Consider the following 56,132-nt stretch of genomic DNA (forward strand, 5'->3'; position numbering starts at 1 on the left):
ATCTGCAGGGCGTGAATCATTATCTGATTCAGATCAGGCGTTGGCATTTATGGCAGGTGCGAACTCGTTATTCTCAGGTGAAAAGCTTTTGACCACACCAAACGCAGGCGAAGGCAAAGACAAACAATTGTTCCAAAAATTAGGCTTAGTGCCTGAACGTGCCAAGCCAACCGTTTCGGAATTGTCGGTAGATGCAATGGCTGTGGCTTAAGCAGATCTTGAAAAAGACTCAGATATTTAATGTCAGTAAATTAAAGAAGAATCATGTGATATGGCAAAAGATTTTCACAGTGCAACTGTGGTTGCAGGCTATGACAGTCATATTCGGAAACTCATTCCCGGATATGAATTGGTACATCAACACATCAATGCAATTTTAAGTAGTCATTTGCCCGAAACAGCACAAGTTTTAGTGGTGGGGTGTGGCACAGGCTATGAGTTGCAGTATTTACTGCAGCAACATCCACAGTGGCAATTTACGGCCATCGACCCATCTTTAAGCATGTTACAGCAGGCAGAAAAAAACATTCAGTCTGTGGCAGGGCATGAGCGAGTACGTTTTATACAGGCAGATACCCACCAATTTGCCCAACAAGCGCAGGTTGAAAATTTGCAGTTTGATGCGGCATTGGCGATTTTGGTGGCGCATTTTGTGCCAGTCGCAGAAAAAACATTATTTTTTCAAGATATTTACCAAACATTAAAACCTACAGCGATTTTATTAAGCTATGATCTGATGCAGCAGACTGAAAATATAGAACTGCGCTGGATGCAGAATTTGGCTTTGGATTGTGGTTTAACTACGACTCAAGCGGAAAAAATGCTTGCACGACTGGCCGATGATTTTCATTTAATTATGGCAGATGCGCAGGCAGCATTGCTTACTCAAGTGGGTTTTCGTCAGTGTAAAACATATTGTCAACTTATGAATTATTATGGTTTTTTTGCAGAGAAATAGTTGATAAATAACATTATTTAGTCAGTAATCTTTGTAGTAAAAGTATCCGCACAAGAAAAGTTAGATCAGGGAAAGAGAAAAAATGTCAGCATATTACACTTTACTCAAACGTGAACAACATGCCGATGGTGGCTGTACTGCGCACTATCGTTGCAACATTCATGCACAAGGCGCGTGGAATCCGCATGAACAACACATGGCACCTGCAACGGGTATTTTGTGTGCAGAACTTGAGCAATTTATGCCGCGTGATGATATGCGAATTGGTCGGGTCGGTTTAGATATTTTTGGCTTAATTGCCTTTGGTGAATTTAGTATCACCACCCGTATGATTCGACCGGGTAAAACCATTGAGCTGATTGAAGCGGAAATGTGTGCTGAAGGAAAAACCTGTATTGTGGCGCGTGCATGGAAAATGAAAACCTCAGATACACGCGCAATTGCAGGATTGGAAGATTTACCGATAGAAAACCCTGAATATTTGCCCGATTGGGATGGCATGCGTTGTTGGCCGGGCGGCTATATTCAAAGCATTGAAACCCGTGCGCATTTAGATCGTCGTGCAGGTAAGGGCATCGTTTGGTTAAGAAACCAATTGGATATGGTTGAAAATCAAAGCACATCTAGTTTTGTGCGTTTATTGGGGATGGTGGATACCGCCAATGGCGTAGTGCCACGTTTAGACCCGAATGCGGGTTGGGGTTTTCCAAATTTAGATTTGCAAATGCATTTACACCGTTTACCGCAAGGCGAATGGCTAGGCTTGGAAGTAACACAACAATATGGTGAAGATGGTATTGGCTTAACGAGTGCAGTTTTGCATGATACTCAAGGGCCATTTGGACGTAGTGAGCAGATTTTAACTTTGCGTCAATTCTAAATCTATTCAATATCAAACAAAAAACATCAGGACGAATTGCTTCGTCCTTTTTTTATTGGCATGCTGTGTGCAGATTATTTCATCTTATTTTATCTGAAAATATTATGCGAATTAGTTTGATTGGTGCAGGGCGCGTTGCACATCATTTGGCTCATGTTTTAAACGCACAGCATCAAATTGTGCAAATTTATAGCCGTAGTCTGGACAAGGCGCAGCATTTGGCTGCGCAGGTTGGCGCAGAAGCGATTGCTGAAGTAGAAAAACTTCATTCAGATCTAGATTTAGTGATTATTGCAGTGAGTGATCAGGGCATTGCACAGGTGATTCAGGAAGTTCATCGTGATTTAAATCATGTGTTGATTGTGCATACCTCAGGCAGTACTAAATTAGATGTATTGCAACAGCATCATGTACGTTCAGGGGTATTTTATCCCTTGCAAACCTTTAGTTTAGAGCGTGAAATTGATTGGTCAGAAACGCCTTTATTTATAGAAGCTGCATTTGCTGAAGATCAGCAGCTTTTAATGACTTTGGCAAATAGCCTAAGCAAAAGGGTTTATGCCTATACTTCAGCACAGCGTTTGAGTTTGCATTTGGCTGCGGTATTTGCCTGTAATTTTAGTAATTATTGTTATGACATGGCCAAGCAAGTGGTCGATGCTCAGAAAGTAGATTTCAGTCTGCTGTATCCTCTTATTTTGGAAACTGCGCATAAAGCAACCCAAAATGATCCGCGTCAAATGCAAACAGGGCCTGCCATGCGGGGCGATCACAATATTTTAAAAATGCATCAGGACTTATTGGCAGTAGGGCAGCAACATGAACTTGCCAAAGTTTATGCGATGATGAGTCAACAGATTTTAAAGCGGCATCAATCTTAGCCATTTGATGAGATAAAACGAGTTCACATAAAAAATGCTTCCCAGTGGAAGCATTCTTTTCTAGCAGAAATTAGTTAATTTTCTTGAAGATAAAATCATTAATCTTATGACCTGCTTCAATTCCGCGACGTTCAAACTTAGTTTGTGGACGCCATTCAGGACGAGGGTAGCTATTGCCTTTACCCGCCAAGTTTTCTAAACGTGGACGGTTGTCCAATACATCCAGCATCCATTCTGCATACGGTTCCCAGTCGGTTGCTGCATGGAACGTACCACCTAACACTAATTTTTGCTCTACCAATTCCATGCGTTCATGAGCAACAAAACGGCGTTTGAAGTGACGTTTTTTCTGCCATGGGTCTGGGAAATATAACTGCACCGTATCAATGCTATTGTCTGGCATTTCACGCAGTACTTGAATTGCATCGGCATCTAAGACACGTAAGTTGCTTAAACCTGCTGTACCTGCTTCATAAACGCACTGTGCAATCCCTGGAATATGGACTTCAATCCCGACAAAGTTACGTTCAGGATTGGCCTGCGCCATAAGTACCAAAGAACGCCCCATCCCAAAACCAATTTCTACTGTAAGCGGGCGTTCAGGGTGTTCAAAATGTTGACGTAAATCGCCAACAGGATATTCCAAAATTAAGTCGCCGTATTGTTCCAAGGCGCTACGTTGTGACGTATTCAATGGTGAAGAACGGCGCATGAACGTTACAATTTCACGATGCTCGTTGAGGTTGTCCAGCTCGACAACGTGCTGGTCTAATTGATCGTTCGACATAATTTTGGCAAATCTAATAAATTCGAATGCGGTATTTTAAGTCCTGAGCCATTGAAGTCAAATTTTTTCGCTCTTTTTCGCAGCGCCGTGCAAGATTGCGATACATCTGCATCTTTTGAGCATAAAAAATGCCGAATCATTAAGATTCAGCATTTAACATCATCAACGGTATTTTAATACAATAATTACGAATGGGTACTGTATTGATCAATTAAGGTATGACTGGCCTCATTCAATCCAATAATATGCACTTTAATTTGTTGGGCTTTAAATTTGTTCACCACGCTATTCAGCATATTTACAGAGGTAATATCCCAAATATGCGCATGCGTTAAGTCGATGGTGACATTGCTAATATCTTCTGAAAAATCAAAAAACTGATAAAACTTTTCTGAACTGCTAAAGAAAATTTGCCCTGAAATCACATATTGGCGGGTATGTTCGCCCAATAAAAACGAACTGACTTTAACTTCACTTTCCAGTTTATTCACCAAAAATAAAGCAGAAAGCAGTACGCCAACAAAAACACCCAAAGCAAGGTTATGGGTAGCTAACACCACAATCACCACAGCTAACATGACTATATTGCTTTGTTTCGGATGCTTTTTAAAATTACGGATGGAATCCCAGTTAAAAGTCGTGAATGACACCATAATCATAATCGCAACCAAGGCTGCTATAGGAATATATGCCAACCAATCTTTGAGAAAAACCACCAAGCACAGCAAAAATACGCCTGCTGTAAGTGTAGATAGCCGTGTACGCGCCCCAGAACTGACGTTGATAATAGATTGCCCAATCATGGCACAGCCTGCCATACCGCCCATAAAGCCACTAACAATATTGGCATAACCCTGACCACGACATTCCTGATGCCGATCTGCTTCTGTGCCTGTGGCTTCATTGACAATCGTAGTGGTCATCATGGTTTCGAGTAAACCGACTGTGGCTAAGGTCATGGCATAAGGAAAAATAATAAATAAAGTTTCAAAATTCAGTGGAATGTCAGGCACTAGAAAAATAGGCAGCGTGTCGGGAAATTGTCCCAAATCGCTTACGGTACGCATATCTGCACCAAGTAATAAAGCAACCACACTCAGCACAATAATGCAGACCAAAGGCGAGGGAATGCTTTTACCAATTTTAGGAATGTATGGAAACAGATAGACTACCGCTAAACCTAATCCTACAAATAAATAGCCTAAGCCATCCATTTTCGATAATTCAGGCAGTTGCGCCACAAAAATTAAAATCGCCAAAGCATTTACAAAGCCATAAACCACCGATTGCGAAACAAAACGCATCAGTTTGGCAACTTTAAAATAACCTGCCACAACCTGAATCAGCCCTGTGAGTACTGTTGCAGCCAATAAATATTGCAAACCATGTTCTTTGACGAGGGTAATCATCAGTAATGCCATAGCGCCTGTCGCGGCAGAAATCATGGCAGTACGCCCACCAAAAAAAGAAATCGTGACCGCAATACAGAACGATGCATATAAGCCGACTTGCGGATCGACGCCTGCTATAGCCGAAAAGGCAATTGATTCAGGAATTAATGCCAAACCCACCACTAAACCTGCCAAAACATCGGTGCGGATATTGGAAAACCATTCTTCTTTTTTCAGGCTAATCACAATCTCAATTTCATGAAACTTTAAAGGGCTGTATGTTAAAACATCTAGAGATAAAAAAGCAGGCAAAACAGACTTGAAAAAGCCTGTCTTTTGCAGGATAGTCAAAGCGTAAGGGCTTTTTAAGACATTTACGCTTTTTTGCAATTTATAGGTTCAATCACTTGCAAGTTTGTGACAAGCGATTTACAACAGAGATAGTTATATAACAAGGATCAAATATGAAGCTTTATTATTCACCTGGCGCATGCTCTTTGGCAGCACATATTATTTTAAATGAAGTGAATGTCGATTTTGATATTGAGCGTGTAGATTTAAAAACCCATAAAACAGAAAAGGGTGCCGATTATTATGAAATTAACCCTAAAGGTTATGTACCTGCTTTAGAAATTAACCCAGGTTTAATTTTGACGGAAAACGTAGCGCTATTGCCATTTTTAGCGCAGCAAGACCCTAAACAGGATTTAATTCCGCCATCTGGTTTAGGTCGTGCTAAAGTATTGGAATGGTTGGGTTATTTAAACTCTGAATTACATGACGCTTACTCAGTATTTTTTGGCGCGCCTTTAGATGCAGAAGCCAAAGAAAAAGCCTATGCAGAAATTGATCGCTTGTTGACTTATATTGATCAAGCGATTGCATCATCAGACCATGAATATTTGGTGGATGATAACTTTGGTCCAGCCGATGCGTATTTGTTTGTTATCACTAATTGGTCAAACTATATTGAGCATGATTTAACTCCGTATAGCCATGTGGTTGAAATCCGTAATAAAGTTGCTGCGCGTCAGTCGGTACAAATTGCTATGCGTGATGAAGGCTTGATTCCTTAATCGGCTTTTACTTGCCAGAATCAGATAATAAAAAAGACGTTGAGTTAACACTTAACGTCTTTTTATTTGAGTTGTCGGACTTGGAAAAGACCCTAATGATTATTTAAAGAAATAACCCGTTTCAGGTGAGCTGGCATTCGCCATACGCTTACGTGGCATACGTCCTGCCAAATAAGCTTCACGTCCTGCTTCTACTGCTTTACGCATCGCAGATGCCATTAGCACTGGGTTTTGTGCTGCTGCAATTGCAGTATTCATCAGCACACCATCGCAACCTAATTCCATTGCAATCGCAGCATCACTGGCAGTACCCACACCTGCATCTACCAATACAGGTACTTTGGCATTTTCTTTAATAATCGAAATGGTATGCGGGTTAAGAATACCTAAGCCTGAACCAATTAAACTACCTAATGGCATAATTGCCACGCAGCCCATACTTTCCAATTCTTGCGCCACAATCGGGTCATCGGAAGTGTAGACCATGATCTCAAAACCATCGTCAATTAGCGTGCGCGCAGCTTTTAAAGTTTCGGTGATATTTGGGTAGAGGGTTTTTTCATCGCCCAAAACTTCTAGTTTGACGAGGTTGTGACCATCTAGCAATTCACGCGCCAACATGCAGGTGCGCACGGCACTGTTGGCATCAAAACAGCCTGCTGTATTTGGCAAAATGGTGTATTTTTCTGGTGGAATTACGGAAAGTAAGTTTGGCTGATCTGGATGTTGCCCAATGTTTACACGACGAATGGCAACCGTAACAATTTCTGCGCCACTGGCTTGAATCGCCAAATCTGTTTCGGTTAAATCTTTGTATTTGCCCGTACCCACCAATAAACGTGAATTAAAGGTACGTGAACCGATTTTAAAGGTATCTTGCATGGGTGCTCCGAGTTTAGCCGCCACCAACGGCATGAATAATTTCAATGCGGTCTTGATCGCAAATAGGGGTTTCGGCAAGTTTGCTTTTGGCAATAATTTTTTCGTTTTGCTCCACAGCAAAACGTTTGCCTTCTAAATCTAATGCCTGAATCAGTTGTAACAGGGTCGTGTGAGTGGTCTGTTGTGCTTCGCCATTCAGATAAATTTGCATGACCGAGAATCCATCTTCAAAATTACAAAATATAATTGAGCTTTATTTGGCATATTTCATGGCTTGCCACGCTAAGCTTAGCCAGCCTGCAATCATGAGTGCTCCACCAATTGGGGTAATCATGCCCAAGCCACGGGCTAAATCCAATGCCATGATATACAGTGAACCGCAGAAAAATAAAATACCCAGTTGAATCAGAATAAAACTGGCTTTAATAGGAAGTTGTGGAATTACTTTGGCCAATATGCCCAATGCTAAAAGTCCAAGGGCATGATAGAAAAAATAATCTGTTGCAGTTTGCCACCAAAGCAATTGCGCTTCAGTTGCACGGGCCTTTAAGCCATGTGCACCAAATGCACCGAGCATGACTGCTATAGCTAAATTCAGGGCAGAAATTGCAATCCACATACGCAAATTGACCTATTTAATTTTGCGCTTAACCTTAGCACATTTTTAGGGGCGGGAAAATCTGAGATTTGCCTGCCTGTATGTAGCTGTACCAATTAAAGACAATAAAAAAGGGCAGTTTGCCCAATTTTATTTTTCGATGTGTCTGCATCAATTTGGAGAATGTCAGTTTAGTTTGATGACATCGCCACTTTAATTTTTTCCATGGCATTTTTTTCGAGCTGACGAATACGTTCTGCCGAAACATTATATTCTGCTGCCAATTCATGCAGGGTCGATTTATCATCATCTAACCAGCGACGCTGCAAAATATTACGTGAACGATCATCCAACTGCTCCATAGCTTCATGTAGGGCAGAAGTGCTTTGTTCTTCGTAGTCTTCGTTTTCGACTAAACGTGCAGGGTCGTAACGGTTATCTTCCAAATACAATGCAGGTGCAACATAAGTTGAACCTTCATCGTCATCATCGCCTTGTGCTTCAAAAGCCGCATCATAAGCGGTTAAACGACCTTCCATTTCCAAGACTTGTTCTGCAGTCACATTTAAGTCATTGGCAATAGATTGTGCTTCTTCGAGCGTCAGTTTTTTGCTAGATTTTTTGAGGCTACGCAAATTAAAGAACAATTTACGCTGCGCCTTGGTGGTGGCAATTTTAACAATACGCCAGTTACGAATCACATATTCGTGAATTTCAGCTTTAATCCAGTGCACGGCAAATGACACCAAACGCACGCCCATATTCGGGTCAAAGCGTTTCACGGCTTTCATTAAGCCCAAGTTGCCTTCCTGAATTAAATCGCCCTGCGGTAAACCATAGCCCGCATAACTTCGTGCAATATGCACCACAAAACGTAAATGCGACATGACCAACATTTTGGCCGCGTCTAAATCTTGATCGTAATAATAACGCTCGGCTAACTCTTTTTCTTGTTCAGCCGTTAAAATAGGAATTTGGTTAACAGTACTAATATAAGCCCCGAGGTTTACCCCTGGTGCAGATAATGACAGGGGCATCAACTGATTGCTGCTGTCACTCATGAGATCTCCTTATAGGATTAGGTAGGTAAAATAACCGATGTCTTTATCTTAATGCCAATATTCTACTTAAATAAGTAAAATTGGTGTAGATATGTAAATCTTTATAGCAATAAGCGGCGAATATTAAGTCATTAAAACAAATGAACAATCAAACAGATACGCTTATTACGATGCTTTTGGCTTGGCAACATCAATCACATAATGAAACTCTGTTGCCGAAATCTGACTTGCTTCACAGCTATATTGATGTAACTGACAATAACGCGCCACATCTTGCTGGCTGTGCGGATCAGATGACTTCAATAAAAACCGTGCAGAATCTGAATGTTTAAGGGCACGTTTCAGCATCAATAAAGGCATAGGACAAGGTTGTCCCATGGCATCAATCACTATGATAGGTTGTTCAGCATCACACAGCATTGAAGTAAAAATTCGCCTTAAAAAACAGAATGATCATACTAGCAAATTCGCTCACAAATCCCAAATAAATTTCATCTGAAGCATCGGGGCTATTCATTGCGCGGCTTACTGCGCATAAGGGCAAGAGAATTGGCTTATTTTGCGAGATATTTGCAATAAAATTTATAGATCAAAATTGTGCTAAGTCACTTAACAGAAATAAAAATTTTCTATTTGTTCAACTCGTTTCAAACTGAACAAGATAAATCAAAAAAAATCTATTAATTGTCATAAAGCCGTGTTAAGCTCGATGCGTATTTAGGATTTTAGATAGACAATCGTTGTTTGTCGCCCTATTACAAATGGATGTAACCGGGATTTTGTTAATAGTTATACAGAATGATTACAAGCTTAGAAATAAAAATATTTTTAAACTTTGTTTGCTCTGCTGTTTGCAACACCGGGTGGTCCTTCTTTTTAATCAATGAGGATTAACTTATGACAGCTCGTGAACAAGGCGTAGTTAAATGGTTCAACGACACTAAAGGCTTTGGCTTTATCCAACGCAATGGCGGCGACGATGTATTCGTTCACTTCCGTGCGATCCAAGGTGACGGCCACCGTTCACTTCGTGACGGCCAACGTGTTGAATTCAGCGTAGTAAAAGGCCAAAAAGGCTTCCAAGCTGAAGAAGTACAGCCATTAGACTAATCACTCGATTATTCTAAAAAAAACGCTCCAATCCTGATTGGGGCGTTTTTTATTTGTATTTCTGTTTATAATAGGTCAGTTTTTTGTCTGTATAAGTTCGAGCACATATTTATGTCATCTGGTTTTGAAACCTTAAATTTACATCCGCAATTGAAACAGGCTATTGATGCTTTGGGTTTCAAGGAAATGACGCCAATTCAGCAAAAGGTTTTAAAGTTTACTTTGGCTGGACATGATGCCATTGGTCGTGCGCAAACAGGTACAGGAAAAACTGCTGCCTTTTTAATTAGTGTGATCAACGATTTATTGAATAACCCAATTCAAGGGCAGCGTTATCGTGGTGAACCACGTGCATTGGTTTTAGCGCCTACGCGTGAATTGGCTTTGCAAATCGAAAGTGATGCAAAAGACTTAACCAAATTTACCGACTTAAATGTGGTGACTTTGTTGGGTGGTGTAGACTTTGATAAGCAAAAGTCACAACTCAATAAAAACTTTGTCGATATTATTGTTGCGACACCAGGGCGCTTGATTGATTTTGTAGAACAAAAAGAAGTTTGGCTAGATCAGATTGAGTTTTTAGTGATTGATGAAGCAGACCGCTTGCTGGATATGGGCTTTATTCCATCGGTAAAACGTATTGTGCGTTATTCACCGCGTAAGGAACAGCGTCAGACGTTAATGTTCTCGGCAACTTTTAGTTATGATGTGTTGAACTTGGCTCAACAGTGGTTATTTGAACCTGTTACAGTCGAAATTGAACCTGAAAAGAAAACCAATGCCGATGTTGAGCAACGGGTATATATGGTTGCCAAAACCGATAAATACAAATTGCTTGAAGAAATTTTACGTGATGAGCCGATTGAAAAAGTCATGATTTTTGCCAATCGGCGTGATCAGGTGCGTAAGCTTTATGATCATTTAAAGCGTGATGGCTATAAAGTGGTGATGTTGTCAGGTGAAATTGCCCAAGACAAACGCTTAAAAATGCTGGATCAGTTTAAAAATGGCAAACATAACATCATGATTGCAACAGACGTTGCAGGGCGTGGTATTCATGTCGATGGTGTTTCGCATGTGGTGAATTTCACTTTGCCTGAACAGTCAGATGATTATGTGCACCGTATTGGTCGTACAGGTCGTGCAGGTACACGTGGTGTGAGTATTAGCTTCTTGTCGGAAGATGATGCGTTCTATTTACCAGAAATTGAAAAAGCCATTGGTCAAAAATTGCCATTAACACGTTTAGATGGTTATTGCTAATTACTCATTTAAGCTATTTTTTAGTTTAAATCCTGCTGTTCTTAGTTTAAAAGTCGCTCTCAGTGGAGCGACTTTTTTGTATTTGCTTCTTATGTCGTGCTGTAATAATTTACTTTGCCTGACATCTAAAGGTCAGCACAGTTTGATAATCATCATCACGGGCAATATCAGTATTACGTCCCGCAATTGTACCTAAAACAGTTGCTGCCGCCTGAATCATTTGTCCCGTTTGCTCATCGACTACACCTTTGAGTGCGCCGTTATAAGATGTTTTTTCATCAACCAAGACTGGAGCGGCACGAGTACCACAGGTTTTATTGGCAGCTGTAATTGCATTATTTTTGGCAATAATATTACTTTTACCTAAACCTGTGACTTCATATAGGTTGTTTTCTTTTTGAATGGCAAGAGAATTATTTGGCGTGGTGGCACATGCGGTTAAAAGTGCAAAAACGGCAAGGCTAGAAAAGGCGACTATTTTTTTCATATCTACCTCGGGGCTAAAACGCTGTAGCGCGTATTGTTTGTTGATGATATTTCAATTCAAATGTGTAGAGATTGAAAATAACAATTTGATCTAGTTGAACATAATCTGGATGGTTTTAGATGTAGACACTGTATAGGCTGTGTTGATAATTCGTCATTCATTTATACACATCAAACCCAATCCATAATGTATTTTCATGCTCTTAAACTATAGATGAATGCGTCAAAGCATCATTGTTTAGATGTGCTGAGCAGGTTCATCTTAAAAGTGCAGACATATAGACCCTAATCAGAATCTTGCAAATAAGCATACGGAAATAGCGCAATTTTTTGAGTTTATGCTAATCTTAACCGAGCTTTTTGAAATAGTTATATAAGTCAATGACGGATACAGCGGTAGAAATCGTTCATCAAAATATTCATCAACGTCAGTCTACGGGGCAGTTAGTTGAACCTGCACCAAATACTGAGCAGCTAGAAATGGCTTTTCAGGCAGCTTTAACCGCACCAGATCATCATCGTTTAAAACCTACGCGCTTTGTGGTGATTACTGCCGAGCAACGTGCAGCATTTGGTGAGTTACTTTCTCAAGCCTTGGCAGACATGGGCGAAACCGATGCGGTTCAGTTGGAGCGAGTGAAACAGCATCCATTTCGTGCGCCACTTTTAGTGTTGGCGTTAACACAATTTCAGGATCATCCAAAAGTGCCACGTTTTGAGCAGACTTTAAGTACAGGCGCTGCGGTACAGAACTTTTTACTGTCTTTGCAGGCGCAGGGCTTTGCCAGTATGTGGCGTAGTGGGGCAGTCGTTGAGTCGAACTTGCTGAAACAAGCTTTAAACTTAAATGCAGATGATTTAATTTCAGGCATTATTTATGTGGGAACAGCGGCTAAAGCCATTCCTGCACGCGCTGAGTTGGATACGCAAGCTTATGTTCGTTATTGGAACGCATAAGTCTTTATTTTTAGGATATAACAATAATGTCAGAGTTAAATTTTGCCGATTTGGTTGAACCTGTTGCAATAGATCGAAAAACTGCGTTACGCATTACAGTGCTAGGTGGTGGCAGTTTTGGTACAGCAATGGCCAATACAGCAGTGCGTAATGGCTGCGACACGATGATTTGGATTCGTGATGAAGCGACTGCCAAAGAAATTAATGAAACGCATATTAATCGACGTTATTTGCCAGATTTTCAGTTGGAGCAGGGTTTAAGAGCCGTTTCAGATTTGGAAACTGCAGTTCGTGACCGTGACATTATTTTAGTGGCTATTCCAAGTCATTCTTTCCGTGATGTGTTGCGTCAAATTAAACCTTTTATTAGTGCGCAAGCAGTGGTGTCTTTAACCAAGGGTATTGAAGCCAAAACCTTTAGTTTTATGAGCGATATTATCCGCGAAGAATTGCCTGAAGTGCCGTATGGCGTATTGTCTGGCCCAAACCTTGCTAAAGAAATTGTGGCGGGGCAGCCTGCAGGTACGGTCATTGCCAGTCATTCTGAATTGGTGCGTTATGCAGTGCAGCAAGCTTTACACAGTGCATTATTCCGTGTTTTTGCCAGCGATGATGTGAATGGTGTGGAATTAGGCGGTGCGCTAAAAAATATTTATGCTGTGGCAATGGGCATGGCAGCCGCTTATAACGTGGGTGAAAATACTAAGAGTATGATTTTAACCCGCGCTTTGGCAGAAATGAGTCGTTTTGCGGTTAAGCTTGGTGCAAATCCATTGACCTTCTTAGGGTTGTCTGGTGTTGGTGACTTATTTGCAACGTGTAGCAGTCCATTGAGTCGTAACTATCAAGTGGGTTATGCATTGGGCAAAGGCAAAACTTTGGAACAAGCCACAGAAGAATTGGGGCAAACAGCCGAAGGGATTAATACCATCGTGCAAGTGCGGGCGCGCTCGAATGAATTAGATGTGTATATGCCAATCACTTGTGCGCTTTATGAAGTGATTTTTGAAGGTGCGCCGCCTATGAATATTGCACTGTCTTTAATGAAAAATGGACATCGCAGTGATGTGGAATTTGTCTTGCCGCATCATCAAGTTTAGTTTTACATCCATAAAACTGCGCCACAGTAGGTAAAAACTTGCGTGGAATATGACAGTTTGGTGAACTGAATTGTCATATTCTCAGGTTATACTGAGCGCATAATTTGAGTTAAATTGACACAACTTAATGTGTATCATCCTATAAGGAAATTCTATGCAACTGACTCTTGTTCGTCATGGTGAAGCCGCTCCTGCGATTATGGGCAATGATCATCAGCGTCCTTTGACTGAGCGTGGTCATATACAAGCACAAGAAACGGCAGATTATTTAAAAAATATCATTCAGCCCGATGTGTTTGTGGTTAGTCCTTTATTGCGTGCACAAGAAACCTTGGCACATTTGCAGCAATATTTTAAAGATGTGCCTGTGGTGGTCTGCAATACCATTAAACCTGAAGATGATGCAAAAGTTGCGGTGGAATGGTTGTCACAATTGCCGTATGAGTCAATTGCGGTGGTGTGTCACATGAATGTGGTGGCACACATGGCAGAAATTTTGACTTCAGAATCTTTCCATCCCTATCATTTGGCAGAAGCACGTATTTATGAGCAGGCAGTAATTGCTGCGGGACTTTCAACCCAAATCAAAAGTTTTATTCCAAACGCATAAAATAAATGTATAAAGTTAAATACAATTCAACGGTAGAACGATAATAATGCTGTATTTATGGATGCCAGAAGCCAATGGGGTTTGGCAATGGTCAAATGGGGAACACTGGACACAGGCAGATAATCTTGATGCCTTGATTCAGGCATTGCAATCTTTTCAAGGAAAAGATGCTGTGGTGTTTTTCCCAAGCCGTGATGTGCAAATCATGCAACAAACTTTGCCTAAAGCTCAATATAAACAATTGGGTACCGATGGTGTGAAGTATTTATTAGAAGAATATACCGTATTGCCAATTGATGCGATGCAGGTGGCTCATCATTTTCAGCCACCTGAGCAAATAACCGTGTTGGGAGTTGCTAAGCATAGTATTGAAACCTATTTGCATGTATTAAGTTTGTTGCCAGTTAAAATCAGTGCATTGTTACCTGACTTTTTAATCTTGCCGCAACCTGATGTAGGGCAAACGGTGATTGGAAATATTTGCGGACGCTTGTTGGTACGTGAAAGTGAATTTTTAGGTTATTCAGTTGATGATCTGGCGCTTTATCTAGATTATCAAACTGCAGAACGAAACTATAAAATCACCAACTTTAGTGCAGAGCAAATACAAAGTATTGAAGCATTTGCAACACAAGAGCAGTTAGAAAGCTTTCATTATGTAGTACCTGCATTGGCGAAAGCCAAACAGCATCCATTCAACATGCTGCCAAAAGCCAAGCAAGATACGGGTATTTCAGGTTATTGGAAAGCCTGTGCAGCAGTGTTGCTCGGGATTTTAATTGTGCAATTTAGCTATGATGCACTGCGCTGGAGCAAGCTTAAAAAAGTAGCAGATCAAACAGCGGTTCAAGCCATAGAACAATATCAATATTGGTTTGGCGCAAACAGCCGTATTACCGAGCAAAATATTCAAAGCCAGTTTGAAAGTCAGGTACGCATGAGTAAAAATGCAGATACTCAAGCGCTGCAATTGCTCAGTCGTGTTGGCCCTGTGTTGATGCAAAATCAAATTGTGGCTAATCGTGTGAGTTTTGATGCCAATATGTTGAACATGGAATTGAATGCTAATTCGGCAGCGACCTTGCAAGCGCTCACTCAGCAATTGAATCAGCAGGGTTTTAAGGTCGAGCTGGGTAATATTCAGCCGAGCGCGTCAGGTGCAGTAGGATTGGTGAAAATACAATAATGAAAGCCATGGAAAAAATGTCGACTTGGTTCGATCAACGTATTGAACTGGTGCAAGATTATTTAGATCGTTTAAATACACGTGAGCGTGTTTTGGTGGTGTTTACCACAATCTTTGTGATCGTTGCTGCGGTGGGTTCTGCATTGTGGTATATGCATGCCGCAGCCGAAAAACAGCAAAAACGGGTGAATGATCTTAAAGATTTGGTGGTGGTGATGCAAAGTCATGCAGTCACCATGAAACCTGCTAATGATGCTCAACTCAGTGCAGCCGATAAAATTCAGCGTGTGGCTCAGCAACAAGGCTTATCGGTTGCTTCGCAGCAAAGTGGTGACAAGATGCAACTTGTAGCGAGTCATGTCAATTATGCCGTGTTGGCAAATTTTTTAACCCAATTGGCGCAAATGGGTTTAAGTATCGAAAAAATGGAATTAATTTCTGAAGCAGGGCAGATTAAATTAACAGCGACAGTCCAGTAAAGGTTAAAAATAAAGTCCGAAACTCGGAAAATAAACCCATGTCAAGCATAGCGTTTTGACTGGGCTAAGCCTATAATATGGCGACTTAGAAAGCAGTAGACTTTTGCAGATATGTTGTATTCTCTAGCCCGCCCGTTGTTATTTTCTTTAGCACCAGAGCGTGCACATGAGCTGACACTATCACTATTGAAATCGAGCCATAAAATGGGCTTGATGCGTCAAAAGACTGTAGCGAAACCTGTGACTTGTATGGGAATTGAATTCCCTAATCCAGTAGGTTTGGCAGCAGGTCTAGACAAAAATGGTGCATATATTGATGCCTTGGCTGGTTTGGGCTTTGGGTTTATTGAAATTGGCACCATTACGCCACGTCCTCAAGCGGGCAATCCGCATCCACGTTTATTCCGTATTCCACAGGCCAAAGCCATTATTAACCGTATGGGTTTTAATAATGATGGGGTCGATCAGCTGATTGAAAACGTCAAAGCGGCAAAATTTAAAGGTATTTTAGGGATTAATATTGGTAAAAATGCCGATACGCCTGTTGAAAATGCGGTAGATGATTATCTGATTTGTCTAGAAAAAGTCTATAACTATGCCTCTTATATTACTGTAAATATTTCATCACCCAATACCAAAAATTTGCGCAGTTTGCAAAGTGGTGATGCGCTGACTGAATTATTGCAAACCCTCAAACAGCGTCAGTTGGAGTTGGCAGAAGAACATCAACATTATGTGCCGTTGGTCTTAAAAGTTGCTCCAGATTTAGACCCTGAAGATATTCAGTTTATTGCCAAGCAATTATTGCAATTCAAAATTGATGGCCTGATTGTGACCAATACCACTTTGTCGCGTGAAGGCGTAGAAAACTTGCCGCATGGCGATGAAGCAGGTGGTTTATCGGGTGCGCCTGTGTTTGAAAAAAGTACTGCATGTTTGGCAGCATTTTCAGCAGCACTGAAAGGTGAAATTCCTTTAATTGGTGTAGGTGGCATTTTATCGGGCGAACAAGCGGTTGCCAAAAAAAATGCAGGTGCAAGCTTGGTTCAGGTGTATAGTGGTTTAATCTATGCAGGTCCTGAGCTGGTTCAAGATTGTGTGAACGCCTTATAACTTATGAATACCATTGATATCGTTATTCTGATTCTCTTGCTTATTGGAGGGTTGAACGGTTTGCGACAAGGATTTATTAAAGCCTTTGCGAACTTGGTAGGATGGATTTTTGCCCTAATTGTTGCGGCAAAATATGCAGTTGTCCTAGCACCTTCGATGACAGCACTCAGTAGCGATCCTGTGGTACAAAAAATTGCAGCCTTTGCATTTATTGTCTTGGTGATTGTGGTACTGACCTGGATTGTAACCGCTGTTTTAAATGGTGTTTTAAAGAGCTTGAAACTTGGCCCATTAAATCGTTTGGCAGGCGGTGCATTTGGTACCTTGAAAGGCTTACTCATTGTTCTTATTACCATTCAAGGCATTGGTCCTTGGGTCGAAAGCTCGCCTTATTGGAAACAGTCTAAATTTGTGCAAACTTTATTGCCGTATGCACCGTGGGCAACAGAACTCTCCAAAGACGCTGCCAATGAGGCTTTACAGCACATCAAGTCGAAAGATGCCGCGTCATCTTCCGACATCGCATCTGACGCAAAAGAAAATCGCTCTGGCGCAGATGGCTCAACGAATAATCCTTTTTATTAATCCCTAGCTGGTCTGCGAGGTTGCTATGTGTGGAGTTGTTGGTATAGCTGGTAAATCACCTGTTAACCAAATGTTGTTTGATGCATTAACGATGTTACAACATCGTGGACAGGATGCAGCTGGGATCGTAACTTGCCACAATGGACGTTTGTTCTTGCGTAAAGATAACGGTATGGTGCGTGATGTATTCCATACGCGTCACATGCGTGCGTTGCAAGGTAATTATGGTATTGGGCACGTGCGTTATCCAACTGCAGGTTCATCTAGCAGTGCCGAAGCGCAGCCATTTTATGTGAACTCGCCGTACGGGATTACTTTGGCACACAATGGCAATTTGACAAATGCCGAAGAAATTCACGAAGATCTGTTTAAAACAGATTTACGTCACATGAACACCGATTCTGATTCAGAAGTGTTATTGAACGTATTTGCACATGAATTGCAAAAACGTGGCAAATTAAACCCAACTTCAGAAGATATTTTTCATGTGATCAGCCGTGTGCATGAGCGCTGCAAAGGTGCTTATGGCGTTGTTGCAATGATTACAGGTCAAGGATTGGTTGGCTTCCGCGACCCGAATGGTATTCGTCCATTGATTTATGGTTCGCGTGAAACTGAACAGGGCATGGAATATATTATTGCATCAGAATCAGTTGCAATTACCGCACTTGGCTTTAAAGTTGAGCGTGATATTGCGCCAGGCGAAGCAATTTTTATTAATGATGCAGGTGAATTGTTTACCCAGCAATGTGCAGCTAAACCTGAATATCGCCCATGTATTTTTGAATATGTATATTTTGCTCGTCCAGATGCGACCATTGATGGTATTTCAGTGTACAAAGCGCGTTTGAAAATGGGCGAAAAACTGGCGCATAAAATTACCCAAGAGTGGGGCGAGCAGCACGATATTGATGTCGTTATTCCAATTCCAGATACATCGCGTACTTCAGCTTTAGAATTGGCAAATACTTTAGGGGTTAAATTCCGTGAAGGTTTTATGAAAAACCGTTATATCGGACGTACCTTTATTATGCCAGGTCAGCAATTGCGTAAAAAATCAGTACGCCAAAAACTCAACCCTGTAGAGCTTGAGTTTAAAGGCAAAAATGTACTGTTGGTGGATGACTCGATTGTCCGTGGTACGACCTGTAACGAAATTATTCAAATGGCACGTGATGCAGGTGCGAAAAAAGTATTCTTTGCTTCTGCAGCGCCAATGGTGAAATATCCAAACGTGTATGGTATTGATATGCCAGCCAAAGATGAATTAATCGCGTCTAACCGTAATGTCGAAGAAATTCGTGAAATTATTGGTGCAGACCGTTTAATTTTCCAAGATTTAGAAGATTTAAAACAAGCGGTTCGTACCCATAAAGTGCCGCATTTAACTGAATTTGATTGTTCAGTATTTGATGGTGTGTATGTGGCTGGTGGAATTGACGAAGCTTATCTGAATGATCTTGAGCAAAAGCGTAACGACTTGGCTAAAAAAGGCAAAGATGGTTATATTGATGTCAATATTGATGCCGCGTCAGTAGACTTAACTGGTGTAAAAGAGAGTTAATTCTTTTTCTGATCAGCTCAGTGAGAAAAGCGGGAAATTCCCGCTTTTTTCATTTATGATGGTGGCTCAAATACAATGTAATTCAGGATGTTTACATTGAGGTCTGTGAGTAGTTACTTGATTAAAAACAAAAATATGATTTGGTCTGCAATTTTATGTTTGGTTGCAGTCGCTTTGACTCTGTTTATCTTAAACACAGTTTTGGGTCTGTTGGTTTATTATGTCGATTCAAGCCAATCCATCTATTGGCACAGTCTAAGTCCATACTGGATTACGGTCTTGGTGTTGATTATGACTGTATCCGTTATTTTGGAATTTTACGTTTTTCGCTCAGGCGGTCATTCTTTGGCAAAACAATTGGGTGCGCGTCGTTTAACCCAGTTTGAAAGTACCCCAGAAGAAAGTGCCGCACTTAAACTGACCGAACAATTGGCAGATACCTTTCAAATTCCAGTACCTACTGTATATGTATTGCCCGATGAAATTGGAGTGAATGCCCTCACTGCAGGCTTTAGTCATAAAGACATTGTGATTATTTTGACTTGGGGCGCTTTGCAAAATTTGGATGAGCAAGAGCTTTATGGACTACTCAGCCATGAGTTTAACCATATTTTAAGTGGTGAAACCATTGATAATACTAAGCTTAAAATCCTCTACAGTAGCCTAACCACGTTTAGTAAGTGGGGCAGTAGCATCGCCAAACTTGGCTTTGGACAACATCGTGATGCACCGCCACATAAGTTAGCGACTTTTTTTGTTGCTGTAGGTGGTGGTATCTGGTTGTTTGGTAGCTTGGGCGTGTTGATTACCCGCTTAATTAAATATATTAGTCTAAGCGGACGTACCTTTAAAAATGATTTAAAAACCAAACGTTTGATTCAAAATAATGCCAATATTCAAACTTTGCTGCGAATTTATGTGCATCATGCAGGGTCGCAAATTCATAGTGAATATTCAGAATCTATTTCCCACATGTGCTTTGCTAACTCGCTCAGTCCGCAAAGCTGGATGAACATTCATCCAAGTATTGAAGCCCGTATTTTTGAGCTTGATCCAACCTTGGTACAAGACTTACAGCTAGAAAATTTGAAGCGTTTACGCAATCAGCCTTTGTTTAGCCTATTTCGCTCGTTAGAAGAAATGAATGCTGAATATTATGCGCCGTGGAGTTCACCACAACCTTTGCCTTTGCTGCGCTTATCGCCAATTAGCTTTGCAATTAATGATGCAATTAAGCCCCTCAAGCCTGAAATTCGTAATAACATGCCGCGCCCAGAGTTGATTCAGCGTGCCTTACAAACGGCAACGGGTTCGCGTGAGGTGATTGTTGCTATTTTAATGATTCGCCAATATCGTGAATTTATTCCTGCTGAAGCAGAAGTCAGCCGTGCAATTGTAGATGCTTTATTAAATTTGGATGGGCGAGTACATATCTCGATTTTCCATGAAGCATGTAAAAATATTGGTGGTATGCCGCTGAGTATCGCACGGCAGTTTTTAACCAAATTGGCAAAAATCATTCAGGAAGATGGTGAAATTGGTTTGTTAGATGCTTTGCTGCTTGAACGAATCAAGTTTGAATTAAACTTACTGCCTTTACATACACCTGCAGCGTTACACGAAGTTAAACCGCAAATTGTACGTTTAATCGATGCTTTATTGCATGTGCAGCAAATTAATAGTGTTAATCAGTTAGATGTACGTGAACGTATTTTAGAACGTGTTTTAACTGCAGATGAATTGATTGATTATGAAGAAATTTCAGATGAACCGATTGATTTATCAGAAATTTTAAATGATATGGCAGGTTTGCTGTTGCGTGATCGACTGATGGTGTTAGGCATTGCTGAAATTTGTTTGTGGAATGACCGTATTATCACCCAAGATGAATTGGATGTTTTGGAGTTGCTCTATTGGCGTTTAGGTTTTAAAACCGAAGAAATTGTCGAGCAAATGCAAAAACAAAACAGTTTGATGATTGTGTGACACTGATTGACTAGGTGTGTTTAAAGCAAGTTTTCTGGATCATCTAAATAGATCAGATTGGGTTAAAGAAAGCACAGCATTGTGCAGCCTTTCTAGGTAGAATAGGTGCTATCTTGCATGTTGTTCTGTGATAAATACGTGCAGCGAAAAATTAGATGGGTGATGATAAACATGATGGGGCATCAGCGTGACATTTTAGCCAGTTTGGGAATCGATATTTGGGTTTCCAGAATGGCTGTGTCTCAAACTTTGCCACAATCATCGGTTTGGCGCGACCAAGCTGCACCTGAAATACACAGCGAAATTATTGTTCCTGCTACAGTACCTCAACAATTAAAACAACAACAGCCGATTATTCACGAAAAGCCTAAGCAAGAACCATCTCCGCAACATACGACAGTTGAAGCGGCCGCGCCAGAAGTTGTTCCTGAAGCGCGTGTCATGCTGCAAATTGAAGCATTTAGTATTGAAGCTTTGCAGTTGCCACATTGTGTCATTTTGGTAGAAAGCACTACCTTGAGTCAGGAACAGCAACAATTGTGGCGTAATATTCAACATGCGCTACAGGCCGAATATCACGTATTGCAATGGCCTTTTGCTTTAGAAGTATTACAAGACGGCATCGGGGTAGAAAATTATGTGCAAGGTTTTGTTGATGTCTTGAGCACAGATAAAAACATGCTGATTTTAGGTCAATTACCACATTTTAAATCTGAACAATGTTTGCATTTAGCCAGCTTGCAAGAGATGTTAGATCAACCGCTGTTGAAAAAAAGTCTGTGGGATGCGATACAAATCACATCGTTACAGCCTAAAGCCTAAGTCAATTCAGATATTTAAAACTCTACATATACAAGCAATTGTAGACACGAAACAGGGATAATCATGCGTAAAAAAGTGGTAGTGTTTAGTCAAATTGATGCAGAAATTTTAAGTAAGCTAGAGCAAGATTATCAGGTGGTGCAGGTCAGCCCGAAGTTGGGTGACGTGAATCAACAGTTGCTTGAGCATGTGCAAGATGCGGATGGCATGATTGGTGCAGGGCGCTTGCTTAATCAAAGTAACTTACATACTGCGACTAAACTCAAAGTGATTTCGAGTGTAAGTGTCGGTTACGACAACTATGATGTAGATTATTTAACCCAACAAAAGATTAGTCTTTGCCATACACCGCATGTCTTGACTGAAACCACAGCAGATTTAGCCTTTACTTTATTGATGAGTGCAGCACGACAAGTGCCATATTTAGATCGGTGGACTAAACAAGGGCAATGGAAACGTACCGTGGGTGCAGCGCAGTTTGGACAGGATATTTATGGTAAAACCATTGGTATTGTAGGTTTGGGGCATATTGGTGCGGCTATCGCACGGCGTGCATTTCATGGTTTTAATATGAATGTGGTGTACCACAATCGTCGTGAAAAAATGGAAGTGGCGAAGGCATTTAATGCAGAATATTTAAGTCTGGATGAATTGCTGCAACAGTCTGATTTTGTGGTACTGGCAGTCGATTTAAATGCAGACTCTAAAGCCTTAATTGGTCAGCGTGAACTTGATTTAATGCCGTCTCATGCAATTTTGGTCAATATTTCGCGTGGTTCGGTCATTGATGAGCAGGCACTTATTCAGACCTTACAAGCAGGCAAAATTTTTGCCGCAGCTTTGGATGTCTATGACAAAGAACCACTGCAAGAATCACCATTATTTGAGTTAGATAATGTCGTGACTTTGCCGCACATTGGTTCAGCAACTGCAGCAACTCGTCGACAAATGGCAAACTTAGCCTATAAAAATTTAGTTGATGCGCTGGAAGGACGTCGCCCGCAATATGTTGTTAATCCTGCTTGTTATACGTCTTAAAGTTAAAGATGATTTGGTAAAAATTGATAACACATCATTGCAAATGCGTTCATTTTTCAATGTTATAGTGAATCATTATGCAAAATATGTATTTGAGATCATCCATTGAAACATCTATTACTGATCTGCGGTTTGAGTTTTGCCAGTATTGCGACAACCCAAAGTGCCAATCTAACCACCACACCACAATTTAATGTGCCTGAAATAGGCAGTGGTGTGGGATTAATTGATCAGCAAAAAGAACGCAGTATTGGTGAAAAAGTCTATCGGGAAGTGCAGCGTAAAATGCCTGTCACGCAAAACCCGTGGCTGGAAGATCAATTAATCAATACGTTTTCGCATCTACTCAGCCAAACTCAATTGGGGCAACCCATTGGGCTACTCATTATCAATGATCCACAAATTAATGCTTTTGCTGTGCCGGGTGGTTTATTTGCGTTAAACACAGGTCTTATTAATTCTGCCCGTAATATGGATGAAGTTGCGGGCGTGATGGCGCATGAAATTGCTCATGTGTCGCAACGTCATTACAGCCGATCCCAAGAGGCATTTAAAGGACAGGGTTTGTTGGCACTGGCTGGGGTTGTGGTTGGGGCATTGGTTGCCTCACATGCCGATGGTGATGCAGGCGCAGCGGTGATGATGGGTTCTCAAGCCGCTTTAATGGATCAGCAATTGACTTATAGCCGTAATCAGGAGCGTGAAGCAGACCGCATTGGCATGCAATATATGTATAGCGCGGGCTACAATCCACAAAGTATGGCAGATTTTTTTGAGGTGATGCACCGTACTACGAGTCGAGTGAGCTTCTTACCTGACTTTTGGTTTACCCATCCCTTAACCACAGAGCGGATGAGTGAGGCGCGTTTACGTGCCAATCAATTGCCACCAGTGCCAACCTCGCTGCGTGATGAAGACTTTGAGATTTTAAAGTTATATAGTTTGGTGGTTTCGCAGCAGGCGACAGAACAGCAGCTTAAAGCATTTGCAACCCGTAACCATTTTGCGGCGAATTTGGCTTTGGCTTATTTTTATAGCCAGCAAGGCGATTTTGTTTTGGCGCAACAAAGTATAGATCAGGCCAAAAGTCACAATCGTTTACATAATTTATTGACACTTATTCAAACTGACATTTATTTAGGGCAAAATAAAATTGATTTAGCGCTCAAAACAATTGGTTCACCTGCGCGAATTATGCCTGAAAATCGTGCGCTGAATTATAAATGGGCCGAGGTTTTGATTCGTCAAAATCAAACTACGCAAGCAGAAAGTATTTTGAAGGATTTCTTGCAAAAAAATCCACGTGATTTATCGGCATGGAATTTAATGCAGCAAGCGGCAAATGTAGACCGAAGCTCTGCATTACGCACGGTAAATGTGTTACGGTATCGTGCAGAAGTACAGTATTGGTCAGGTTGGGAAGAAGAGGCAATTAAATCATTACTGCACGCGCAGCGTTTAGCCAAAGACAATCAGGCGATGTCGGCAAATATAAAAAACCGTGTGACTGAAATGCAAAGAGAACGACAGTTAAAAATATAAGTCGGGCGTACATACGGTGGCATAACAATAAAGAAAGGGAGTTTAAGAATGATTGAGGGACAATGTTTATGTGGTGCGGTGTATTACCGTTACCATGCCGAAATTGAAAAAACAATATTATGTTTTTGCCAGCATTGCCGTCGTGCGCAAGGCGGTATTATGGGATGGAATAGTCCAGTGGCACGCGAACATTTTGAAGTGGTGCGTGGCTTAAAATATCTAAAAGAATATTTTCATAGTCCCAATAAAGCACGGGTATTTTGTCAGGAGTGTGGCAGCCCGATTTATTCTTATCGGCTAGATTTACCCGATATTATTCGCTTACGCTTAGGGACAGTGACTCAAGGCAAAGTTCCCGAACCATGTGAGCAAGCATTTGCGCAATACAAACCCAACTTTTTGGCAATTGAGTCGTGTGAATAGTTATTCACCGAATATACAATGCTAAAATAGAACTTGAGTTGAAACGACCCTGACTTGAAAATGAAAAAATATATTTATTTATGCCTTACTTTGGGGATGACCTTGCAAAATGTCTATGCTGCGAGTGCAGAGCAGTATGTGTTGGCTGTTGAAGAAATTAATGCGCAATATAAACAAGATACCCGACAGTTTTTACGAGGCTTAAACCCACAACAGCAGGGTTTTAATCCGCAGCAACAGCAGCAGTTTTGCGGCATTGTTAGTCGTTATGTTGATCGTTTATATCAGGCAGCAGATGAAAACCGTGCCTATTTGGATCGTCGTTATCAGAATATTAATAAACAGGACGTGATTCAGCAGGTCAGCACATCTAAAGAAATGCAATTACTGAAAAAATATCAAGTGAACTGCGATTTAAAGTAAAAAGTTAAAGCAGAAGTGTCTAAGGGTGAATAGATAATCTATCTCATCCTAGGTTTAGCATTTTACTTAATAGCATTAGATAGAAAGATTAAAGCGGGCTTAATCTGACATTTAAATCAGTGTTCGGAGAAGCACAAATTTGGGGTGAGCTAATTAGCTTAATTTGGCTTTAATTTTGGCAGATACTTGAGCAGGATCGGCGCGCCCGGCTATGAGCGGACGCAGAGAGTTCATCACCTTACCCATATCTTTCATGCTAGTAGCTTGTTGCGCTTCAATGGTTTGCGCAATCATGGAATCAAGTTCTTCCTCAGTCATAGCTTCTGGTAGAAACTGAGATAACACCTCAATTTCGGCTTGTTCCTTACTAGCTAAATCTTCTCGGCCAGCGCCTTCAAAGGCTTTAACCGATTCTTTACGTTGTTTAATTTGCTTTTCAATGACCGCAAGAACCTGAGCATCGTCAAGCTCTTTGCGCTCATCGACTTCGATTTGCTTAATTGCCGCCTGTAGACTACGAATTACCGTTAACTTATCCATTTCTTTGGCGCGCATTGTCGCTTTCAAAACGTCAGTAATTTGGTTTTTTAAAGTCGTCATCATTTAATCCAGACAGGCAATCACAAATTAATTAGTAAAGGCGAGTAGTACGTACTGATTCACGCGCCAATTTCTTTTGGTAGCGTTTAACAGCAGCAGCTTTTTTGCGCTTACGTTCTTGAGTTGGTTTTTCGTAGAATTCACGCTTACGTACGTCAGCTAAAACACCTGCTTTTTCGCAAGAACGTTTGAAACGACGGATAGCTACGTCTACTGGTTCGCCTTCTTTCAATTTAACTTGTGGCATGAAGAATCCTCATTAAGTTATGGATAAGATCTGGGCGAAATTGCCCACGATCACAAGTGAAGGTCAGTATTTTACTCATTTACATCTCATATCACAAGTCTATAATAGGTTTCGCAATAGAATTGATACAGGTTATAGGCAATTTAATGATCGTTTTAGGCTTAGAAACATCTTGTGATGAAACAGGACTTGCACTGTATGACAGCGAGTTAGGTTTGCGCGGGCAAGTACTGTATAGCCAAATTAAATTGCATGCAGAGTATGGTGGTGTGGTACCCGAACTGGCTTCACGTGACCATGTGCGCAAACTTATTCCTTTAATCAATCAATTGCTTGAGCAGAGCCAAGTCAAAAAATCTGAAATTGATGCAGTGGCTTATACCCGTGGGCCGGGGCTAATGGGCGCACTCATGACAGGCGCATTATTTGGACGAACTTTAGCTTTTGCCTTAAATAAACCTGCAATTGGGGTGCATCACATGGAAGGGCACATGCTTGCACCATTATTGTCTGCGACACCGCCAGAATTTCCGTTTGTCGCTTTATTGGTTTCGGGTGGACATACACAGCTCATGGCAGCTTATGGCATTGGCCAATATGAATTGTTAGGCGAGTCGATTGATGATGCTGCAGGCGAGGCTTTTGACAAAGTTGCCAAAATGATGGGTTTACCGTATCCGGGTGGGCCAAATATCGCCAAACTAGCTGAACAAGGCGATGCCAAAGCTTTTGAATTTCCACGTCCAATGTTGCACCAAGGCTTAGAATTTTCATTTAGCGGTTTAAAAACTGCGGTTTCAGTACAAATGAAAAAGTTAGGTGATGAAAACCGTGATGCCGATATTGCGGCAAGTTTCCAAGAAGCGATTGTTGATACTTTGGTGAAAAAATCGGTAAAAGCTTTAAAACAAACAGGTTTAAAACGCTTGGTGATCGCGGGTGGGGTGAGTGCAAATACTCGGTTACGTGAGCGTTTAGAAGCAGATTTAGCTAAAATTCGTGCAACGGTTTATTATGCAGAACCTGCATTGTGCACCGACAATGGTGCAATGATTGCTTTTGCGGGCTATCAGCGTTTAAAAGCAGGGCAGCAAGATGGTTTATCGGTTACGACTACACCACGTTGGCCGATGACGGAGCTTACCAATCCAACTGCGGGTTAAGTTGTTCGTAGCATAAAATCAATCAGAGGCAATAATCTGCCTCTGACTTTATATGCTAAATTTTTACATTAATATTAGAAACGAATACTTAAGACTTAGCGAACTGCGTCCATTAAACCTTTGGTAAGATCTTTCATCATGCCTTGCATCACAGCATTCCCTGCATTTGTACAGTTTTCTAATTTTTTACCTTCTAGTGATTTACCTTGATTGGCCATTTCTTCGCACTTCTGCAAAACTTTTTTAGCTTCATCTAAGTTCTCGGCATAATACTCTTGCGTTTTCACTTGTGTACATGCTGTAAGCGTTGTAATTAAACTTACTGTAATTAACAAATTTTTAAATTTAAACATTATTTTTTAACCGTTGTTTGTTTTAAAGAGATTGCATCTTAAGCGAATAATGGGTTCATAAAATAATACAATGGACTAAAGTTGATCTTATTAAGTAAAATTAAATAATTGCAATATAAATATTTTTAATTTTTTTGAAGTTTTATAGTCATATTCTATCCCAAACTTTATTTCACGTATTGGTTTCAAATAGAACTGCTTTATTTTTTTTGTGCACTCATCCTACAATTTATAGAAATCTATAAAGTAGCTGACAGCAGTATTTAAATCTGTGAATCCTGTCCAATTGTTGTGTTTGCAACTTTAAACTATGATTTTTGGTAGATATTTAATATAAAACCAATTGAGATAAACATGCGATTTAAAAATACATTTTGCATTATTTGTGTGATGGGGATGATGGTATTGACCGCTTGCGAGGGCGCTGAGTCAATACAGCAAAATATAAATAGTACAGAAAATCAGCCGAGTTCAGTGACAGCCCAACAGGTCGAAGTACCGACTCGTTTGACTACTGCAGCAACTCATCCTTCGGCTATCACACCTGAAGCGACAGCACCGCAAGAAGTATATGTAGGAGAGCCGACTGTGGCAGAAATGCAGGCGCATGGCGAAGAATTTTATAAAGACACATTGGCACGGATTGCTGCAGAACAAGGTCAGTAGTCGCTCAGTCATTTAGCGCGTTTAAATAGAGTGGGTTGCTGACTATCTTCTATATGCAAACAACCCATTAAAATATTTAAAGTGCTTTAAGTTGCTGCGAGCCAATCCAGTGTTTAGAAAATTGATAGGCAGCACGCCCTGAACGCTGTCCACGTGCCTGACACCATCTTAATGCTTCTGCACGTACTTCGGCAGTCATTGGCATTTCGGCTTTGTGTAAATAATGCTCCACAATTTCTAAATATAGATTTTGATCCATTGGATAAAACGACAGCCATAGACCAAAGCGATCAGACAGTGAAATTTTCTCTTCAATTGCTTCTTGAGGATGCAACTCAGTATATTGCGGTACATCTACACGAGTGACAGGTGTATTTTCATGCATAAATTCAGGTAATAGATGACGTCTGTTACTGGTTGCATAAATAATAAAATTACTGGAACCTGATTGTAATGAACCGTCTAAAACACTTTTTAAACTACGATAATTTTCATCTTCTGCGTTAAAAGCTAAATCATCACAGTAGACAATAAATTTTTCAGGACGATGCTGAATGATTTTTTGAATTTCTGGCAATTCAGACAAATCATCGCGTTCAATTTCAATTAAACGTAATCCTTGATTGGCATACTCGGTCAATAGGGCACGTACAATAGATGATTTTCCCGTACCGCGTGAGCCTGTAAGTAACACATCATTGGCAGGTAAGCCATTTAAAAACTGCAAGGTGTTTTGAATGACTTTTTCTTTTTGCTTTTCGATGCCTTTTAAATCATCTAAATCAATTTTTTTGGGTTGTTGAATCGCTATCAATTGTCGATCTTGCCATTTGAATGCGATGGCGGAAAAGTCGGTTTCTTGTTTTAAAGCAGGTAAACTTTGCTGTAGTTGTTGGAGTACATGAGAAAGTGATAATAAGATGTTGTCGGGTAAATCTAGGTTTGCCATGATAATTCAGCTTAAAAAATGCAGATCAGATTGCTACACTTTAAGACTAGCGCAATTGACCTAGATTTGACAATCAAAGTGTGAATCGAGTCATTGACGCGTATTACAATTTTTTAGATATTGTTGTGTATAGTAGGCATAGGCAAGCGTAGTGCTGCGAATAAACCAACGGATTGAGGAATGCTATGTTATTTAAAGATTTCACCGAAGATGTTAATCCGCATCAAGCCTATCGCATAAAAAAACTCAAGCGCCAAATTCAAAATGCCGAATCGTATGAAGAATGGAAAAGTATTGCCATTCGTATAGATGAAGAAACTGGTGCGCAAGAATGGAAATATGACAACAGTTCGCCATATTTTGATGCGGAAATTATCTCGCATCGTTTAAATTTATTACGCCGTTATCGCACCACCGAACGCAGTCACGATTTAATTTATATTTTGCGTGAAGGTTTAACTTTTGACATCGCCAATATTGCCCATCCGATGTTGTTTACTGCAACCTATGTGGGTACTAAAAAAATTATTGAAGATTATGTGGATGAAGTCAGTAAAAGTTTGGCTTTTGTCGCTTCAGATGAATGTCAGGCTTTAACCAAAGTAGAAAAAATAGAGTTTTTTCAGCAATGCCAAACTGCATACGGACAACCTGCCTTGATGTTCTCTGGTGGGGCAACGCTAGGTTTGTTTCATACAGGTGTTTGTAAGGCCTTACTTGAACAGGATTTAATGCCTAAAGTGCTGTCGGGTTCGAGCGCGGGTGCAATAATGACTGCAATGCTAGGCATCGCAAAACCTGAAGAAGTACAGCATATTTTGGGTGGTGAGTCATTTTTCCACGAAGCATTTCAGTTTAGACAAATGCGCGAAATTCTTAAAGGCAATGGTGGAATTGCCGATGTGCATTATTTAAAAAAATTCCTGATCAAAAACTTGGGCGATACCACGTTTGAAGAAGCTTTTCAAAAATCAGGTTTGCATATTAATGTGGCGGTTGCGCCTTATGATGCATCGCAAGACTCACGCATTATGAACAGCTTCACTGCGCCAGATTTGTTGGTTTGGAGTGCGGTGTTGGCCTCGTGTGCTGTGCCAATTTTATTTCCACCAGTACGTTTAACCAACAAGCGTTATGATGGCGAACACACTCCATATATGGGTAAAACCCGTTGGGTGGATGGCAGTGTGCGTAGTGATTTCCCGCAGGAAAAAATGGCGCGTTTGTATAATATTAATTACACCATCGCCAGTCAGGTCAATCCGCATGTAGTGCCTTTTATGCAGGATGATATTAAGCGCTATCGTAAAGATATGCTGAGTTGGCCAGAACGGATTATTCGTCGTCAGGGCAAAGTCATTAGTCGTGGGGTAATGGATTTTGTGCGTGAGCGAGCAGGAGCTGTACCGCCTGTGCGTCGTTTGCTAGATCATGGCTATGGTATTGTCGATCAACGCTATTATGGTGATGTGAATATTGTAGGAAGCTATAACCTGCGTCATTACAGCTATATGTTGCAAAACCCGAAACCACATTTATTTAAAATTTTACAGCGTGAAGGCGAGCGTGCGACTTGGCCGAAAATTTCATCAATTGAAACACATGCACGTGTCGGTAAAACTTTGCAACATTGCTTAGAGTTATTAAATGTACCACAAATAGAGGTATCCACCGAAGTCGCAGCAGAAATGCGCACTGGCGCAAGTGTTGTTTAATGTTTTAAATTTGGATGTTCAACAGTTAGATACTGCGCAGTTCGAGCTGCGCAGTAAAGCGCAAAGTTTGCAATATGGTCGGCATATCTATCGTTTTGAACATCAAGGGCAGTTTTATTGGCTGAAAGCCCAACAACAAGGTGTTCATGCGACAGTAGAGCAGGGTTTTGCACAAGAATGGAACTTTTATAAACAGTACGCGCAATCATCATATTTATCTTTTTTATTGCCATGTGAATTGATGGATGCTGCACCCATTCATATTCAGTCGCAGGGTAATTCACATGACATTTCATCGCATTATTCACAGGTCTATTCACGTGCTTTAATTTTACCTGAAGCGCAAGCTGTTTTTGTGATGGGTAATTTACCTGAATATACAGAAGCGATTAAACACATATTTTTGCGTGTCTTTGAAGCAGTGGAAGCATTACATCAATTAGGTTGGATTCATGCTGACTTAAAAGCTGAACATATTGTGCAGTTGGATGGGCAAATCAAACTGTTAGATTTTGAGCAAGTACAGCAAATTGCAGATATTCAATGTCAGGGGATGACTGCAACGCCACGTTATATGGCACCAGAATTATTTCACGGACAGCTCAAAACTGCACAAAGTGATATTTATGCTTTAGGCATTATTTTTTATGAATGGTTAACGCAACAACGCTTGCAGGCAAATAGTTACCACGATTGGGCGTATTTACATTGTCAAAGATTGCATATCCAACTTTCTACGCATCTACAAGCATTTTTACCACTGCTGAATCACATGTTGGCAAAGTCCTATTCGCAGCGTGCAACGAGTATTGCAGAGTTGAAATTATGGCTTAGTGGCTGAATATGCTTAAGAAAAAATCAAAAAATAGTTTTTTGTTTTTTATTTAAACAGTCATTGTGCTTTTTTATAAAAAAGGCTTGTCATCAGGAAGTGATCTCTATAATATACACAGCCATCGGGGACGTGGCGAAATTGGTAGACGCACTGGATTTAGGTTCCAGCGCCGCGAGGTGTGAGAGTTCGAGTCTCTCCGTCCCCACCACTTAAATATCAAGTCAGCTTGATTTTAAGTTACAGAGGATTGGTGTAATGGTAGCATGACGGTCTCCAAAACCGTTCGTCAAGGTTCGAATCCTTGATCCTCTGCCAAATTAAAATCCAACAACTCAGTTGGTACCCGATGTTGGGGACGTGGCGAAATTGGTAGACGCACTGGATTTAGGTTCCAGCGCCGCGAGGTGTGAGAGTTCGAGTCTCTCCGTCCCCACCATACATTAAAGAGCAAGGCAATGACCTTGCTTTTTTATTGCCTGTTATTTTAGCTTTAAATCATTGCATCTCTTTGACAAGGCTTAGATGTATTTTAAGATTTAAAGTTCAGTATAAAAAAAAAGCCCATAAACAGGTTATGGGCAAGATCATCTTTAAGTGTTGATGAAATACGATTTGAATTTTTATTTTTGCATCCTATCAAGTTCAACCGTTATCGCATACTTATCTATATTGTATAAGTACTTATGCTTTTAAATGGTCTTCAAATTCCTCGCCTAATTTCATTGCTAAAGCATTACCAGAAAGCTCGCAAGTGACCAAACCATATTCTTTTTGAAAGCTAAATGTGAAACCGTGACCATCCGCCAAATTTTTGACTGAATAACCTAATTTTTCTAACCAAATACGAAACGCAATTAAATTTTTTGCTTTAACAACTTTTTTCACGAGAGAACTCCTATCCATTTATTTAATTATTAATAGGGATATTTCTTGAATTTTTAAAGGGCAGAAATGTATTTCTTTGACATTTTTTTCACTGATTTTTAGAAATCTAAAGTCCTTTTAAGCAATTAGAATATTTTAAAAGAATTATTTATTTGTAAGTTATTGATATTTATTATTTTAACTGAGGTGGCGTAATTAATTTTAAGGTCTTAGATATATTGCCAAAAGATGACTTAGAAATATTTTGTTAATGATTTTTAGTTTTAGGCTGTATTTATTTTCAGCATGAACATATGGGGATTATCCATTTTTCATGCAAAGCTTTAATTTAGCGCAATGCATATCAGTGTGGAGCATGTCGGCACCAAATGGACATTAGCTTATACTATGGTTGAGTTTGAAGATTTGGAAAATAAACATGACTGCACAAACAATCCAACAGCAGGCTGAGTACATAGTGAAGCAGATGCAAAATCAAGGGCTAGAGCCTTTTGCTGTGATGCTTGGGCATGAAGATTGGTTACTGTTTTCCTCGCAATCCAAAGTGGCTTATACGCCTTTTGGCAGCGCACGCCGTTATCAGCCTGCATTGTCCAATTTACTTTTGGTGCGGGTCGATGAAATGAATGCTGTGTGTGTGGTGACGCAAACTCAATTAGATGAGTTTGCTGCCAGTAATCAGATTTTATAATCCGAGAGAAATATCAGATGCTTTATGATCAAAGCATCAATTTAAAAGTTGTCTTTGAGTTCACGTAATTTCTGAAATTCTTCGACACTTTCGGCTCTTAAAAATGGATTGGTTTCCAGTTCTAGTTCGATGCTGCTTGGCAAAGTGGGTTGATTAAGCATGCGTAAACTTTCAATTTGTTGATAACGCTCTTGAATGGCAACATTGTCGGGTTCTACATGCAGTGCAAATTGTGCATTCGCCAATGTATATTCATGGGTGCAATATACTCGGGTACGCGGAGGCAGCGCTGCCAAGCGGTTTAAAGATTGATACATTTGCAAATATGTACCTTCAAAAACACGCCCACAGCCCATCGCAAATAAAGTGTCGCCACAGAACAATACATCCAACGCATCTATAAAATACACAATATGCCCCAAGGTATGTCCCGGAACGGCAATAACATCGACCTGTAAATCATGAAAATTGATATGGTCTTGGTTTTGTAAAGGATGCGTGATAAACGGAATTTTGCTCAATTCTTCACGTGGCCCATAAACAGGTAAATTACGTTCTGCAATGAGTTCAGGCACACCGCCAATATGATCTTGATGCCAATGCGTCAACCAAATTTGCGCGATCTCTAAACCATGATTTTGGCAAAAATCTTCAACAGGTTTGGCATCGGTAGGGTCAACCACCACCACTTGTTTGCTGGCACAATGTTCAAGCAACCAAATATAGTTTTGTGATGGTTTTTGCGCATCAATAAGATGGACTTGGTAGTGCATGCTCAATTCCTGAAACTTAATCGCTTGTGGCTATTACAGCATGCTTTTGCGGGCGTGTAAAAGTGTATCCCCAAGTGTCTGAGTATCGCTTTGCTATGTGACCACTTGATGATGAACAAGAGATGTAAAGATAAAATAGAAATAAAAATCAAATCCATAAAAAATGCCGTGATCAACACGGCATTTTAAAACAGAGATTCGGTTTGATCTTAGCGGATTTTTGCCAAGAAACGACCTAAACGTGTCATTGCTTCACGTAATTCATTTTCTGCAGGCAAGAACACGACACGGAAATGATCAGGCGTTGGCCAGTTAAAACCTGTACCTTGAACCAATAAAACTTTTTCTGCTTTGAGTAAATCGAGCATTAACTTTTCGTCATCTTCAATTGGATAGACGTTTGGATCAAGTTTCGGGAAGCAATACATTGCACCCTCAGGTTTGACACAAGACACGCCAGGAATGTCGTTCAGCATTTCCCATGCAATGTTACGTTGTTCGTATAAACGACCACCCGGACGAATCAAGTCATTGATAGACTGATAACCACCCAATGCTGTTTGAATCGCGTACTGCGCCTGATGGTTGGCACACAAGCGCATAGACGCCAACATGTCTAAACCTTCAATGTAGTCTGCAGCGCGTGATTTATCGCCTGTAATCGCCATCCAGCCTGAACGGAAGCCTGCAATGCGATACGATTTAGACAAGCCATTGAATGAAATACAAAGCTGATCACCCGCTAAAGCTGCAACCGCAACATGCTCAATGCCGTCATAAATAATTTTGTCGTAAATCTCATCGGCAAATAAAATTAAGTCATATTTTTTTGCCAATGCTACAATTTGTTCCAACACATGACGTGGATAAACCGCACCCGTTGGGTTATTCGGGTTAATAATGACAATACCGCGCGTATTTGGCGTGATTTTGCTTTCCATATCGGCAATGTCTGGATACCAAAAGTTTTCTTCATCACATTTGTAGTGAATAGCAGTACCGCCCGATAAATTCACTGCCGCAGTCCAAAGCGGGTAGTCAGGCATTGGTACCAGCATTTCATCGCCATCGTCTAACAAGCCTTGCATCGCCATAACAATCAGTTCAGACACGCCGTTGCCAATATACACATCATTGACATGCATATCGAAAATGCCTTTTTGCTGATAGTACTGACAAATCGCTTTACGCGCAGGGAAAATCCCTTTGGAGTCGGTATAACCAATCGCATTAGGCAAGTTCAATGCGACATCATTAATAATTTCCTGTGGCGCTTCAAAACCGAATGGGGCAGGGTTGCCAATATTCAGTTTAATAATTTTATGACCGGCCTCTTCCATTTCATTGGCCGCTCGTAACACAGGTCCGCGAATGTCGTAGCATACATGCTCAAGTTTTGATGATTTTTTTATTTCGCGCGGAGTCGTGTTACCTAGTACGGACATAGTTCCATCCAATGATTAGAAGATAAATAAATTATAGATTACTGAAATATCACAATCTATGCTGAAATTTAGCTAGATATTTTGCAAGGTCTAGCGTAAAAATGGAAGTACTGAAGCATGACACTGAATGTCAAAGATTTAAAGGAGTTAGTGATGGGAAAACTCAATAAAACAGACCGAGAATGGCAAAGAGAGTTATCACCAGAGGAATTTCGGATTACACGTCAAAAAGGCACGGAGCCTGCTTTTACGGGGAGATATTGGAATACTAAACAAGAGGGGATTTATACCTGTCGTTGTTGCGGTACAGCGCTATTCTCATCTGAAACAAAATATGACAGCGGTAGCGGTTGGCCAAGTTTCTATCGTCCAATCCAGCCTGGGGTGATTGAAGAACATCAGGATGGTTCGCATGGCATGCAGCGTACTGAGATTGTTTGTCATCATTGTGACGCACATTTAGGGCATGTTTTTGATGATGGTCCACAGCCAACAGGATTGCGCTATTGTGTCAATTCGGCTTCTTTAGAACTCAAAACACAAGAAAAAAATGATGAGGGAAATTATCCATGACCAACATTTATCAGTTTGAAGCTGAGTTGTTAGATGGACAAAATAAAGCCTTTAGCGATTATGAAGGGAAGGTTTTGTTGATTGTAAATACAGCCAGCAAGTGTGGTTTTACGCCTCAATTTGCGGGTTTGGAAAAGTTATACCAACAATATAAAGACCAAGGTCTTGAAGTTTTGGGCTTTCCGTGCAATCAGTTTGGTGGGCAAGATCCAGGTTCCAATGAGCAAATTGGGAGCTTCTGCCAAAAAAACTATGGTGTCAGTTTTCCAATGTTTAGCAAAATTGATGTGAAAGGGCCTGAAGCACATGCGATTTTCCGTTACCTGACCAATAACAGTAAAGGTATTTTGGGCAACGGAATTAAATGGAATTTCACCAAGTTTTTAATTGGCAAAGATGGCAAGGTGTTGAACCGTTTTGCTCCGACCACAAAACCTGAAGATTTGCAGGCGGAAATTGAAAAGGCTTTACGATAAAGGCTTGCGCTTGTGCAAGTAAGATAATTAAGGCGATCAGATGATCGCCTTAAATTTAATTGAAATCATTAACTTATAAAATCGCTTTAAGACGTTGAATTACTTGTTCACATTGCGCCAAATCTGCAACCAAAGCTAAGCGAACATGGTTTTCACCCGGGTTACCTTGTGCGGTTTCACGAGATAAATACCGACCTGGCAGCACTTTAATATGGGCTTTTTCCATCAATATTTTGGCAAAATTTTCATCATGGTCGACTTTGAGCCAGTAATAAAAACCTGCATCTGGTTTTTTTAATGGCAGTAAATGCCCAAGTTCCGTTTGGAATAATTCAAACTTGGCGCGATATTGTTGACGATTATCTTCAACGTGCTGTTCATCATCCCAAGCTGCAATAGATGCCAATTGATGTTGTACAGGCATTGCCGCACCATGATAGGTACGATATTGCAAATAAGGTTTTAATAAGTTGGCATCGCCCGCAACAAAGCCTGAACGCATGCCGGGTAAGTTTGAGCGTTTAGACAAAGAATGGAATACGATGCAATTTTTGTAGTCATCGCGTCCAAGTTCGGCACAGACTTCCAGTAAACCTGTAGGCGCTTGGTCAAACCATAATTCTGAATAACATTCATCAGATGCAATGACAAAATTATATTGATCTGACAGGGCAATCAGCTTTTTAAATTGTTCTTTTGAAAGGACAGCACCTGTTGGATTTCCCGGTGTACAGACAAATAATAAAGCAGTTTTTTCCCAGACTTTTGCAGGTACAGCATCAAAATCACCCAAGTAATTATTGTCTTCGGTGCAATTGATGAAATAGGGTTGAGCACCTGCCAATAAAGTTGCCCCTTCATAAATTTGATAAAACGGATTGGGCATCACTACATAAGGCGCATCTTCACGTCGAATCAAGGCTTGTACAAAGGAAAAAATCGCTTCACGTGTACCTGAAACGGGGAGAACTTGAGTGTCTGGGTTAACTTGTTTTAAATGAAAGCGTTGTGTCAGCCAATGGGCAATGCTGTGACGTAATTCAGGCAGACCTTTGCTGTTCGGATAAGTCGATAAATGCTGAAAATTATCAATAATGGCTTGTTTGACAAATTTAGGTGCAGGATGTTTAGGTTCGCCAATAGACAGTGGAATTAACGGCAAATTTGCAGGTTGTACGTCCTGAAATAGTTTGTTTAACTTTTCAAAAGGGTAAGGATGTAATAAGGACAAACTTGAGTTCATGGATGTTCCGTAAATTGGAGTTAATGTTGACCACAGACCTGATTAGAGGCCTCATCTAAAGCAGCTTTGAGCTGGATTGCAAAGGTATCTGCTTCAGATTTTGTCATTGGGTTGCCATCTTTTTTGGTGACGAAGAAAATATCTTCGGCACGTTCGCCCAGGGTGGCAATTTTGGCGGAGTGAATATCTAAGCCTTGCATCATAAACAAGCCGCCAATTTTGGCGAGTAACCCGGGATGATCTAGTGTGGCAATTTCGACCATGTTTTGATTCAGCGCTGCATTGAAAGTCACTTCTACTGTATTTTCAATGTCAAAATGACGTAATTGACGCGGAATGCGGCGTTGCATCAGACCCGGATATTTATCTGACTGGCTCAAGGCATTCACTAAAGCCTCAATCACCATTTCTTCACGTTCAGGGTCTGTTAAGAGTGTGCCAAAACGGTCTAAGACCACGTAAGTATCCAAACTAAAGGCTTTGGTCGCAGTAATAATTCGTGCATCCTGAACGTCAAGGTTCATGCGGTCTAAAATAGCGACAGTTGTGGCAAATAGGTTGGGTTGGTCTTGCGTGTAAATAAAGATTTGTACTGCGTCTTGTGCTGATTTTCGGTGCGCGCGCATGAGCACTAATGGTGCAGGATTATCGCCATGCTCCAAAATCGCGCGGGTATGCCATGCAATTTCATCGGCAGATTCTTTAATAAAGTATTCATCGCCCAGTTCTTGCCAGACTTTTTCAACAGCACTGAGTTCAAAATCTTTAACCAGTAACTCGCTTGCCGCAAATTTGGTGTCTTCAATCAGCATTTGATAATCGACGGGACGCCCAAGTCCTGAGCGAATGACATCACGCGCTTGCGTATAAAGTTGGCGCATTAAGGATGCACGCCATGAGTTCCAGAGTGTTGGATTAGTCGCATTAATATCAGCAACCGTTAAGGTATAGAGATAATCTAAATGCTCCATATCTCCCATTTTTTCGGCAAATTCCTTGACCACATCGGGGTCAGAAATATCTTTTTTCTGTGCTGTGACTGACATCAACAAGTGATTTTTGACTAACCATGCCACAAGGTTACATTCACGTTCAGTAAATCCGTGTTTACGGCAAAACTCAATCGCATCTACCGCACCAAGTTCACTGTGATCACCACGACGACCTTTAGCAATATCATGGAAAATCGCAGCCAAATAAATAATGTCACGACGGGCTAAACGCTGAAATACCGAACTGACCACAGGAAAATCTTTCGCTAATTCAGGTTCTTTGAAGCGGCTTAAGTTGCGGAGTAATAGTAAAATGTGCGCATCGACTGTATAAATATGGAATAAGTCGTATTGCATTAAACCTGTAATTTGACCAAAAGCGGGGATGTAATTGCCCAATACACCTAAGCGTTTCATAGTCACCAAGGTATTATACAAGCGGTGCGGTGAGCGCAAAATTGCCATAAACAGCGCTTGATGCGTTGGATCATCACGGAAACTTTGGTCAATACGCTTGGCTGCAAGTGTCAGCAGGCGCAGTGTTCGTGCGCGAATTCCTTCAATTTCAGGACGATTGGCCAATAAATAGAAAATTTCTAAAATTGCGCTTGGTTTTTCTGAGAAAATTTTGTGGTGCTGCACGGCAAGTTTGCCATCGACCAGTTTAAAATTTTCATTAATTTCTTCAATGTTACGTTCATAATTAGGCAAACGCGGGGTAATGACCGACTCATTAAAATAGGCCAGCAACATTTCATTTAAAGTGGAAACTTGCTGTGCAGAGCGATAATAACGCTTCATAAATTGTTCAATCGGGTAATTTTGCGGTTTACCTTCTTCTCGAACATAGCCAAAAGTTGCTGCAATATCTCGTTGATAATCAAACAATAAACGGTTTTCATCACGTTTGGTTAAACGATGGAGATGATGACGGATTTCCCATAAAAAGCTTTCGGCTTCTTCAAGTACACCCAATTCAAATTCTGAAATAAAACCTAAATGCACCAAGTCGTAAATACGATTGACGCGAAAATGGCGTTTGGCAATCCAGCCAATTTGGTTGATGTCACGAATACCGCCCGGAGCATTTTTAATATCAGGTTCTAAATTACTTTCGGTGTCATTGTGCTGCGCGTAACGCTTGCTTTGCTCCTCCATTTTGGCATCAAAAAAGGTTTTATCTGTCCAAGTTTGCGAAACAATACGACGCGGCCATTTGGCAAGCTGCTGATTTCCTGTAATTAAACGCGCTTCAATCAAGGCAGTTGCAACAGTTAAATCACTGGTTGCCTGAATCACACAGTCTTGAATAGTCCGCACGCTGGTGGCAGGTTTGAAGTTGCCAACATCCCATAAAGACGAAATAAAGGTCGAAATAAGTTGTTCTTGTTCTGATGTGATTGCATCTTCCGACAACACCATAATATCGACATCGGAATAGGGCAGCATTTCTTTACGCCCATAGCCGCCCACTGCAAATAGGCTCAAATCGGTTTTGTCTAATTCAGCATGTTGCCATAAGAAAGTGAGCGCTTCATCAATCAGGTTAGAACGCGCCAAAATCACTTCACGAATGGATTGTCCATTTTCAAAACATTGTTGTAGCTGATTTTCGACATCGGTGCGCCATTGGTTAATGGCCTGAATGTCATGGTTGCTTTTTACATAATTCAGCAAGGGTAATGTAATGATCATGGACAATTCCGTTATGCAATGACGAGCTTAATTTTGATTTTCGTTTAAATGTACGCGAACAGTGTCCGCAGTATGCTGAGCTAGCTCACGCGCTTGCTCTGTGGTTTCTGCTCGTGCAGTGGCAACGCCCATACGACGACGCTCAAAACCTTCAGGTTTGCCAAATATACGTAAATCTGTATCGGGATGTGCTAATGCAAGATTCAGGCCAGAAAATGAAAGATTTGTTGCATCGACACCTGCATAAATCACTGCACTGGCTGCAACGCTATGGCGTGTGGTATTGACAGGTAAGCCTAAAATCGCGCGGGCATGTAATTCGAATTCACTTTGGAATTGTGAAGCCAATGTCACCAAACCTGTGTCGTGTGGACGTGGAGAGACTTCACTGAACCAGACTTTATCGCCTTTCACAAACAGCTCTACACCAAAAATACCGCAACCACCTAAGGCAGTAGTCACTTTGTGTGCAATTCGTTTGGCTTCAGTCAAGGCAGCATCACTCATGGCTTGAGGTTGCCAGCTTTCTACATAGTCGCCTGCATCTTGACGGTGACCAATTGGGTCGCAATATGAAGTTTCAATCGCACCAGTTTCTGGATTTTTAGCACGTACGGTTAATAAGGTAATTTCAAAATCGAAGTCAATTTGTGATTCAACAATCACAGTGCCTTGATTGACGCGTCCGCCAGTCTGGGCATATTCCCAAGCTGCATCAACTTCATCAAAGCAGGTGACACGCGATTGTCCCTTGCCTGAAGATGACATCACAGGCTTCACAAAGTTTGGATAACCAATGTCATCACATGCAGCGCGGAAAGATTCGAGTGAATTGGCAAAGCGATAAGCGGATGTCGGCAAACCTAATTCTTCCGCAGCTAAACGACGTATGCCTTCACGGTTCATGGTCAAATTTACCGCTTTGGCAGATGGAATCACTGTTGCAATATTTTGCGCTTCAATTTCAAGTAAAACTGATGTCGCAATCGCCTCAATTTCAGGCACAATTAAATTAGGTTTAATTTTTTCAATCAGTTGTTTTAATTCTGTGGCATCTGCCATGTTTAAAGTATAAGCATAATGTGCGACTTGCATGGCTGGCGCATTGTCGTAGCGATCGGCGGCATGTACTTCTACGCCTAAGCGTTGCAGTGAAATTACCACCTCTTTACCGAGTTCCCCTGAACCCAATAGCAAAACCTTGAAAGCAGAAGATTGAAGGGGAGTACCAATGGTCACGCTCATGTGAATCGTCCTTGCTAAAGTGGGCTTTTAGCATAGCAGAACTGTTCCATGAGTTAAGCCCTGTTTGCAATAAAATCATGATTTTGTCATCTCGTTGTATTGCATTCAGTGCTTTAAAGCAGTTAAGGCTGAATCCTGAAATAGATCGTTTGGACGATTCAACCTCTAAATTTCAGCAACATTAGAACGAAAATGGCACATAAGTATAAATTAAACCATAGGTGATGGCTGCGGTAAGCGTTGCAGGTACGATTTTCTTAAACTTAAAATACAAACCTGTCAGCACTAAAAAGCCAATTAACATCGCAAAACTTTTATTGGGTGTTTCAAGCAAAGGTGGCAAGGTTGCAACCACAAGCATAGAGCTAATTGCAGCAATACCAATACTGCCTAAAGCGATTTTAAGCCATAAAGCACCACGTTGTTGCGAGCCTTGTTGAAACTTCTGAATCACAAAAAATGGCCCAAAACGTGAGGCGAAGTTTGCGATACCGACCATAATACCGACCAAAATAATTTCTAAACTCATGATTTTGCTCCTGTATGTTCAGGGTCGGGTTGTTTTAAAACATAGTGTTTAAATAATCCCGCCAAAATACCTGAAGAAATCCCAATAAAAATTGCAGCAGATAAGTCAATAAAATAACAAGCTACGGCAGATACTAGAATGGTGATTCCCACGACAAAGGTGTGTTTCTTTTCAAATGCTGCCAATAAGAAGCTAAGGAATAAAGCGGGCAGTAAAAAGTCGAGCGCCGCTTGCAAAAACTGTGGCATTTTAGTGACTTGATCGGCAAATAATCCGCCTAACAAAGAGCCTAATGCCCAAGACAACCAACTAAATAAACTCAGTCCAAGCATCCATGATTCAGACCATTCCTGACGGCGCTGTGACAGTTTAATCATGCCTGAGGCAAAAACTTCATCGGTCAGACCCCATGACCAAATTGCAGTTTTTTTTAGGTTTAAACGATCTTGAATCAGGTTTTGTAAGGCCGGGCCGTAAAGTAAATGTCGAATATCCAAGGCGATTACCGTTAATGCGGTCATCCAGATTGAAGTTCCACTGCCCAATAAGGCAACGACTAAAAATTGACTCGCCCCTGCATACATCGAGCAAGATAAAAATAAGGCTTCCCATGCGCTAAAGCCGAATTGAGTTGCAGAAACACCAAAAGCAAAAGAAACAGGCAGATAGGTGAAAATAATCGCCTGACTATCTTTTGCACCTTGCCAAAAACTTGCTGCGGGCGCAGTTTGAATATTGTGTACGGACACGACACACCTTGTGGGAGAAAGTTGAACGATGGGTCAAATGAAGATTGTGTATTATACTTGAATTCATTAGCATGATGCCGAATTGTTTGTATGGGCGAACCGATATGTTGAAATTGAAAACACCTGTAATCCTGCTTGCTTCAATGTTATGCAGTAGCCTGTTATTGCAAGCGTGTAGCAATGACAACAACCCGCAAAAAACAGTAGAAATTAAGCCTGCGCCAAAACTCACCAATGATGCGACTGTGTATGCGCAAGCCGCGTGGGAATTAATGAATGAAGTTGAGCCGTACGTGTATCGTAAACAGCGTAACTTAATTGAAGATAAAGTCCGCAAACCTGCCCGTAAATTAAGTACCGACTGGCGTATTAATGTCAAAATGACCGACTCTGTAACGGAAGGGAAATATGCGCTGTGTCGTAAGGCCTTGACCAGTTTGGAAATTTGGGCACGTGCGACGATTGACAGTTCAAGCAGTCTTGCACAAAAACAAGCCGATTATGAACGTGATAAAAAACAATGTGCCGATGCTTTGGCGCATCCTGAATTGGGTAATACCGACCCGAAACAAAAGGGCAATGTGGTGCAGTCTTAGTTGAGATTATTTTGCATTGATGTGATGCAGAATCGCCTATAAAAAAACCTCGATGCTTACATCGAGGTTTTTTTATTGAATCAATGCTCGGCTGTAAGCATTGTTCTAAAACTAAACATAAAAACAATTAAACATTAAAACGGAAGTGTAAAACATCACCGTCTTGTACGATATAAGTTTTACCTTCCAAGCGCCATTTACCTGCTTCTTTTGCACCTGCTTCGCCGTTGTATTGTACGAAATCCTCATAAGCAATACATTCTGCGCGGATAAAGCCTTTTTCAAAGTCAGTGTGAATTACGCCTGCTGCTTGTGGTGCAGTTGCACCTACTTTCACTGTCCACGCGCGGACTTCTTGTACGCCTGCAGTAAAGTAAGTTTGCAGACCTAACAGCGCATAACCTGCACGAATCACTACGTTCAGCCCTGGTTCTTCCATACCAAGAGCTTCTAGGAATTCTGCACGGTCTTCATCTTCAAGTAATGAAATTTCGGCTTCAATTTGGTTGCATAAAGGCACCACAATCGCATTTTCTTCTGCAGCAAGTTTTTTGACTGCATCTAAGTGCGGGTTGTTTTCAAAGCCATCTTCTGCCACGTTCGCAATATACATGGTTGGTTTTAAGGTTAATAAACCAAAACCACGAACCAATTTGCGTTCATCGTCATCTAAATTGGCTGCACGTGCAGGCTTGCCATCATCCAGTAAAGGTTGGATTTTTTCTAAAACGGCTTTGGTCGCTACGGCTTCTTTATCGCCACCTTTGGCAGATTTTGCTAAGCGTGTAATGGCTTTGCTCACCGTTTCTAAATCGGCCAACGCAAGTTCGGTATTGATGGTTGCAATGTCATCTAATGGGTCAATCTTACCATTTACGTGAATGACGTTTTCATCTTCAAAGCAACGAACTACATGCGCAATCGCATCAGTTTCACGAATGTTGGCAAGGAATTGGTTACCTAAACCTTCACCTTTAGATGCACCTGCAACCAAACCTGCAATATCCACAAATTCCATCGTGGTGGGTAATACACGTTGCGGATTTACGATTTCCGCCAATTTGTCCAAACGTGAATCTGGCACAGGTACAATGCCTGTATTTGGCTCAATGGTACAGAACGGGAAGTTTTCCGCTGCAATTGCAGCTTTGGTTAAAGCATTAAAAAGCGTAGATTTACCAACGTTTGGCAGGCCCACAATACCACAATTAAAACCCATGAATAACTCACAACGTGTTATTTAAAAATTAGGCACGATTTTACATGAAAGGGCAGATAAAGTCAGGTCATCGGACAGATGTTTCTCCAATCTAGCGTGCTTGATGCTGTACGTTGAATTTCTTTTCGGAATTGATTTTGAATTGCTGACTGTTTCGCCTGAATTTTGAATAAAAAGTACATTGTAATTATAAGAGGCTATGACTAAAGTATGACAAGCACAGTATTGATACTGCTTTGGATATCAAAATTTTAAATATGGAGATTTTATGCGCATCTTATACCAGTTTCCTTTGTCTCATTTTTGTGAGAAAGCTCGCTGGTTATTGGATCATAAAGAGTTAGATTATGATGCGCAAAACTTAATTCCAGGCGTGCATCGCGCTTTTGCCCAATTAAAAACAGGGCAAAATAAATTACCTATTTTACGTGATCAAGACCGCTGGATAGCAGATTCGACTCAAATTGCTTTATATCTAGATGATATTTACCCCGAACATGCCTTGTTACGCAGTGATGCCGAACAATATAAACATGCGTTGGCCATAAATACTTTGGCTGATGAATTGGGGCAGCATGTGCGTCGATGGGGGTTGGCGCATGCATTATCTGAAAGTGAAGAACCTTTGGAAATTTTAATTGGCGAAAAAGGCTATTTGCGTCAATTTTCTAAATATTCCAAGCCAATTATTAAAGCCTTGGTGTCTAAGGGCTATCAGCTCGATCAAGATAAAGTTGCAGAATCCAAACAGCGGATGGATGAATTAATTGTCATTTTAAATCAGCATTTGATTGATAATTACGGGCGTTATTTTGTGGGTGAGCGTTTAGGTTTAGCCGATATTTCAGTGTGTTCGATGCTTGCACCTATTTTGGAAATTTCTGGAACGCCGTGGGAAAAAGAACATGATGAAGTGATTTCTGAAGAATTTAAAGATTATAAAAAATATTTGCTGGATTTACCTTTAGGGCAATATGTTTCTCGTATTTATCAAACTGAGCGTAATGCACGTGTAGATTGGCGCGGTATTTAAATGTTATCGCCTCAGATAAAATACGCGCAATCTGCGCGTATTTTTTGGATACTGATGTATAAAAACCTAAAACCAAGGATTAGAACAAAGAATTTAAGTTATTCAAATCAAAAGTCTGTACCAAATTTGGCAGGGTAGCTAAATCAAATTGAGTGTCTGATGTGCCACCAGTTAAATTGCCAAATGCATCGCCTAATGCAGGGACTAAGCTATCAATATTGATCTCTGAACTGGTTGTAGATGACGCACCTTGCAGTAAGTCGCTGATGTTAAAATCTGAACCAGAAATTAAGTTGTCAAAACCATCACTCAAGCCATCTAAGCTGAAACCACCAGTTGTATCTCCAGTCAGATTATTTAATAAACCACCTAGATCAAAGTCACTTGCAAGCTGACCTTCAGGATTAAGCAACGCAAGAATTGGTTCTAGAGCAGCGATATCTAGACCACCTAAATCACCACCGATGTTACCGCCAATTAAGCCGCTTGCCAGTTGCGCAATTTGTGCAATATCAAGATCGCCATTGCCTTGCATTAAACCGCCTACTAATTCAGCAATGACCGCGATATCCATACCGCCTAAACCGCCACCGATATTGCTGCCAATCAAGCCGCTTGCCAGTTGAGCAATTTGCGCAATATCAAGATCGCCATTGCCTTGGATTAAACCGCCTACAAGTTCAGCAATCACTGCGATATCCATGCCGTCTAAATTGCCAGTATTGCCGCCAATTAAACCACCAACCAGTTGTGTGATTGCAGCCATATCGAGGTCACTATTGCCCGAAATCAAACCGCTGACCAATTGAGTAATTTGAGCAATGTCAAGATTACCTGTATTGCCACAGATTAATCCATTCACTAATTGGGTGAGTTTCGTAATATCTAAATCACCTGCATTGCTGCCAATCATGCCGCTGAGTAAGTTGGTGATGGAAGCGATATCGAAACTACCACTATTGGATTGTGTCAGTTTGCTAATTAAGCTGGTGATATCTAAGTTGGTATTTGAGCTTGAAAATTGGCTGATTAGATTGGTTAGGCTAGAACTATCTAAGCTGCTGCCAGAGAGTAAACTTTTTAATAAAGAATCTAGGGTAGGTGTGGTCGAGGTCGAACTAGTCAGGCTGCCAAGCAAACCAGAAAAGGTATTGCTTAAAGAGCCACCACTTAAGAGTCCATCGAATAAAGAGCTGGTCTGAGTTTCTACGGTAAATACAGAGCTAATTTTATTTTCAGCAAGCTTAGAGATTTAAAAGCCATGACGATTCCTTGTATTTTTATTGGTTTTGTTGTGCTGCATTGTGCTTATTGTCGAGCGCATCTGTTTTAATACATTTCTATACACTTGTAAAAGATAGACGGTCGGGATTGTGAAAATTTATGAGTAGAATCGTTGTTTTGTTGAGTTTTTTAAATTTAAAAATTTGAAAATCAATAAATTAGAAAGCTGTTCCGTTTGTCTGTTAAGTTGCTCAAAACGATAAGCGGTGATCTGTTGAATCATAAACATTTTGCTTTAATAATGGAAAATAATTTTCGATAAAGATGCTTAGTCTGCAAAATAATTTAAGTATAATGGCATCATGAGTTTAAATTTTAGCTGATTAGATTGAGTGCTTGAAAAATGGAATTAGATCGCTACGATAAGCATATTTTAGAAATTTTAAGCAATGAAGATGTCAATTTGAATGAACTTTCCGAGCGGGTTAATCTGTCGGTAAGTTCGGTGCATCGCCGTATTAAAAGTCTGATCGATCATAAAATTATTTCAGGTTTAAAGCGTGAAATTAATTATCAAAAACTGGGCTTTAGTTTGCATGTGTTGTTGCAGGTGTCTTTGAGCAAACACGATACCGATATTTTTGCTAAATTTTTGGATGAATTGGAAAGTATTCCTGAAGTGATACGTGCATTTTTGGTGACGGGACAGACTGCAGATTTTATTGTAGAGGTTGTGGCACGAGATATGGAAAATTACAGCGAAATTTTATTAAAACGGATTGGTAAAATTGAGCATGTGGCAGGTTTGCATTCTAGCTTTGTGATTAAAGAATATGATGTTTTAAACTGTCATGGTTTATTAAATAAAGTTTAATTTATTAGAATCTTAGAATTATTTTGACTGGATCTATAAAAAAACGCACGAGAACGTGCGTTTTTAGGAATTGCAGTTAGACCGATTATGCGTCTAATTGTGCTAAAACTTCATCAGAGAATTCAACGTTGGTATATACGTTTTGAACATCATCTAAATCTTCAAGCATATCAATCATTTTCATAATTTTTTTCGCTTGATCGATGTCTGTAATTTCTGCTTTGGTCGATGGGCTCATGACCACTTCAGCATTATCAGATTTCAAACCTGCTGCTGTGAGCGCATCTTGAACTGTACCAAAAGCTTCTGGCGTGGTAATAACCAAAATGCCATCTTCAGACACTTCAATATCTTCTGCGCCAGCTTCTAAAGCCACTTCCATCACTTGATCTTCTAAAGATGAATCTTCAAATGAAATTTCACCACGTTTTGTGAACAGGAATGCTACAGAACCATTGGTACCTAAGTTACCGTCAGTTTTAGAGAAACAGTGACGTACATCTGGCACGGTACGGTTTAAGTTGTCTGTCATGGTTTCTACAATAACCGCAACACCACCTACACCATAACCTTCATAGGTTACTTCTTTAAGATCGTCGTTATCTTCACCGCCTGCACCACGCTGGATGGCACGGTTAATGACGTCACGTGTCATGTTAACTGAAAGTGCTTTTTCCACAACAGCACGTAAACGAGGGTTACTTGCCGCATCTGGACCGCCGAGCTTTGCAGCAGTTGTTAATTCACGAATAAATTTGGTAAACAACTTACCACGACTAGCATCTTGTTTGGCTTTACGATGCTTAATGTTGGCCCACTTGGAATGACCCGCCATGCGAACTATGCTCCTTACAGATTGGCAGTATGCCTATCAAAATTGCGCCCATTCTAACATAAGCCCTTTTTTTAGATAAAGGGCAGAGTTTTAGGTTTTTTAAGTGTTGCTTTGAGTTGTTTTTGGCTCAGGAATGACAATATCTAAGCCCACTTGTTCTTTATATAATTGTTGGATAAGTGCCATATCGTGATCTAAATCTGTCGGATAGATTTTGCCAAAAATCCCACCTTGTTTGGTTTGTGAGTTGGCATACATTAAAACGATAGGCACATTGGCTGCTTTGGCAATATGCCAAAAACCTGTACGAATTGGCTTGCGGGCTTCACCTGTTTTTGCGCGAGTTGCTTCGGGTGCGATGACCAAATTGAAATGTTCATTTTGATCAAAAAGTTCGACCATTTGCGACACAATATCTTTGTTAGATTTACGGTCTACTGGAATACCGCCGACTTTTTCTAAAATAGGTTTAAGTGGCCCTTTAAAAAGCTCTTTTTTGATTAAAGTATGAATTTTAATATCATAAATTTGGAACAGAGCAAGCGAGAGGATTGCATCCATCATTGAGGTGTGTTCAAAACCGACGATCACTTGTTTATTTTCGAGGATGTTGGGTTCTACCTGATATTGCCATCCTGCAAGTTTGAATGCGGACTCGCCTATAAATTTTTTCAACATAGATTTAACAGCTGATGAATCTGGAAATGCATAATTTCTGCTTGTTTTATATAAGAGTCAACAGAAAATTGTTTGAAATATAGCAATCTCAAGTGATGCAGTTGATATAGCGTTATATCTTTTATTGGTTTTAACTCTAAATACTTTGTTTTTAATATTAAAAATATATGAATTGAGAGAAATTAAGTCTTAAATTGAGCAAAAATGCACTATTCAAATGATTTGTAAATCATTAGACTTTGGTCGTAATTAGCTATGATTCTATTCATCATTTCACTATTCCACGCATCATGGAAGGATACTAAAGTGGCTTATTTGACGACTTTTCTTGTGGCATTGACTGTGTTGTTATTGGTCTTGGTATGGTCAATGTTTGAGTTGTTTTTAGAAGTGCGTAAAGAGAAGCGTTTAAAGTTGCATCGGGCAATGTTTCGGAAAGTGAAGGTGTAGTTTTTATATTTCAATAATAATCAAATTCGTCTGCTGACTATCTATACAGCAATTTCTGAAAATGGCTTGTGTTTTTAAAAAATCTTCGCTAGTATTCTTTGCGCTTGAACTTGTTGAAATATAACAAATTCAATTATAGGGCCTATAGCTCAGTCGGTTAGAGCAGCGGACTCATAATCCGTTGGTCGACAGTTCAAGTCTGTCTGGGCCCACCATATAAAACAACCACTTAGGTGTACTAATCCTAAGTGGTTTTTTATTTTAAGCTTTATGTAAGCAATTGAAATGTAGTCTGTGAGCAGCTCAAAAGCTTATTCATTTAAGATTCCACTTGCACATCTACTTTTTCCTCGCCAACAACGTCGCAAAACGCTGTTTAATGCGATTGCCATCTGCATCTGTGCGGTGCAACTCACCGACATTTTCATTGTATTTCACAATATCCCAATCAGCATAATATGCACTTAACTCACCCGCTTTAAAACTAAAAGGGAAGTCTTGTTGCACGGGGTAATCTTCAGTATCCATCGCGCAAACAATTAAGTTAAAGCCTTGTGGTTTGGTCGCTTGCTGCATGTGCTGAATAAGCGTAGGAATGGTTTCAGGCGCCAAAAACATCATCACCACTGTACAGTTAATGAAGTCATATTCCTCCGTAATTGTGGCATCCTGATTTAAATCCCGCACAGTAGTTTGAATAGATGAAATCTGTTCTGTAGCAATAATTTCATTTAATTTTTGGATACTACTCGGATTCACATCCCAAGCATCCACCTGAAAACCGTTTTGGCTCAAATACAGCGCATTTCGGCCTGTACCACAGCCAACATCCAAAGCTTTACCCACGGTTAACTGTGGAAGTGCCATTAAAATTTCAGAATGTGTTGGGCTTAATTTATATTTTTTAACAAAATAATCTTGAGGCAAACAATAAAAACTAAGCTGGCACTCAATATCATCACTGGCAGATACAATTTTATGCCACGCTTGCGGTTCAATAAATGGTGGTTGATTTTCCACGGAAAAAATATGCTCAGATTGTACTTCACCAGATTCATGCAGCATCGAAAAATGCAATTCGCCTTTTAAAATAGTCAACTTCGCCCATGTGCCGACTTGGGTATTGTGTTGTTTTTTAAACCCTTGTGGAATTGAGTCATGATTCCAAATAGGAAGTTGTTTATAACAGATCAATTCTTGTTGCATCATAAACTCCAGTTATACCGATTCTGATGGGGTAAAGCTTCACAGTAATGTAGTGTCTTGTGTAGATTAGAAAATATCATCTTCATTTCAGCATAACATTGCAGACCTGTTTCAGCCATCTTCTGAATTTTATCCATCTCATTAAAATCAAAATTATTTAAATGATGTAGATGGTTAAAATACCAAACTGAAAAATATTCACCTCAAATTGCATGATTTTCATGTCTATTCAGTTGTGAATGTTTTACCATAAGCTGTTTTAATTCATTGAATTATCCCGTGTTTATTCAAGCCAATCAGTACGTTATTCCAACACAGCAGCATGATTATCCTGAATGGCATCGTGGGCGTGAGCGTTATGTGCTTTGGTATTTAGCTGTTCAACATCCAGCTTTAGAATGTTATTTACAACAATTAAAACAGCAATTTTCAGATGTATTATTTCGCCCAAACACTCGCCAGTTTCATATCACCTTATATATTTGTGGGTTTTATGCAGCAAAAAAGCATTGGGAAGATGACTTTCTCGAGTCACAATTTCAACAACAAGTTCAAGCCTTACAGCAGTTGCAACTAGAGCCTTTTCAACTGAAAGTGGGCGGCATCAATAGTTTTGATAGTGCTTTATTTGTAGAAGTGCAAGATCAATCACAGCAACTGGCGCGTATACGTCAGGCACTTAGCGTAGGCGGGGCTGAAATCGCAGCTTTACAGTATCATCCACATATTACTTTGGGTTTATATCAAACAGCGTGTTCAACCAATTTGATTTTGCAGCGTATTCAAAATCTCCCCGTGCAATATTTCGATTTAGATATCCATCATTTAAATTTTGGTTATTATCAGGCACACACTTTACAAGGTCAGCTATTTAGCACGCATCAATTTCCTTTGGAGCACATGTGATTCAACTTATTTTGGGCGGTGCGCGTTCGGGTAAAAGCCGTATGGCTGAGCAAACCGCGCAGCAACTTGGCAAATCCGTCATTTATGTAGCAACTGCACAAGCGGGCGATGCAGAAATGCAGGCGCGGATTCAGCATCATCAACAACAGCGTCCGCAGACTTGGCAATTGTGCGAAGAGCCTTTGTATTTGGCGGAGCAGTTAAAGATGCTGGATCATCCGAATGCTGTGATTTTAGTAGATTGTCTGACCTTGTGGATGAGTAATTTGTTGATGCAATCTGCAGAAAGCTTTGCCGAACAACAAATTTCAGCATTGCTCGAAGTTTTACCTCAGTTGCAAGCCGATATTATTTTAGTGAGCAATGAAACAGGTTTGGGCGTTGTACCGATGGGCGAAATAACCCGAAAATTTGTCGATGAAACAGGGCGATTACATCAGCAATTGGGACAAATTGCAGACAAAGTGCAGTTCTGTGTCGCAGGTTTTCCAATGCTTTTAAAAGGAGAGAAGAAATGACTTGGTGGTTTGCAGCGTGTCAAAAGCCAAATGAACAGATGAAACAACAGGCAATTGCACGACAACTTCAATTGACCAAACCAACAGGTTCATTGGCAGCATTGGAAAATATTGCGATTCAACTGGCGGCTTTGCAAGGAACAACGCAGCCGAATATTGAACGTCCGTGGATATGTATTTTCGCAGGCGATCATGGCGTGATGGAAGAAAATATTTCCGCCTATCCCCAAGCCGTGACTCGGCAAATGCTACAAAATTTTGCCACAGGTGGGGCATGTATCAGCGTCATCGCCCGACAATATCAGGCGCATTTACAAGTGGTGGATTGCGGCTCGGTCGGGGAAGCGTATGAATATGCAGGAGTAGAGCGGCATTGTATTCGTGCAGGCACAGCGAATTTTGCTAAAACCCGCGCCATGACTGAACAAGCGTGTGCAGATGCGATGGCACTTGGACGTCAAAGTGTGGAAGATGCCATCGCACAGCAGGCCTCGATTTATGTCGCAGGTGAAATGGGTATTGGAAATACCTGTTCGGCATCAGCCTTGTCTTGCTTTTTATTACAAGAACCTGCTGAAGCCTTGACTGGCATAGGCACAGGAATTGACACTGCACAATTGCAACATAAAAAACAGGTGATTGATGCTGCTTTAGCTCTACATCAGAACTATGTGCAAGATGATGCTTTTAAAGCCTTATGTGCAGTTGGTGGATTGGAGGTCGCTGCAATGGTGGGCGCGTATATTCGCTGTGCGCAGTTGGGCTTGCCGATGGTGGTGGATGGTTTTATCAGCAGTGCTGCTGCATTAGTTGCAGTGCGTTTAAATCCTCAAGTCCGAGAATGGATGTTGTTTGGGCATCAATCGGCTGAATATGGACATCGTCGCTTATTAGAAGCATTAGGTGCACAAGCCTTGCTGCATCTAAATTTACGCTTAGGTGAGGGCAGCGGTGCGGGCGCGGCATTGGGCATTATCCAACTGGCCTGTGCCTTGCATAATCAAATGGCGACTTTTGCCGAAGCTGCGGTTATTGGTGAGAAAGTATCTTTATGATCATGCTAGACCTATTAAGACATGGCGAAACAGAATTGGGTCATACTTTGCGTGGCTCAACCGATGATGCTTTGACTTTAAAAGGTTGGCAAGACATGCAGCAGACTTTAAACACGGCAATAGCTACAGGACAGCGATGGGATGTTGTGGCAAGTTCACCTTTACAGCGTTGTCTGCAGGTTGCTCAGACCTTTGCGCAAGCACAGCAATTGCCACTGTATATTGATGCACAATTTCAGGAAATGCATTTTGGTGCATGGGAAGCTATTTCCACCCAAACTTTGTATGAACAATACCCTGAAGATTTAGCTAAATTTTGGATGACACCAACCCAGTTTTGTCCACCACAAGCAGAATCTTTGCCAAATTTTCAGCAGCGCGTTTTGCAGAGTCTGTCTGATCTAAACCAATATATACAACAACTTGAGCAACAACCTAAACGTGTGTTATTGGTTACGCATGGCGGGGTAATTAAATTACTCAAAGTGATGGCGCAGAAACAACCTTTAGACGATATTTTAAAAATGTCTGCAGCGTTGGGGCAATTGAGTTCATTCCAGTTACATCCCAATGGCAAGATTCACATGCAGGGGCAAACATGACACCTTTTTGGATTGCCTTGCAATTTCTGAGCACGTTTCCTGTTTCTTTAAAACAGATACCAACTGCAGTGCAAAATGCGCAATCACTGTTGTTTTATCCGCTCGTTGGCTTATTAATCGGGGCTGTGTTGTGGGGGATGGCGCATCTATTGCAATTCCTGCCTTTGGTTCTGAGTAGCAGCTTAATTTTAGTGCTCTGGATTTGGCTGACAGGTGGTTTACATTTAGATGGACTGGCTGATACTGCCGATGCATGGGTCGGCGGTTTTGGCGATTCTGAACGTAGCTTAAGCATCATGAAAGACCCAAGCAGCGGCCCGATTGGAGTATTGAGCTTACTGATCTGCTGTTTATTAAAATGGTCTGCGTTGTATGTATTGCTCGAACAACAGTATTTGGCATTTTTGCTGTTTGTACCCGTATTGGGACGATTAAGCGCTTTGGTTTTATTTTTAAGCACGCCTTATTTACGTGCCAATGGTTTAGGCACTGCTATTCAGGCACATTTGCCTAAAACAGGCACAAAAATTGTGATCGCATTGACCTTGCTTGCAGGAGTGCTTTGGGGATGGGTGGGTTTGGTGACCGTTCTGACTTTTATCCTTAGCACCTTGTATTTGCGATATAAATTTATGCAGCGTTTAGGTGGAATTACGGGCGATACCGTTGGTGCGAGTATTGAAATAACAGAAAGCATGATGTTATTGGCTATTGCGATTCTTTGGTTTTTAATAAATTAGCTTTTGAGCAGTTTTTCTTGTTTCAAGTGCGCTGAAAATTGAAATAATATAAGCGAATGAATTTACAGCTATTTATGCACTCAATTTCAGCAAGTATGCAGATGAATTTGTCATTTGTCGGAAAGTTCCTAAATTAGATTTGCTATTTTTTTTAAATATGATAATAGTAGTTTATGTCAATCAGCCTTGATGGCATTTGTATCTCAGGATGAGATCACAAACGTGATGTATAAAAATCAAAAGGAATGTCATTTATGATCAAACTGTTAAAGCAAATTTTCTGTATCCATATTTATGAATATGACGCAATGGAAGAAATCGGGGCGCATTTAGAGTGTCGTAAGTGTGGGGATTCTAAGACACAATAATGTTAAGTATTGAATCTGTATTAAAACCAAGTGAGTCTTTATGACTCACTTTTTTATTTTAGGCTAATAGCCTGAATATTTTGCTTAGTCTTGACTGCATGTATAGATTAGACTGCACTTATCCATCTTCAAAACTACATATATCATTCCCACCTCTTTTGGTGGGGAGACTTCTCATGCTGTACGAAGTTTGATTTATACAAGTGCACAATTAAATTTTCTATCCTCCGCACACTTTATCCCACAAGGTATTCCGCTTAAAATTCTGTATCTAGAAATATTGAACTGACCGTATTTATGGCTAAAAACTTTCAAGAAAAAACGTATATTGTAGATGACAATCTAGCAGATACTTTGACGTGGTTGCTGCATCATCAGGACTGTTATGATCGGTTTTATTATGCTGCGATTCAGCAACAACTGACGGTAGAACATGCCAACGGGGTAGATATTATTAAAACAGGGCAGTATTTAAATGCCAGTTACGGAATTTTAATCACCTCTTAAAAGCATTGCCGCATAAACTTATTTTGCTGCATAAAAAACAAAGTCCCTTTGCGGGACTTTGTACATTTGGATGGATGCTAAAACTTTAAGCCATTGCCATCGCATCTACCGACAATTCAGAAACCGTTGGTTTAGCACGTTCAGGCACTAAGCCTAACTTTTGGAACAATTGTTTGTCTTTGCCTTCGCCTGCGTTTGGTGTAGTTAAAAGTTTTTCACCTGAGAATAACGAGTTCGCACCTGCCATAAATGCCAATGCCTGATCTGAATCAGACAACGATTCACGCCCTGCAGAC

62 protein-coding genes, 4 tRNA genes and 2 pseudogenes are annotated in these 56,132 nt (G+C 40.6%); 42 read left to right on the plus strand and 26 right to left on the minus strand.

Annotation, left to right across the window (positions count from 1 at the left end; genetic code table 11):
* The 4 genes and pseudogenes from FTU09_RS10170 to FTU09_RS10185 all read left to right on the plus strand — a co-directional run.
* A pseudogene (locus tag FTU09_RS10170) lies at positions 1-211 on the plus strand (biotin synthase); the annotation flags it as partial.
* Positions 212-271: 60 nt separating this feature from the next.
* Positions 272-958, plus strand: coding sequence for a class I SAM-dependent methyltransferase (locus FTU09_RS10175; RefSeq protein ID WP_004971520.1), 687 nt, complete (start codon positions 272-274; stop codon positions 956-958).
* Between the two features lie 82 nt (positions 959-1,040).
* Positions 1,041-1,838: a thioesterase family protein gene (locus FTU09_RS10180; protein WP_104851802.1), complete on the plus strand. Its 798-nt coding sequence runs from the start codon at positions 1,041-1,043 to the stop codon at positions 1,836-1,838.
* Positions 1,839-1,942: 104 nt separating this feature from the next.
* Positions 1,943-2,719 carry a Rossmann-like and DUF2520 domain-containing protein gene (locus FTU09_RS10185; RefSeq protein ID WP_180080208.1) on the plus strand — a complete coding sequence of 259 codons (777 nt, stop codon included), beginning with the start codon at positions 1,943-1,945 and terminating at the stop codon, positions 2,717-2,719.
* 70 nt (positions 2,720-2,789) lie between these two features.
* On the opposite strand, the gene trmB is transcribed toward FTU09_RS10185, so the two are convergent.
* Both trmB and FTU09_RS10195 read right to left on the minus strand, forming a co-directional pair.
* A complete protein-coding gene (trmB, locus tag FTU09_RS10190) occupies positions 2,790-3,506 on the minus strand; it encodes a tRNA (guanosine(46)-N7)-methyltransferase TrmB (protein WP_004971514.1) in 717 nt (238 codons plus the stop codon).
* A gap of 185 nt (positions 3,507-3,691) precedes the next feature.
* Complete coding sequence (locus FTU09_RS10195) at positions 3,692-5,143, minus strand: SulP family inorganic anion transporter (protein WP_179989757.1); 1,452 nt, start codon at positions 5,141-5,143, stop codon at positions 3,692-3,694.
* A gap of 218 nt (positions 5,144-5,361) precedes the next feature.
* Between FTU09_RS10195 and FTU09_RS10200 the strand changes: the two genes are divergently transcribed.
* Positions 5,362-5,973 carry a glutathione binding-like protein gene (locus tag FTU09_RS10200; protein ID WP_131261343.1) on the plus strand — a complete coding sequence of 204 codons (612 nt, stop codon included), beginning with the start codon at positions 5,362-5,364 and terminating at the stop codon, positions 5,971-5,973.
* A gap of 99 nt (positions 5,974-6,072) precedes the next feature.
* Here the strand turns inward: FTU09_RS10200 and FTU09_RS10205 are convergent, their stop codons facing one another.
* The 5 genes from FTU09_RS10205 to FTU09_RS10225 all read right to left on the minus strand — a co-directional run bounded on the left by FTU09_RS10205 (position 6,073) and on the right by FTU09_RS10225 (position 8,934).
* The gene (locus FTU09_RS10205) at positions 6,073-6,855 is read right to left on the minus strand and encodes a thiazole synthase (RefSeq protein ID WP_004971502.1); all 783 of its coding nucleotides are present in this window, start codon (positions 6,853-6,855) and stop codon (positions 6,073-6,075) included.
* A 13-nt stretch (positions 6,856-6,868) separates the two neighbouring features.
* Positions 6,869-7,066 carry a sulfur carrier protein ThiS gene (gene thiS, locus FTU09_RS10210; RefSeq protein ID WP_004971499.1) on the minus strand — a complete coding sequence of 66 codons (198 nt, stop codon included), beginning with the start codon at positions 7,064-7,066 and terminating at the stop codon, positions 6,869-6,871.
* 42 nt (positions 7,067-7,108) lie between these two features.
* Complete coding sequence (locus tag FTU09_RS10215; RefSeq protein WP_131261341.1) at positions 7,109-7,474, minus strand: DUF423 domain-containing protein; 366 nt, start codon at positions 7,472-7,474, stop codon at positions 7,109-7,111.
* A gap of 170 nt (positions 7,475-7,644) precedes the next feature.
* Positions 7,645-8,514, minus strand: a complete 870-nt coding sequence (gene rpoH / locus FTU09_RS10220) for an RNA polymerase sigma factor RpoH (protein ID WP_004971496.1) — start codon at positions 8,512-8,514, stop codon at positions 7,645-7,647.
* 165 nt (positions 8,515-8,679) lie between these two features.
* Positions 8,680-8,934 carry a sulfurtransferase TusA family protein gene (locus tag FTU09_RS10225; RefSeq protein ID WP_154320852.1) on the minus strand — a complete coding sequence of 85 codons (255 nt, stop codon included), beginning with the start codon at positions 8,932-8,934 and terminating at the stop codon, positions 8,680-8,682.
* A 477-nt stretch (positions 8,935-9,411) separates the two neighbouring features.
* Between FTU09_RS10225 and FTU09_RS10230 the strand changes: the two genes are divergently transcribed.
* Both FTU09_RS10230 and rhlB read left to right on the plus strand, forming a co-directional pair.
* Complete coding sequence (locus FTU09_RS10230) at positions 9,412-9,624, plus strand: cold-shock protein (RefSeq protein WP_004648643.1); 213 nt, start codon at positions 9,412-9,414, stop codon at positions 9,622-9,624.
* Between the two features lie 111 nt (positions 9,625-9,735).
* Entirely contained in the window at positions 9,736-10,887 is a 1,152-nt protein-coding gene (rhlB, locus tag FTU09_RS10235; RefSeq protein ID WP_004971493.1) for an ATP-dependent RNA helicase RhlB, read from the plus strand.
* Between the two features lie 109 nt (positions 10,888-10,996).
* Here rhlB and FTU09_RS10240 read toward each other — a convergent pair whose 3' ends face one another.
* Positions 10,997-11,374: a hypothetical protein gene (locus tag FTU09_RS10240; RefSeq protein ID WP_004971490.1), complete on the minus strand. Its 378-nt coding sequence runs from the start codon at positions 11,372-11,374 to the stop codon at positions 10,997-10,999.
* Between the two features lie 380 nt (positions 11,375-11,754).
* On the opposite strand from FTU09_RS10240, the gene FTU09_RS10245 reads away from it, so the two are divergent.
* The 14 genes from FTU09_RS10245 to FTU09_RS10310 all read left to right on the plus strand — a co-directional run bounded on the left by FTU09_RS10245 (position 11,755) and on the right by FTU09_RS10310 (position 25,201).
* Positions 11,755-12,330 (plus strand): nitroreductase, encoded by a 576-nt coding sequence (locus FTU09_RS10245; protein WP_096902531.1) that lies wholly within the window; start codon positions 11,755-11,757, stop codon positions 12,328-12,330.
* A 26-nt stretch (positions 12,331-12,356) separates the two neighbouring features.
* Complete coding sequence (locus tag FTU09_RS10250; RefSeq protein WP_004971486.1) at positions 12,357-13,430, plus strand: NAD(P)H-dependent glycerol-3-phosphate dehydrogenase; 1,074 nt, start codon at positions 12,357-12,359, stop codon at positions 13,428-13,430.
* 154 nt (positions 13,431-13,584) lie between these two features.
* On the plus strand, positions 13,585-14,040 hold the full coding sequence (locus FTU09_RS10255) for a histidine phosphatase family protein (protein ID WP_004971483.1): 456 nt from the start codon (positions 13,585-13,587) through the stop codon (positions 14,038-14,040).
* Positions 14,041-14,086: 46 nt separating this feature from the next.
* Complete coding sequence (gene gspL, locus FTU09_RS10260) at positions 14,087-15,226, plus strand: type II secretion system protein GspL (RefSeq protein ID WP_180038188.1); 1,140 nt, start codon at positions 14,087-14,089, stop codon at positions 15,224-15,226.
* Positions 15,226-15,705, plus strand: coding sequence for a type II secretion system protein GspM (gene gspM, locus FTU09_RS10265; protein WP_179988424.1), 480 nt, complete (start codon positions 15,226-15,228; stop codon positions 15,703-15,705). Before gspL ends, gspM begins: the two co-directional genes overlap by 1 nt.
* A gap of 111 nt (positions 15,706-15,816) precedes the next feature.
* Positions 15,817-16,818 carry a quinone-dependent dihydroorotate dehydrogenase gene (locus tag FTU09_RS10270; RefSeq protein WP_004971477.1) on the plus strand — a complete coding sequence of 334 codons (1,002 nt, stop codon included), beginning with the start codon at positions 15,817-15,819 and terminating at the stop codon, positions 16,816-16,818.
* Positions 16,819-16,821: 3 nt separating this feature from the next.
* Positions 16,822-17,403 (plus strand): CvpA family protein, encoded by a 582-nt coding sequence (locus tag FTU09_RS10275; RefSeq protein ID WP_178865528.1) that lies wholly within the window; start codon positions 16,822-16,824, stop codon positions 17,401-17,403.
* A gap of 25 nt (positions 17,404-17,428) precedes the next feature.
* Positions 17,429-18,967: an amidophosphoribosyltransferase gene (gene purF / locus FTU09_RS10280; RefSeq protein ID WP_096902526.1), complete on the plus strand. Its 1,539-nt coding sequence runs from the start codon at positions 17,429-17,431 to the stop codon at positions 18,965-18,967.
* 96 nt (positions 18,968-19,063) lie between these two features.
* A complete protein-coding gene (locus FTU09_RS10285; RefSeq protein WP_180080211.1) occupies positions 19,064-20,953 on the plus strand; it encodes a M48 family metalloprotease in 1,890 nt (629 codons plus the stop codon).
* A gap of 171 nt (positions 20,954-21,124) precedes the next feature.
* Positions 21,125-21,775: a hypothetical protein gene (locus FTU09_RS10290; RefSeq protein WP_180080213.1), complete on the plus strand. Its 651-nt coding sequence runs from the start codon at positions 21,125-21,127 to the stop codon at positions 21,773-21,775.
* A gap of 63 nt (positions 21,776-21,838) precedes the next feature.
* Entirely contained in the window at positions 21,839-22,813 is a 975-nt protein-coding gene (locus FTU09_RS10295; protein WP_104851813.1) for a D-glycerate dehydrogenase, read from the plus strand.
* Between the two features lie 105 nt (positions 22,814-22,918).
* Positions 22,919-24,355: a M48 family metalloprotease gene (locus FTU09_RS10300; protein ID WP_180080216.1), complete on the plus strand. Its 1,437-nt coding sequence runs from the start codon at positions 22,919-22,921 to the stop codon at positions 24,353-24,355.
* 48 nt (positions 24,356-24,403) lie between these two features.
* Positions 24,404-24,778 carry a GFA family protein gene (locus tag FTU09_RS10305; protein ID WP_096902524.1) on the plus strand — a complete coding sequence of 125 codons (375 nt, stop codon included), beginning with the start codon at positions 24,404-24,406 and terminating at the stop codon, positions 24,776-24,778.
* Positions 24,779-24,838: 60 nt separating this feature from the next.
* Positions 24,839-25,201: a hypothetical protein gene (locus tag FTU09_RS10310; protein WP_004971462.1), complete on the plus strand. Its 363-nt coding sequence runs from the start codon at positions 24,839-24,841 to the stop codon at positions 25,199-25,201.
* Between the two features lie 153 nt (positions 25,202-25,354).
* Here the strand turns inward: FTU09_RS10310 and FTU09_RS10315 are convergent, their stop codons facing one another.
* Positions 25,355-25,801, minus strand: a complete 447-nt coding sequence (locus FTU09_RS10315; protein WP_096902523.1) for a GatB/YqeY domain-containing protein — start codon at positions 25,799-25,801, stop codon at positions 25,355-25,357.
* Between the two features lie 31 nt (positions 25,802-25,832).
* The gene (gene rpsU / locus FTU09_RS10320) at positions 25,833-26,048 is read right to left on the minus strand and encodes a 30S ribosomal protein S21 (protein ID WP_001136722.1); all 216 of its coding nucleotides are present in this window, start codon (positions 26,046-26,048) and stop codon (positions 25,833-25,835) included.
* A gap of 146 nt (positions 26,049-26,194) precedes the next feature.
* On the opposite strand from rpsU, the gene tsaD reads away from it, so the two are divergent.
* On the plus strand, positions 26,195-27,211 hold the full coding sequence (tsaD, locus tag FTU09_RS10325; RefSeq protein WP_004971458.1) for a tRNA (adenosine(37)-N6)-threonylcarbamoyltransferase complex transferase subunit TsaD: 1,017 nt from the start codon (positions 26,195-26,197) through the stop codon (positions 27,209-27,211).
* 95 nt (positions 27,212-27,306) lie between these two features.
* Here the strand turns inward: tsaD and FTU09_RS10330 are convergent, their stop codons facing one another.
* Complete coding sequence (locus FTU09_RS10330; RefSeq protein ID WP_004971457.1) at positions 27,307-27,564, minus strand: EexN family lipoprotein; 258 nt, start codon at positions 27,562-27,564, stop codon at positions 27,307-27,309.
* Positions 27,565-27,918: 354 nt separating this feature from the next.
* Between FTU09_RS10330 and FTU09_RS10335 the strand changes: the two genes are divergently transcribed.
* The gene (locus FTU09_RS10335) at positions 27,919-28,230 is read left to right on the plus strand and encodes a hypothetical protein (RefSeq protein ID WP_004971456.1); all 312 of its coding nucleotides are present in this window, start codon (positions 27,919-27,921) and stop codon (positions 28,228-28,230) included.
* 76 nt (positions 28,231-28,306) lie between these two features.
* Here FTU09_RS10335 and FTU09_RS10340 read toward each other — a convergent pair whose 3' ends face one another.
* A complete protein-coding gene (locus tag FTU09_RS10340; RefSeq protein ID WP_179988429.1) occupies positions 28,307-29,179 on the minus strand; it encodes an ATP-binding protein in 873 nt (290 codons plus the stop codon).
* A gap of 185 nt (positions 29,180-29,364) precedes the next feature.
* On the opposite strand from FTU09_RS10340, the gene FTU09_RS10345 reads away from it, so the two are divergent.
* The 5 genes from FTU09_RS10345 (at position 29,365) to FTU09_RS10365 (ending at position 32,165) form a co-directional block, all read left to right on the plus strand.
* Complete coding sequence (locus tag FTU09_RS10345) at positions 29,365-30,894, plus strand: DUF3336 domain-containing protein (protein ID WP_131261332.1); 1,530 nt, start codon at positions 29,365-29,367, stop codon at positions 30,892-30,894.
* Positions 30,884-31,735: a protein kinase gene (locus FTU09_RS10350; RefSeq protein WP_004971453.1), complete on the plus strand. Its 852-nt coding sequence runs from the start codon at positions 30,884-30,886 to the stop codon at positions 31,733-31,735. Before FTU09_RS10345 ends, FTU09_RS10350 begins: the two co-directional genes overlap by 11 nt.
* Positions 31,736-31,852: 117 nt before the next feature.
* Positions 31,853-31,937 (plus strand) — tRNA-Leu (locus tag FTU09_RS10355).
* Between the two features lie 33 nt (positions 31,938-31,970).
* Positions 31,971-32,044 (plus strand) — tRNA-Trp (locus tag FTU09_RS10360).
* A gap of 36 nt (positions 32,045-32,080) precedes the next feature.
* A tRNA-Leu gene (locus FTU09_RS10365) sits at positions 32,081-32,165 on the plus strand.
* 245 nt (positions 32,166-32,410) lie between these two features.
* Here FTU09_RS10365 and FTU09_RS10370 read toward each other — a convergent pair.
* Positions 32,411-32,614: a hypothetical protein gene (locus FTU09_RS10370; RefSeq protein ID WP_004971452.1), complete on the minus strand. Its 204-nt coding sequence runs from the start codon at positions 32,612-32,614 to the stop codon at positions 32,411-32,413.
* Positions 32,615-33,032: 418 nt separating this feature from the next.
* Between FTU09_RS10370 and FTU09_RS10375 the strand changes: the two genes are divergently transcribed.
* A complete protein-coding gene (locus FTU09_RS10375; RefSeq protein WP_180080219.1) occupies positions 33,033-33,305 on the plus strand; it encodes a hypothetical protein in 273 nt (90 codons plus the stop codon).
* A gap of 41 nt (positions 33,306-33,346) precedes the next feature.
* Here FTU09_RS10375 and gloB read toward each other — a convergent pair whose 3' ends face one another.
* Together gloB and FTU09_RS10385 are read right to left on the minus strand one after the other, a co-directional pair.
* Positions 33,347-34,078 carry a hydroxyacylglutathione hydrolase gene (gloB, locus tag FTU09_RS10380; protein ID WP_131261331.1) on the minus strand — a complete coding sequence of 244 codons (732 nt, stop codon included), beginning with the start codon at positions 34,076-34,078 and terminating at the stop codon, positions 33,347-33,349.
* Positions 34,079-34,287: 209 nt separating this feature from the next.
* Entirely contained in the window at positions 34,288-35,523 is a 1,236-nt protein-coding gene (locus FTU09_RS10385) for a pyridoxal phosphate-dependent aminotransferase (protein WP_004971448.1), read from the minus strand.
* A gap of 153 nt (positions 35,524-35,676) precedes the next feature.
* Between FTU09_RS10385 and msrB the strand changes: the two genes are divergently transcribed.
* On the plus strand, positions 35,677-36,096 hold the full coding sequence (gene msrB / locus FTU09_RS10390; protein WP_096902313.1) for a peptide-methionine (R)-S-oxide reductase MsrB: 420 nt from the start codon (positions 35,677-35,679) through the stop codon (positions 36,094-36,096).
* Entirely contained in the window at positions 36,093-36,572 is a 480-nt protein-coding gene (locus FTU09_RS10395) for a glutathione peroxidase (RefSeq protein WP_096902294.1), read from the plus strand. The genes msrB and FTU09_RS10395 overlap by 4 nt, the downstream gene beginning before the upstream one ends.
* Before the next feature lie 73 nt (positions 36,573-36,645).
* On the opposite strand, the gene dapC is transcribed toward FTU09_RS10395, so the two are convergent.
* From dapC to FTU09_RS10420, 5 genes are all read right to left on the minus strand, one after another.
* Positions 36,646-37,815, minus strand: a complete 1,170-nt coding sequence (gene dapC / locus FTU09_RS10400) for a succinyldiaminopimelate transaminase (RefSeq protein WP_004971444.1) — start codon at positions 37,813-37,815, stop codon at positions 36,646-36,648.
* 20 nt (positions 37,816-37,835) lie between these two features.
* The gene (gene glnD, locus FTU09_RS10405; RefSeq protein WP_180080222.1) at positions 37,836-40,502 is read right to left on the minus strand and encodes a [protein-PII] uridylyltransferase; all 2,667 of its coding nucleotides are present in this window, start codon (positions 40,500-40,502) and stop codon (positions 37,836-37,838) included.
* 27 nt (positions 40,503-40,529) lie between these two features.
* Positions 40,530-41,747 carry a formate-dependent phosphoribosylglycinamide formyltransferase gene (gene purT, locus FTU09_RS10410; RefSeq protein WP_180080225.1) on the minus strand — a complete coding sequence of 406 codons (1,218 nt, stop codon included), beginning with the start codon at positions 41,745-41,747 and terminating at the stop codon, positions 40,530-40,532.
* A 181-nt stretch (positions 41,748-41,928) separates the two neighbouring features.
* Positions 41,929-42,276: an L-valine transporter subunit YgaH gene (gene ygaH, locus FTU09_RS10415; RefSeq protein ID WP_004971441.1), complete on the minus strand. Its 348-nt coding sequence runs from the start codon at positions 42,274-42,276 to the stop codon at positions 41,929-41,931.
* Positions 42,273-43,010 (minus strand): AzlC family ABC transporter permease, encoded by a 738-nt coding sequence (locus FTU09_RS10420; protein ID WP_171062558.1) that lies wholly within the window; start codon positions 43,008-43,010, stop codon positions 42,273-42,275. Before FTU09_RS10420 ends, ygaH begins: the two co-directional genes overlap by 4 nt.
* A gap of 119 nt (positions 43,011-43,129) precedes the next feature.
* On the opposite strand from FTU09_RS10420, the gene FTU09_RS10425 reads away from it, so the two are divergent.
* A complete protein-coding gene (locus FTU09_RS10425) occupies positions 43,130-43,621 on the plus strand; it encodes a hypothetical protein (RefSeq protein ID WP_026438320.1) in 492 nt (163 codons plus the stop codon).
* Positions 43,622-43,748: 127 nt separating this feature from the next.
* Here FTU09_RS10425 and ychF read toward each other — a convergent pair whose 3' ends face one another.
* On the minus strand, positions 43,749-44,840 hold the full coding sequence (gene ychF / locus FTU09_RS10430) for a redox-regulated ATPase YchF (protein WP_004971435.1): 1,092 nt from the start codon (positions 44,838-44,840) through the stop codon (positions 43,749-43,751).
* Positions 44,841-45,108: 268 nt separating this feature from the next.
* On the opposite strand from ychF, the gene FTU09_RS10435 reads away from it, so the two are divergent.
* Positions 45,109-45,873: a glutathione S-transferase family protein gene (locus tag FTU09_RS10435; RefSeq protein ID WP_096902290.1), complete on the plus strand. Its 765-nt coding sequence runs from the start codon at positions 45,109-45,111 to the stop codon at positions 45,871-45,873.
* Positions 45,874-45,952: 79 nt separating this feature from the next.
* On the opposite strand, the gene FTU09_RS10440 is transcribed toward FTU09_RS10435, so the two are convergent.
* Complete coding sequence (locus tag FTU09_RS10440) at positions 45,953-47,011, minus strand: hypothetical protein (protein ID WP_218951316.1); 1,059 nt, start codon at positions 47,009-47,011, stop codon at positions 45,953-45,955.
* Positions 47,012-47,500: 489 nt separating this feature from the next.
* Between FTU09_RS10440 and FTU09_RS10445 the strand changes: the two genes are divergently transcribed.
* On the plus strand, positions 47,501-47,971 hold the full coding sequence (locus FTU09_RS10445; protein WP_004971430.1) for an Lrp/AsnC family transcriptional regulator: 471 nt from the start codon (positions 47,501-47,503) through the stop codon (positions 47,969-47,971).
* Positions 47,972-48,056: 85 nt separating this feature from the next.
* Here the strand turns inward: FTU09_RS10445 and FTU09_RS10450 are convergent, their stop codons facing one another.
* Together FTU09_RS10450 and FTU09_RS10455 are read right to left on the minus strand one after the other, a co-directional pair.
* Positions 48,057-48,806, minus strand: coding sequence for a YebC/PmpR family DNA-binding transcriptional regulator (locus FTU09_RS10450; RefSeq protein WP_004971429.1), 750 nt, complete (start codon positions 48,804-48,806; stop codon positions 48,057-48,059).
* 99 nt (positions 48,807-48,905) lie between these two features.
* Positions 48,906-49,484, minus strand: coding sequence for a 1-acyl-sn-glycerol-3-phosphate acyltransferase (locus FTU09_RS10455; RefSeq protein ID WP_131261328.1), 579 nt, complete (start codon positions 49,482-49,484; stop codon positions 48,906-48,908).
* 306 nt (positions 49,485-49,790) lie between these two features.
* Here FTU09_RS10455 and FTU09_RS10460 point away from each other — a divergent pair, with 306 nt between their 5' ends.
* Entirely contained in the window at positions 49,791-49,934 is a 144-nt protein-coding gene (locus FTU09_RS10460) for a hypothetical protein (protein ID WP_154320842.1), read from the plus strand.
* A gap of 138 nt (positions 49,935-50,072) precedes the next feature.
* Positions 50,073-50,149, plus strand: a tRNA-Ile gene (locus tag FTU09_RS10465).
* 124 nt (positions 50,150-50,273) lie between these two features.
* Here FTU09_RS10465 and tehB read toward each other — a convergent pair.
* Positions 50,274-51,140, minus strand: coding sequence for an SAM-dependent methyltransferase TehB (gene tehB, locus FTU09_RS10470; protein WP_154321273.1), 867 nt, complete (start codon positions 51,138-51,140; stop codon positions 50,274-50,276).
* Positions 51,141-51,419: 279 nt separating this feature from the next.
* Between tehB and FTU09_RS10475 the strand changes: the two genes are divergently transcribed.
* From FTU09_RS10475 to FTU09_RS10500, 6 genes are all read left to right on the plus strand, one after another.
* Positions 51,420-52,046 (plus strand): 2'-5' RNA ligase family protein, encoded by a 627-nt coding sequence (locus tag FTU09_RS10475; RefSeq protein ID WP_096901204.1) that lies wholly within the window; start codon positions 51,420-51,422, stop codon positions 52,044-52,046.
* Positions 52,043-52,564: a bifunctional adenosylcobinamide kinase/adenosylcobinamide-phosphate guanylyltransferase gene (cobU, locus tag FTU09_RS10480; RefSeq protein ID WP_096901203.1), complete on the plus strand. Its 522-nt coding sequence runs from the start codon at positions 52,043-52,045 to the stop codon at positions 52,562-52,564. Before FTU09_RS10475 ends, cobU begins: the two co-directional genes overlap by 4 nt.
* A complete protein-coding gene (gene cobT / locus FTU09_RS10485) occupies positions 52,561-53,619 on the plus strand; it encodes a nicotinate-nucleotide--dimethylbenzimidazole phosphoribosyltransferase (protein ID WP_004976913.1) in 1,059 nt (352 codons plus the stop codon). The genes cobU and cobT overlap by 4 nt, the downstream gene beginning before the upstream one ends.
* Complete coding sequence (locus FTU09_RS10490; RefSeq protein ID WP_180080228.1) at positions 53,616-54,221, plus strand: histidine phosphatase family protein; 606 nt, start codon at positions 53,616-53,618, stop codon at positions 54,219-54,221. The genes cobT and FTU09_RS10490 overlap by 4 nt, the downstream gene beginning before the upstream one ends.
* Complete coding sequence (locus FTU09_RS10495; protein WP_180080231.1) at positions 54,218-54,961, plus strand: adenosylcobinamide-GDP ribazoletransferase; 744 nt, start codon at positions 54,218-54,220, stop codon at positions 54,959-54,961. Before FTU09_RS10490 ends, FTU09_RS10495 begins: the two co-directional genes overlap by 4 nt.
* Positions 54,962-55,626: 665 nt before the next feature.
* A complete protein-coding gene (locus FTU09_RS10500; protein WP_180080234.1) occupies positions 55,627-55,836 on the plus strand; it encodes a hypothetical protein in 210 nt (69 codons plus the stop codon).
* 85 nt (positions 55,837-55,921) lie between these two features.
* On the opposite strand, the pseudogene FTU09_RS10505 reads toward FTU09_RS10500, so the two are convergent.
* Positions 55,922-56,132 (minus strand): annotated as a pseudogene (locus tag FTU09_RS10505) (biotin synthase); the annotation flags it as partial.

The organism is Acinetobacter sp. YH12058, assembly GCF_013419805.1.
In the GTDB taxonomy this organism is placed as follows: Bacteria; Pseudomonadota; Gammaproteobacteria; order Pseudomonadales; family Moraxellaceae; genus Acinetobacter; species Acinetobacter towneri.

Bases quoted from the DNA above. Each gene is read 5' to 3' on its own strand.
- FTU09_RS10240 (WP_004971490.1), bottom strand. From the start codon at position 11,374: ATGAAAAAAATAGTCGCCTTTTCTAGCCTTGCCGTTTTTGCACTTTTA.
- FTU09_RS10305 (WP_096902524.1), top strand. From the start codon at position 24,404: ATGATTGAGGGACAATGTTTATGTGGTGCGGTGTATTACCGTTACCAT.
- FTU09_RS10445 (WP_004971430.1), top strand. From the start codon at position 47,501: ATGGAATTAGATCGCTACGATAAGCATATTTTAGAAATTTTAAGCAAT.
- tehB (WP_154321273.1), bottom strand. From the start codon at position 51,140: ATGCAACAAGAATTGATCTGTTATAAACAACTTCCTATTTGGAATCAT.
- trmB (WP_004971514.1), bottom strand. From the start codon at position 3,506: ATGTCGAACGATCAATTAGACCAGCACGTTGTCGAGCTGGACAACCTC.
- FTU09_RS10375 (WP_180080219.1), top strand. From the start codon at position 33,033: ATGACTGCACAAACAATCCAACAGCAGGCTGAGTACATAGTGAAGCAG.
- FTU09_RS10180 (WP_104851802.1), top strand. From the start codon at position 1,041: ATGTCAGCATATTACACTTTACTCAAACGTGAACAACATGCCGATGGT.
- rpoH (WP_004971496.1), bottom strand. From the start codon at position 8,514: ATGAGTGACAGCAGCAATCAGTTGATGCCCCTGTCATTATCTGCACCA.
- purT (WP_180080225.1), bottom strand. From the start codon at position 41,747: ATGAGCGTGACCATTGGTACTCCCCTTCAATCTTCTGCTTTCAAGGTT.
- FTU09_RS10330 (WP_004971457.1), bottom strand. From the start codon at position 27,564: ATGTTTAAATTTAAAAATTTGTTAATTACAGTAAGTTTAATTACAACG.
- FTU09_RS10270 (WP_004971477.1), top strand. From the start codon at position 15,817: ATGTTGTATTCTCTAGCCCGCCCGTTGTTATTTTCTTTAGCACCAGAG.
- purF (WP_096902526.1), top strand. From the start codon at position 17,429: ATGTGTGGAGTTGTTGGTATAGCTGGTAAATCACCTGTTAACCAAATG.
- FTU09_RS10335 (WP_004971456.1), top strand. From the start codon at position 27,919: ATGCGATTTAAAAATACATTTTGCATTATTTGTGTGATGGGGATGATG.
- FTU09_RS10255 (WP_004971483.1), top strand. From the start codon at position 13,585: ATGCAACTGACTCTTGTTCGTCATGGTGAAGCCGCTCCTGCGATTATG.
- FTU09_RS10200 (WP_131261343.1), top strand. From the start codon at position 5,362: ATGAAGCTTTATTATTCACCTGGCGCATGCTCTTTGGCAGCACATATT.
- FTU09_RS10215 (WP_131261341.1), bottom strand. From the start codon at position 7,474: ATGTGGATTGCAATTTCTGCCCTGAATTTAGCTATAGCAGTCATGCTC.
- gspL (WP_180038188.1), top strand. From the start codon at position 14,087: ATGCTGTATTTATGGATGCCAGAAGCCAATGGGGTTTGGCAATGGTCA.
- ygaH (WP_004971441.1), bottom strand. From the start codon at position 42,276: ATGAGTTTAGAAATTATTTTGGTCGGTATTATGGTCGGTATCGCAAAC.
- FTU09_RS10385 (WP_004971448.1), bottom strand. From the start codon at position 35,523: ATGTCCGTACTAGGTAACACGACTCCGCGCGAAATAAAAAAATCATCA.
- FTU09_RS10230 (WP_004648643.1), top strand. From the start codon at position 9,412: ATGACAGCTCGTGAACAAGGCGTAGTTAAATGGTTCAACGACACTAAA.
- FTU09_RS10500 (WP_180080234.1), top strand. From the start codon at position 55,627: ATGGCTAAAAACTTTCAAGAAAAAACGTATATTGTAGATGACAATCTA.
- FTU09_RS10455 (WP_131261328.1), bottom strand. From the start codon at position 49,484: ATGTTGAAAAAATTTATAGGCGAGTCCGCATTCAAACTTGCAGGATGG.
- FTU09_RS10315 (WP_096902523.1), bottom strand. From the start codon at position 25,801: ATGACGACTTTAAAAAACCAAATTACTGACGTTTTGAAAGCGACAATG.
- FTU09_RS10490 (WP_180080228.1), top strand. From the start codon at position 53,616: ATGATCATGCTAGACCTATTAAGACATGGCGAAACAGAATTGGGTCAT.
- FTU09_RS10435 (WP_096902290.1), top strand. From the start codon at position 45,109: ATGCGCATCTTATACCAGTTTCCTTTGTCTCATTTTTGTGAGAAAGCT.
- FTU09_RS10175 (WP_004971520.1), top strand. From the start codon at position 272: ATGGCAAAAGATTTTCACAGTGCAACTGTGGTTGCAGGCTATGACAGT.
- rpsU (WP_001136722.1), bottom strand. From the start codon at position 26,048: ATGCCACAAGTTAAATTGAAAGAAGGCGAACCAGTAGACGTAGCTATC.
- FTU09_RS10295 (WP_104851813.1), top strand. From the start codon at position 21,839: ATGCGTAAAAAAGTGGTAGTGTTTAGTCAAATTGATGCAGAAATTTTA.
- FTU09_RS10275 (WP_178865528.1), top strand. From the start codon at position 16,822: ATGAATACCATTGATATCGTTATTCTGATTCTCTTGCTTATTGGAGGG.
- thiS (WP_004971499.1), bottom strand. From the start codon at position 7,066: ATGCAAATTTATCTGAATGGCGAAGCACAACAGACCACTCACACGACC.
- msrB (WP_096902313.1), top strand. From the start codon at position 35,677: ATGGGAAAACTCAATAAAACAGACCGAGAATGGCAAAGAGAGTTATCA.
- gspM (WP_179988424.1), top strand. From the start codon at position 15,226: ATGAAAGCCATGGAAAAAATGTCGACTTGGTTCGATCAACGTATTGAA.
- gloB (WP_131261331.1), bottom strand. From the start codon at position 34,078: ATGCACTACCAAGTCCATCTTATTGATGCGCAAAAACCATCACAAAAC.
- FTU09_RS10245 (WP_096902531.1), top strand. From the start codon at position 11,755: ATGACGGATACAGCGGTAGAAATCGTTCATCAAAATATTCATCAACGT.
- FTU09_RS10495 (WP_180080231.1), top strand. From the start codon at position 54,218: ATGACACCTTTTTGGATTGCCTTGCAATTTCTGAGCACGTTTCCTGTT.
- cobT (WP_004976913.1), top strand. From the start codon at position 52,561: ATGACTTGGTGGTTTGCAGCGTGTCAAAAGCCAAATGAACAGATGAAA.
- FTU09_RS10250 (WP_004971486.1), top strand. From the start codon at position 12,357: ATGTCAGAGTTAAATTTTGCCGATTTGGTTGAACCTGTTGCAATAGAT.
- FTU09_RS10345 (WP_131261332.1), top strand. From the start codon at position 29,365: ATGTTATTTAAAGATTTCACCGAAGATGTTAATCCGCATCAAGCCTAT.
- glnD (WP_180080222.1), bottom strand. From the start codon at position 40,502: ATGATCATTACATTACCCTTGCTGAATTATGTAAAAAGCAACCATGAC.
- FTU09_RS10450 (WP_004971429.1), bottom strand. From the start codon at position 48,806: ATGGCGGGTCATTCCAAGTGGGCCAACATTAAGCATCGTAAAGCCAAA.
- FTU09_RS10290 (WP_180080213.1), top strand. From the start codon at position 21,125: ATGATGGGGCATCAGCGTGACATTTTAGCCAGTTTGGGAATCGATATT.
- FTU09_RS10225 (WP_154320852.1), bottom strand. From the start codon at position 8,934: ATGCTGTGTGATGCTGAACAACCTATCATAGTGATTGATGCCATGGGA.
- FTU09_RS10310 (WP_004971462.1), top strand. From the start codon at position 24,839: ATGAAAAAATATATTTATTTATGCCTTACTTTGGGGATGACCTTGCAA.
- FTU09_RS10205 (WP_004971502.1), bottom strand. From the start codon at position 6,855: ATGCAAGATACCTTTAAAATCGGTTCACGTACCTTTAATTCACGTTTA.
- dapC (WP_004971444.1), bottom strand. From the start codon at position 37,815: ATGAACTCAAGTTTGTCCTTATTACATCCTTACCCTTTTGAAAAGTTA.
- tsaD (WP_004971458.1), top strand. From the start codon at position 26,195: ATGATCGTTTTAGGCTTAGAAACATCTTGTGATGAAACAGGACTTGCA.
- FTU09_RS10425 (WP_026438320.1), top strand. From the start codon at position 43,130: ATGTTGAAATTGAAAACACCTGTAATCCTGCTTGCTTCAATGTTATGC.
- FTU09_RS10185 (WP_180080208.1), top strand. From the start codon at position 1,943: ATGCGAATTAGTTTGATTGGTGCAGGGCGCGTTGCACATCATTTGGCT.
- FTU09_RS10340 (WP_179988429.1), bottom strand. From the start codon at position 29,179: ATGGCAAACCTAGATTTACCCGACAACATCTTATTATCACTTTCTCAT.
- FTU09_RS10395 (WP_096902294.1), top strand. From the start codon at position 36,093: ATGACCAACATTTATCAGTTTGAAGCTGAGTTGTTAGATGGACAAAAT.
- rhlB (WP_004971493.1), top strand. From the start codon at position 9,736: ATGTCATCTGGTTTTGAAACCTTAAATTTACATCCGCAATTGAAACAG.
- ychF (WP_004971435.1), bottom strand. From the start codon at position 44,840: ATGGGTTTTAATTGTGGTATTGTGGGCCTGCCAAACGTTGGTAAATCT.